Here is a 54,220-nt window from a genome sequence, read left to right as displayed (position 1 = left end):
CGAACCGATAAAAATCTAAAATATTCTTTTCCCAATCCACACCCCTGCATATTATATAACATATTTATAAAAATATATTTCTTTACAAGGAATACCCCATAAAAACACCCCCTCTTTCAGAAATATCAACATACATTTCACATCACCGATGAAAAACAAAAAAAATGGAATTAAAATGATAAAAACCGGATCAATTACCGGACAATCAATTGCCAATGAGAAATATCCTACCGGGATGACCGGATGCTTATAAACCGAAATTCCGGCACATAATGTCCCCTAATGGATACAGGAAGCAAAAAACAAAGAATAAAAAGTACTAACACAAAACTACGATTTACAAACTTGCTCGACAAACTCAACAAAACCGTTTTCCGTATCGGCACTGACCGATTTATAATAAGGCATTAACCGATGGGGAGCATTAGCAACCAAAAAAGCTTTTCCACAAATATCTAAAAAATCGACATCATTATAATCATTCCCCAAACCGCCACACTCCGCCGGCTGTATAGAAAGTTGCTTCAACAATATACGACAGGCTGTTCCCTTATTGACATTCCGGGAATACACTTCCAACCACACAGAACACCGGTCCAATGGAGAAGTTGAACGAATAACCGAATAATGCGGCAAATCATTTTTTACTTTTTCAACCAACGGTAATTGTTGACTGTTCAAAATCATTACAAACTGTGTCGCTGCTGTTCTGATTTCCTCCGGACAAGCGATAAGGCGTCCGAAATCTCCGAATTTCTCGATCCGGCGCTTGTAATCCGAATGAGCCGGATAAATATCGGTATAATAAAAATAATGATTATCGGGTATTTCCTGCTGAATCATGAAATTAATATTATATTCCCATAGGTAAGCCGCAATCTGCCGGGTTTCTAAGATTGACAAATGCCGGGCCAAAATGATCTTTTTATCCTTCCAGTGCATAATACCCGCTCCGGAGGAAAATACCAAAAAATCAATGGGAAAATCATCCGGTAAAAACCTTCGGGCCGCAAATAACGTCCGTCCTGTAGCAATAATACGCACGATCTTTCGTTCCCCCAGCATCCCGAAAGCATGCAAAGCCTCCTTGCTTATTTCTCCGCCACATGGCAATATCGTCCCGTCTAAATCGGAAATAATAGCCTTTACCATCTCAATCACAAAAGTTCATACCGATAATACGGAAGCGGTTCATTCAGATAATGCAATACTTTTTCCTGATTCATACCATCAAGCGGATCCTGGCGATAACCGAAAGTTGCTTTTATGCCCATATTGATAAAATAAACGGCCCGGTCGACTGCTTCCGGTAAACTATCACCTTTCAGCAAACAACCTGTAATAACACTGGCAAAAGCATCTCCCGTCCCGGGGTAAGAAGCCGGAACATAATCACACATCACCCGCCACATCCGTTTGTCTGTACGATCATAAGCAATAGTTGCCACATTGTTGTTATTTTCAGAAGGAGCAGAAGTAATGATCACATATTCCGGCCCATATTCACTCAAACGCCGGCACCATTCGACAGCTTCTTTGACAGAAACCTGACCGGCACAGGATTCCCCCAATAAAAAAGCAGCCTCCGTCAGATTGGGTGTAATAACCCTGGCCTGCTTACATAACTCCCGCATACCACCGATCATTTCCTGGCTCATACCGGGATATAAACGATTGTGATCACCCAATACCGGATCCACTAAAATAAAATTGTCCTTATGTCCGAAATCCTCAAAAAAACGGGATACAATATCCATTTGCTCTACAGAGGCCAGATATCCGGAATATATGGCATCAAAATACAACCCCAATTCTTTCCAATGATCGATAATTCCGGACATATGGGGAGTTAAATCGACACTCCGGAAATTTTTATATTCGCTATGAGCCGATAATATTGCTGTAGGCAAAGGACATACCTGATAGCCCATACTAGATAGAATCGGAATCGCTACTGTCAGCGACGCCCGTCCATAGCCGGAAAGATCTTCTATTGCTGCTACCTTTTTCATAGATCAGATTTTATTCCAAACAAATATAGACCATATATCCCGAATACACAAAAAACCCACAAATCAGGCAGCACATCAAATTGTAAATTTTAGATTGTAAATTCTAAATTACTTGACAAAGAAATTCGTCTTCGGACTTTTAAACTAAAATCATAAATCTACAATTTAAAATTACGATCCATTATATTATACCGTATTCTTTCAACAAGCGCTCCATATCCTGTTGCAATTTCCGGGCTTCTTCTCCGGCACGTAAAGCAAAATTCTCGGTTTTATCGGCAAAAATAATACCCCGGGAAGAATTCACCAGCAAACCACAATGGCTGTTCATACCGAACCGGGCCACTTCTTCCAGGCTCCCCCCCTGCGCTCCGACTCCCGGTACCAGCAGAAAATGATCGGGTACAATTTTACGGATGCCTTCCAGCATTTCTGCCTTAGTCGCACCCACCACATACATCATATTTTTCTCATTTCCCCACTCCTGTGACTTCTTCAACACTTTTTCATACAACTTCTGTCCTTCATGTTCGAAAAACTGAAAATCAAAAGCACCTTTATTTGAAGTCAAAGCCAAAAGTATAACCCATTTCCCTTCATATTGCAGAAACGGAGTTACAGAATCTTCTCCCATATAAGGGGCAACCGTGATAGAATCGAAATCCAATGCCTGCAAAAATGCCTTCGCATACATCTGAGATGTATTTCCGATATCTCCCCGCTTCGCATCTGCAATCGTAAAAACCTCCGGATAATGCTCCCGGATATAATTCATCGTTTTTTCCAATGTTTTCCAACCTTCCACACCCCGGCTTTCATAAAAGGCAATATTCGGCTTGTAAGCCACGGTCACGGATGCCGTAGCCTCTACAATCGCTTTATTAAATTCAAAAACAGGATCTTCTGCCCCTTGCAAATGTGCAGGGATCTTAGCTATATCTGAGTCAAGGCCGACACAAAGGAACGACTTCTTTTTCTTTATCTGCTCAAAAAGTTGTGTATAATTCATGATGATTCGTATTATGATTATTCAAAAGCAACGGGTAAACCAAACCCGGTATTTCAACTTACAAACCGCTTTCTTTCAGTCTTTCCGTATTTTCTTCTATCTGTAACTTCTCGATGATCTCATCAATCTCCCCGTCCATAACCGCCGCCAGATTATACAAAGTAAAATTAATCCGGTGATCGGTAACCCGTCCCTGTGGGAAATTATAAGTACGGATCTTGGCTGAACGGTCGCCGGTAGACACCATCGTACGACGCTTAGCCGCAATATCGTCCATATGTTTCTGATATTCGAGAGCATAAATCCGGGAACGCAACTCGTTCATCGCTTTAGCCAGATTCTTCAACTGGGACTTCTCATCCTGACAGGTCACAACAACACCGGTCGGAATATGAGTCAGACGAATGGCTGAATAAGTCGTATTCACCGACTGTCCTCCCGGACCGGAAGAACAATAAGTATCTTTCCGTATATCGTTCGGGTTCAATTGCACATCCACCTCCTCCGCTTCCGGCAACACAGCAACCGTCGCCGCAGAAGTATGTATCCGTCCCTGCGTTTCCGTTGCGGGCACACGCTGTACCCGGTGTACACCCGATTCGTATTTCAAAATCCCGTAAACACCGTTACCGGAAACATTGAGCACAATTTCTTTATACCCCCCGGCTGTACCCTCATTACTATTGGTCACCTCTACCTTCCAGCCTCTCCGCTCACAAAATTTCGTATACATCCGGAACAAATCACCGGCAAACAGGCAAGCTTCATCACCTCCTGTTCCTCCCCGGATTTCCAGGATTGCATTTTTTGAATCCTCCGGATCTGCCGGCACCAACAATAATTTAATATGTTGCTCCATCACAGGCAACTTCTCCGTCAGGTCATCCAATTCGAGCTGTGCCATCTCTTTGAGCTCCGCATCTTCCTCTGAATCCAAAATCATACGGGATTCCTCTATTGTATCCAATGCCTTTTTGTATTCATCCGCCGCCGCCGTTATAGCTTCCAAATCTTTATACTCCTTAGTCAGCTTGACATACCGCTCCATATCACCGATCACCTCCGGATCCGTAATCAACTGGCCGATCTCTTTAAAACGAATGTAATAAGTTTCTAATTTCTCTATCAGCGGGGTCTCCATGTATGTATCCTTTTCTATATTCAGCTACAAAAATAATATTTTTAAACCGAGGAAAATGAGTTTCACATAAAAATGTCTCTACCGGAACAAAGACAGCACATCCATTCAAACCCGTCTCTGTTTATACGCAGCATAGATTTCACAGATCGTATCGGACAAAGAATAAAACCGGTAATCCGGGTAATAAGACAAAAATTTAGCCGACGAATAATAAGATTTATGCTGGGATGACCGGGCCGTTTCCCGGGTAAAATCCGGGCGTTTACCTGTTATCTTTCCCACAACCGACAACAACCGCCAGGCGATATTCGTCATCCAGGGACGAAGCCGTATATCCGGAGGACGGTGCCCCGTAGCCCGGGCAATCTCCGTAAATAATTCCCGGTAGCTGTAATTCCCACCGTTTATGACAAACCGCTCTCCCCGGATTCCATTTTCAGACAAAAGCAGTATAATCTGACATACATCCCTGACATCTACATATCCACATACGCCTTCCGTGTAAACCATAATCCCCTTTGCTGCCGTCACAAACAACCTCGAACTGCTTCGGTTCCAATGGCCGGCCCCCAAAATAATAGAAGGATTTACAATGACAGCCTCCAGACCTTTCTGCATATAATCCCGGACAATACGTTCCGCTGCCGCTTTACTCCGAGAATAAACCGAATGAACACTTCCCGTAATCACCGGTGTATCTTCATCGATCACCTCCCCCTCATAACGGGCATCCCCCAAAGCCGCAATCGAACTCACATAACACAGTCTGACCCGATACTTCTGACACAACGCAGCTATATGTTCCGTTCCCCTTGTATTTACATCCGACAAATAAGATTTGTCTCCCCCTGCAAAAGATACGACGGCAGCACAATGGTAAACACAATCAGCACGACTTACCATCGTTTCCAATACCTCCGGGTCCATCACATCTCCTTCAACCCATCTGATCCCATCCCACAACGTATCATCCGAGGTATATAACTGCCAAACCTCCCTCACTGCCTCTATACGGCTGTCTTTTCGTTTCAAAGCATACACCTCCTTGCCCGACCTGGCCAGATAATACAACAAATGACTCCCCAGTAAGCCGGTAGCACCAGTAACAAATACCATACTATACTTCTCTGATGTTTATTGATTTTTGATTCACGATTTATAATTACGATCCCTCTTTTTTGCAGGGAAGAATAGTACGTACAATCAAAAATCGTAAATTTAAAATTCAGGTTCTGATTGTAGATTTACGGTTTCAGATAATAAATCCGGCGGCGGATCCCCTGTCAGGCAATTTAAAATCTAAAATTTGCAATCTAAAATCACCCCTACCTCTTCCAAATGAATTTTACGTTTTGAATCAAATTCTCATTCAAGCTGAAATGTACGGCACAGGCATTTTTTGTCCTTTCCAGAGCAATTTTATGTTTATCTGAATACTCCCGGTCCGGCATATGGAAAACAATCTCCACTTCACCGATGCGCCTGTGAGGCTCCAATGCCATCTTCTTGGTTATCTCAATCTCCGTCCCTGTTAAATCGATACCGATTGTTTCCGCATAAATACCCATCGTAGTCATCATGCAAGCAGCCAATGATGTCGCACACAAATCCGTCGGAGAAAAAGCCTCTCCTTTACCATGATTATCCACCGGAGCATCCGTTACAATTTTCGCTCCACTCTGTAAGTGTTCACATTCTACCCGTAAACCACCTAAATACTTTGCTCTAACAGTTGTCATATTTTTTCAGTTTTTAGATTATAATTAAATCCTCCTTCAGTCAAAAACCTGTATCGCTTCCTGAATATGAAGAACATCCATTCCTACTCCCGACACAAGGATCAAATCAAAGCGCAGCTCCCGTTCCAGGCCTTTTGCCCGGATATATGCTTCTCCCGCCCGAAGTAAATTCCGCTTTTTCCGGAAATCGATCAATTCCCCCGGCAACTCACAACCTGCTTCCCGGGTTTTTACTTCTACGACAATAATCATCTTCCCGTCCGTACAAATAATATCTACTTCTTTATGACCGATCCGCCAGTTCCGTTCCAGGATCGTATACCCCCTATGGGTAAGGTATAAAACAGCCCGTTCTTCCCCGTTTTTGCCAGAATCATTTCGTTGTGACATAGCAGAAGTTTTAATCAAAAATAGAGTAAAAAAACGAGAAATAAAACAGTTGCTCTTTGAATTCCGAATGTTATACCTTTGATTTCTAAACTTTATTGTATATCTTTGTATGGTTTTTTGGGAGAATGTAACTATGGCGAAGAAAAGAGTTTTATTTATATCCTCAGAGATAATGCCTTATCTGCCTGAATCTGAAATGTCACATATAGGCCGGTACTTACCTCAAGGGATACAAGAAAAAGGAAAAGAAATTAGAACATTCATGCCCCGGTTTGGTTGTATCAACGAACGACGCAATCAACTGCACGAAGTTATTCGCTTATCCGGCATGAATCTGATTATCAACGACACTGACCATCCCCTTATTATAAAGGTAGCTTCCATTCAAGCCGCACGCATGCAAGTCTATTTTATCGATAATGAAGACTATTTTCAAAGAAAGCATGTAATTACTGATGAAAAGGGAAGTTTCTTCGAAGACAATGATGAAAGGGCTATCTTTTTTGCCCGGGGAGTCTTCGAAACGGTCAAAAAATTAAGATGGGCACCCGATCTGATTTATTGTCAAGGCTGGTTTACAGCACTTGTGCCTATATTTCTGAAGAAAGAATATGCAGAAGACCCGATTTTTGCACATGCAAAAGTAGTTTTCTCGACTTCAGATGACAAATTCAAAGGCAACCTGCACGAAGATTTTCACAAGAAAATCCTCACAGAAAACATCAAAAGCAAAGACGTCGAGATCGTAAAAGAACCTTCTCACGTCAATGTGAGTAAACTGGCTTTCAATTTTGCCGATGGTATCATTTTCAACAACAAAGAAATAGACCCCAACCTACAGGAATACGCTCAAAAATCGGGCAAACCCATCTTGGAGTATTCCAACCAAGAGGAGTACATTGACAATTACTCCGATTTCTTCGATAAGATAATCGAAACGAAAAAATAAGCACAAAGCTGTATGAGTCGCAAACTTATACAGCTTTTTTTTATAACAGTACCCACTTCAATAATTTTTTAATTTACCAACACACAAACGAACCATATGTGCGGAATAGTTGCCTATATCGGCTATAAAGAAGCTTATCCTATTTTAATTACAGGACTGAAAAGATTAGAATACCGGGGATACGATTCCGCCGGCATCGCCTTAATCAACAACCATCAAATCCAGGTTTACAAAACCAAGGGAAGAGTCCACGACCTGGAAGAAAAACTCCGGGACTCCGACACCCATGCTTCTATCGGCATGGGACATACACGTTGGGCGACCCATGGAGAACCCAGCGATAAAAATGCCCATCCCCACACCTCTATGCACGGTAAATTCTCCTTGGTTCACAATGGAATCATTGAAAATTATGCCCACCTGAAAGAAAAATTAGCCCGAAGAGGATACTCCTTCAAAAGTGAAACCGACTCGGAAGTGCTCGTCAACCTGATCGAATACATTTATATGAAAGGGGGAATCGATGCAGAAACTGCTGTGCGATTAGCTTTAGGGAAAGTTGTCGGAGCCTACGGTCTGGTCATCATGTGTACAGACGAACAAGACAAATTGATCACAACAAGAAAAGGCAGTCCCCTGGTCATAGGAGTTGGCGACCGTGAATATTTTGCCGCTTCTGACGCCACCCCCATCATCGAATACACAAAAAATGTCATTTATCTGAATGACGACGACATCGCAATCCTCCGGAAAGACGGTCTTACCTTAAAAAGCCGCGACAACGATATGCTGTCGCCCGACATCAGACAGATCGATCTGGATATTGAAAAAATAGAAAAAGGAGGCTTTCCCCACTTTATGCTAAAAGAAATATTCGAGCAGGTATATTCGATAAAAGATACAATCCGGGGACGGATCAACTACGAAGCTTCTGATATTTTTTTAGGCGGCATAACAGAAGTCATACCGGCCTTGGCTTCGGCCGAACGAATCCTTATCATCGGTTGCGGCACTTCCTGGCATGCCGGCCTGGTGGGGGAATACCTCATTGAAGAATTAGCCCGGATTCCGGTAGAAGTCGAATATGCATCAGAATTCCGGTACCGGAATCCCATCATCAATCCCAAAGACATTGTCATCGCCATCTCCCAAAGCGGAGAAACAGCCGATACCTTAGCGGCAATCCGATTGGCCAAAGAAAAAGGAGCAACGGTACTCGGCATTTGCAATGTCGTCGGCTCCAGTATTGCCAGAGAAACCCATGCCGGAGTCTATACCCATGCCGGTCCGGAAATCGGAGTAGCCTCAACAAAAGCCTTCACGGCCCAAATCGCAGTATTGACAATGATGGCCCTGCTAACCGGCTGCAAAAAAGGAACATTGGAAGCCGATAAATACCACAATTATATCCGGGAATTAAGCTTGCTACCGGACAAAATCAATGAAATACTGCAAAAAGAAGAAGAAATAAAAAAATTGGCAGCAGAACTGAAAGATTGTCCCAACGCCATATACCTGGGCCGGGGATGCCAATACCCGGTAGCCCTGGAAGGTGCCTTAAAACTGAAAGAAATCTCTTATATACACGCAGAAGGCTATCCCGCCGCAGAAATGAAACACGGTCCGATAGCACTTATCGACGAAAAAATGCCGGTATTCGTCATTGCTACCCGGGATGCGTATTATGAAAAAATCATCTCCAATATCAAAGAAGTGGAATCCCGGAAAGGCAACGTAATAGCCCTTGTCAATCCCGACGATGAAGTGGTAAGCAAAATTGCACAATACACCATTGAAATCCCGGATACCCTCGAATTGCTATCCCCTTTATTATCCGTCATTCCCCTGCAACTGATATCTTATCATATTGCCGTATTGAGAGGCTGCAACGTAGATATGCCACGCAATCTGGCGAAATCAGTTACCGTTGAATAAAAAAAACAGTATCCGGCTGACCGGATACCGTTTTTCACAATCAGAATATATACTTAATTCGCTAACTTTTCCTGCCATCTCCAGGTATTCGCCAACGTTTCTTCCAAACTGACCTGAGCCTTCCAGCCCAATTCTGTATTGGCAAGAGTCGTATCGGCCCACACCTTTTCGATATCACCTGCACGGCGTCCCGTGATTTTATAATTCACTTTCTTACCGGTAGCCCGCTCAAAAGCATGAATCAACTCCAATACCGACACTCCATTTCCCGTTCCGATATTGAAATATTCGTAATTCGTCTTATTTTTCCCCTCAACCAACCGGCGTATAGCAACGACATGCGCTTTTGCCAAATCCACAACATCGATATAATCCCGCACAGCAGAACCGTCGGACGTATTATAGTCATCTCCGAACACACTCAATTGCTCCCGGATACCAGCCACCGTCTGTGTCAAATAAGGTATTAAATTATTAGGTACTCCGTTCGGCAATTCCCCGATAAGAGCAGAAGGATGCGCACCGATGGGGTTGAAATAACGCAAGGCTATCAGGTTCATTTCTTTCTCTACCTTGGCCAGATCCCGCATAATATCCTCACACATCGCTTTGGTATTTCCGTAAGGAGATTCCGCCTGCTTACGCGGTGTCTGTTCCGTAACCGGCAATACATCGGCTTGTCCGTATACCGTACAGGAAGAAGAGAATACCAGATTCTTTACGCCGAACTCCCGCATAGACGATAATACGTTCATCAAGGAATTCAAATTGTTTTTGTAATACTCCAAAGGCTTTGATACCGATTCTCCCACAGCTTTTAATGCCGCAAAATGGATAACAGCCTTAATGTCCCGATGACGGGAGAAAAAATCCCGCGTAGCCACAGCATCGGTCAAATCGAATTGCTCGAATTCCGGCCGGATACCGGTAATCTTTTCAATACCGTCCAATACATGAATATTTGAATTGCACAAATTATCCACAATGATCACTTCAAAGCCGCTCTGTTGAAGCTCTACAACCGTATGGGAACCGATATAACCGGTACCTCCTGTTACAAATACTTTCATCGTAAAAAAATTATAATATTAAGTTCTCACCTTATTCTTTGCAAAGTAAGCAATAAAATATGAATTTTTATAAAAAGTTCCCCAATATGTATTGGAATTCTCTTTCTTTTTTTTACTTTTGTACTATGCATAGGTTTATAGAATACATATCCAATTTATTGTTTCTCCATGATTGCGTTATAATACCGGATTTCGGCGGTTTTATATGCAATTATAAAAGTGCATGTATTGACGAAACGAGCGGAATAATCACCCCTCCGTCAAAAGATATTCTATTTAACCGGAACCTGACACACAACGACGGCTTACTTGCCAATTGGATTGTATGCAAAGAAAATATTCCTTATGATAAAGCCGTAAAACAAGTCGAACTTTTCTGTGAAGATTTAAAAATCCGTCTGAATCAACGGCAACGTATCGCATTCGGCGATATAGGCGTATTTTATACAGACCGTCGCTTCAATATTATATTCGAATCGGGAGAAAACAATTTCCTGTCCGATACCTATGGCATGGAGGAAATCGAAGCTCCTAAGCTTACAACAGAAGACAAGAGACTTAAACCTCAACAAATAGAAATACCGACTTTCACCCCGGAAATGTCTCCGTATATCAATATGGAATCCACAAACTGGGTACATCGTTCGCTAAAATACGGCCTCGCAGCAGCTGTCATTGCCGGTTTAGTCGTCATTACCCAGGTCGGAATAGTACACTTCGGGGACAACAACAAAAATATCAGTTCAACTCTGATTCAACCCCAGCCGATAATTCCAACTCCCGTCTCCGGTAATATCACGCCTATCGTCAAAATTTCTCCGGATTACGACTATGTTGAGTACGATCCGCTGGAAACCCTTGAATAAATACATTGTAAAATCACACCTGGCACTCTTCTGAAAACTTTTTGAAGAGCCATTCCCGCATTACCTGACTTAAACCGGTTCTATATATAATCCTCTCCATTCCCTGAATTTTTGCATTTTCTCAATCTCCAATGAGTCGCGATTTGCAAAATAATTCAGGTAAAATCCCCCCGACCTTGGCAAATACATCCCTGTCCGGGAATCAAATCATTTCCCTGCAGACACATGCAGTAATGCATCCACAGCACAAAACAGAATATACAAAGGAATAATGCATAGAATAACCGACAAGCCGAAAAAAACGGCAATGAGAAGCAAACACAAAAAATAAATATATCTAATGTAATTGGCTTTCCAGGAGAAACCCGTTATCTTTAAGGAAAACATCGGCAATTCACTCACCAGTAACAAAGACAGAATAACAACACAGGCAGCCAAAACCCAGATATTCCCGAATAAAACGGCATAGACCTCCGGAATATAAAGCGAGGCAAAAACCAATCCCACCCAAAAAAGGGCATGTGCAGGTACAGGCATACCGATAAACGACATCGTCTGCCGTTTATCCAAATTAAATTTAGCCAGCCTGAAAGCAGAAAAGAAGGGTATCAATAAAGGCACAAAGACCAGAATCTGTCCCACAAGAGACAAATCCCGGATACATCCTGCATGTCCACCGAAAAGCACATCCTTCATCAGCAAATGAGCCAATATCGCAGGCGCAACTCCAAAGCTGACCACATCAGCCAGAGAATCCAACTCTTTGCCTAACTCAGATTTCACATGTAATAAACGGGCAACCATTCCATCAAAAAAATCAAAAACCATACCGATAAGTATGAAAATCGCAGCCATTTCCAGGTTTCCATACATACCCATAAATACAGCCATCATACCCGACACCACATTCATGCCGGTAAGGAAGTTAGGAATATGCTTTTTCATTTTATATTATTTAAGTATAATTTTTCTAAGCCCTTTACTTGATCTCCCCATAAAACCGGAGGGGCAGATCCGGGTTTAAAGGACTATTCGTGATTACGTTTATAACACCCGAAAGTTTTCCGGCCATAGCCTTTTCCACGGTTTCCGCTTTTATCTCTGTCGACTCACCGGGTTTAAGCTCCTGAACTGCTAACGTCACCTTTATCCGGCTGTCGTTTGCATAAACCCGGTGAATCTTCAACAAAGACTTACCGGTATTCGTAATCTTATAGGTATAACCAGCTTGTGCCGGTGAAGCAATCGTTCCGAAATTATAATATTTTTTTTCCACAGTAATAGCAGGAGCCGTCGACATATCCTTTCCACTAAAATCCTCCTCCACATACACGGACACCCTCAAAGGATATTTTTTACCATTCACAAGCAAACCGATTTCCTGTTCATTCAAACCATAATTATTTAACAAAGCCGTATTACAAGAAGCTTTTATCATGGCGATTTTCCCGGTTTCCATCTGTTGCGGTTCAATACTGATCTTCAGCCAGGACGGGACGTCGGTAAAGGAAACGGCAACTTTCTTCCCCGAATTATTATATACACCGTAATTCATTCCTTTGGCATCCCCTTTCCTTACCTTCATCAAAGAAATGTGATCCAGAGGCAAACGCAAACCGGAAGCCAATTCATACGGATATTCATCTAAAACAGTACGTGTACGCCCCTCTACCGTTCCTTTAATCTTCAATTCCACAATAGGAGTCTTGGCATTGGAAAAAACAGTAATCGTCTTATCAAAATAGCCCGGCCGGTCCTTCGGATCGAAAGTAGCCTTGACAAATCCCGTTTGTCCGGGCAAAACAGGCTGTTTGGTCCATTCCGGAGAAGTACAACCGCAGGAAGATTCGACATTTTTCACCAAAATCGGACTCGTGCCCTGATTTACAAATACAAAATTATAAGACACAGCCCCATTCACTTCCTTTATTGTTCCGAAATCATGCAAGCGCTGTTCAAAATGAATAACAGGCTGAGCATAACTACCTGAAAAAGCAAACAACAAAATCACAAAAGACAAAAATTTTATATTCATAATATTACACATTTTTTAATTCATCACACTTCGGACCTACGAAAATACAGCTTTTTACACATATTTCTCAAAAACAACGGCAAATTTATACATCTTCTTTCCTGCCTAACTTAGCTTTTAAACGGGATTTACGTTTCTTCAATGTTTCCGGAGTTATAAACAATATACGGGCTATCGACTTATTATCGAATTTTTCCTGCATCAAAATTAACAGCAATATCTCCTGTGTCGAAATTTCCGGATGATTACCCAACAGCGTATTTATATAATTTCCCCTATTTTTCCCCAGCATCTCCAACAAATTTTGAAAATACCCCTCTTTATTGGTTTTGTTCAATTCCAGGTATTTTTCATAAAAAGCCGGCAGTTTACTCTCGACATTCGACTCCCGGATCAAAAGTTCCAATTGCTCGATAAAATTAGCATTCGTCAACTTTACAATATCCCCGGCTGCCACTTTAAAAAAAGGCTCAAAATCCTCCATCGCTACCTTCGCATCCCCATCGGGCATTGCCTTCACCTTATGATACAAATACCAAATTACAACTGCGGCTATCATCAGCACACAGAACAAAACCATAAAAAACATCAGATAACTACTCTCCATAATTGAAAATTAAATCAACTTATTCATTCTACCCTTTCAATACCATCCGTATACCTTAAAACGATAAAAAATTCAGTTCCGACATCCAGACTCATAAAATCGATGATCCCTCCCATACTTTCCATGATCCGCCTTGAAATAGCCAATCCTAACCCCATACCGCTCGTCTTGGTCGTAAAATTAGGTTCGAAAATTTTTTCCCGTATTTCTGCCGGTATGCCGACTCCGTTATCCCGGATGCGAATGACAACATTCTGTCCGACCTTGTCTGTTCTTATACGCAACTCGCCCTTGCGGTCCTCCGGAATACTCTGTACAGCATTTTGCAAGACATTTACAATTACACGGTGTACCTGTTCCTTATCTGCCAGCACCCGAACACCGGGAATAATATTACATTCCAGATAATCTACATTCATTTCAAACAATGTCGCACAATTCCGTACCATTTCACTAATATCGAAAACTTCCTTTTGGGAAACCGGGATCTTTGCAAAATCGGAAAATGCCGATGCGATCGAAGCCATATTATCAATCTGCTCAATCAACACCGTAGACACATCCTTAAAACGCTTTTTAAATTCATCGGGATCTTCAATCTGCAACGAACGCAACATAAACTGTATATTCAGCTTCATCGGTGTGAGCGGATTCTTTATTTCGTGAGCAATTTGTCTCGCCATCTCCCGCCAGGCACTCTCACGTTCCGATTTAGCCAACTGGCTGACACTCTCCTCCAATTTCTCCACCATATTGTTATACTCTTTCACCAAACTCCCCACTTCATCACGGCGGTTATAAACAATCTTCTCATTTTTCCCTCCGATCCGCATCTGCTTCAATTTATCATTGACCAATTGTAACGGTTTCGTTACCCTTTCTGCCACCACGCCGGATAAGATAAAAGCCAGTACCATGACGACAATAGCAATATTAACCGCAATAATCACCATAATCACAATATCGAGATTCAACTCGTCATTCTGTGTAAAATAAGGAACATTGAGTATATACGACTTATTATTTTCCAAAACCAACGGCATATACACCGACATATAATTCAATTCCCCGATATGCTTTTCCTTGACAAAACTCATCGAACCGTCATCGACAATGCTCTTTAAAGCCTCCGCATCCACCAGATAACCGGCAAAACCGGCCGTAAAGATTTCCGGACGGGAAGTAGCCACCAACATACCTTTCTGAGAATAGATATTGATATCGATCATCAGGATTTCAGACATATTCGTCAATACATTCAGGATATCCTGGCACTCTGTATACTCCACACATTCCAACGCCTCCAGCTCTTTATTGACGTACTTCAGCAACTCCGTCGCTTTTGAACGGTGACGATCTTCAAAACTTTTCGTATTCAGATAAATAGATAAAGCCGTAAGAATAAAAAACAATACGAAAATCAAAGAAACAATACTGTTTTTAATCCTGGATTTTAAAGTCCCGCGCCTATAATTTATTTTGTGATCACGGCTAAAAAAAAGCCCGTAAGAAGAAAGCAATATGCAAACGAAAAAAACATACAATATATTTACATAGTACAAAGAAAAGATCGAATCCGACAAACTCATGACCAAACCTCCGCTTTCATTGACCGGGATAACCATATGTGAATAATGATCTTTCTCCACAATCGCTATATTCCCATGGTATTCACCAAAAGAATTAAACGAACGGTAATAATTAAACTCTCCGGATGAAAATATCAATTGCCCGTCCCGATACTTGGCGTATGAATACGGATAAATAATATCAATCCCTTCTATCGATTCCCTGGATAATATCTGTGGATAACCACTTCCCTCACTGTCTTTCGCCGAATCAAAACTCAAATAAAGAATAACCTCCCCGAATTCAAACCGGCCGATATAAGAAACATAACCGTCGAAATCATTAATAAAATAAAAATTAGTCTTCCCCAACCGTTCTCCGTGCCAATTGATTATATCTCCGAAATAATCGTTACAACAATGCAATTGTGCAGCAACCCCCACTCGGAGACTATCATCCTGACGACACAACGTAATATCAGAAATATAATTATACCCGTTTAAATCCAACAAATCATTCGTCAGACATAACCTCAAAAACTCTTCATTGTAATTTGCCACCAAATCGGCTATCACCTCGGAATCATTAATCTGCTCATCTATTTCCACCAGCTTCTTCTCAAAATTACGATCCCGCTCCTCGATAAGCTCTGTCGCATAGGCAGCTCTCTGGGTCAACTCCCGGTATTGCTCGTATTTTTTTGCCGTTAAAACAATATACACAGACAACAAAGACATCGTCAATATAAAAATACTACGCTGCATATCCCGGTTCACCGCATAACGATTTACAGCAAATAAAATGAAATTAACCAGCACAAAAAGACTGCCCCAGAAAAAACTGTCCATATCCCACAACATACAGAGAAAAGCCAAAAAGCCCATGACCACGACAACCGTCTCCAGAACAATTTTTAAAGGAAGCAGATTTTTCAATATATATACCGCCCCATCGATGATGATGATAAGTCCCACTCCGCCCATAATAATCGCAACAAAAGCCACAATAGAAGGCAATCCGACATTCACCACCCGGGCAATATTCAAATGGACATCCGTATGCCCGATCAAAGAACTGATCGCATAAGTCCATGTAAACATATATACGGCAGCCAATACAATCAAACCGACCATAATAACATAGCGGATACGCCTGACCTTAGGACTCTGATAATTTACCTTCAAAGCACTGAAAGAAATATAAAGGACCTGAACAATCGAAAAAGCCGATAACATAAGATCCCCGATAGATGTCACCGTACGCCCTGCCATCAATGTCCCGTCAAACAAAGACAATCGGTAAACAGAACCCGGGAACTGATTTTCAATCATTGTATAACGCAACAAAAGCAAAAACAGGATAAAACCGGTAATGTATAACAATTGCATCCGGAAAGAAGAAGCGGAAGTCAGTAGCAGATTATATACATAAAATAAACTGATAAAAAACAAAAGATAAAACGTGATAATCAGATAATTTACCGAGCGATCTTTAAAATTCTCACTATGCTGTACATAGAAAAGCGGCTTCCCTTCTTTGGTCTTGATTTCCCATTCTCCGCCCTGAGCAAAGCGCCTCACTATAATATTGTCCGCATTTTCAATATCGACACCTAAAAATTTACCGAAACGGTTTTTGACATATTCATTATCGTAAGGATAATTATCCTTAATATGCAGTAATGCAAAATATTCATTATCTCCATATACCTTCTTCCGGACCTCATAAAAAGCATTATTGATCTTTATAAAATTATCTCCGGTATTCAGTCCGTCATATAAACCGTCCATACCGATAATTTCATTTGTCCAGAAAAAGACCTTCTTATTCCTAAACCCAACAAAAACAATATCCTCTTCCCAAACGTACTCGTCTATATTCACACTGTCCCGGAATTGCTTCAACAAACTTTCCGCCTCAGCCTCCTTATCGTGCAACCGCTTCTCAAAATCCCGGACCCAATCTTCACCGGCATGACGATCTAAAATATATTCCCAACATAATGCCCCCAGCAAAATGGTCAGTCCTGCAATGAATACAACTAAAGCTTTTTTCATGTGTTTTTCTTTACTAATCCGAAAAACCATCACTCATGATGGTATGGTTCCCCATTCATGATCGTCATTGCCCGGTAAACCTGTTCCACAAAAATCATCCGGACCATCTGGTGAGAAAATGTCATCTTAGACAATGACAACTTATCGTTAGCCCGTTTATAAACATCTTCGGCAAAACCGTAAGGCCCTCCGATAACAAATACCAAGCGCTTTATTCCACTCTGCATCTTCTGTGCCAAATACCCTGAAAACCCGGTAGAAGTAAACTGATTTCCCTTTTCGTCCAACAATACAACAACATCTCCCGCCTGCAATTGCCCCAATATCAATTCCCCTTCTTTACCCTTTTGAAGGCTCTCCGGCATATTCTTACTGTTTTTCACATCCGGCAAAACCCTCATCTCATAAGGAACATAACGTGTCAACCGCTTCTCATACTCCTCAATCCCCGTTCTGATATAAGCCGCATCCGTTTTTCCGATCACTAACAAGCATATTTTCATTTTTCCGGACCAATATTAGCGTTACACCTATCTCTATCTACACATACCCCTACCCACTTAACTTCTCTTTCAAAACGAAAGTAACATTTTTTTTGCACATCCTTTGCAAAAAACCAGATTTTATCCCTATATTTGCACCCGTTAACGCGTGAAACCGATAACACACGAGAGTGTAGGTCCTATAGCTCAGCTGGTTAGAGCACCTGACTCATAATCAGGGAGTCCTTGGTTCAAGCCCAAGTGGGACCACAACATTAAAACACCAATTAGCTGAATTTCAACTGATTGGTGTTTTCGTTTTAACATTTTGCAAAACATTTGCAAAACATGGAATAAGAAAAAGCGGCTTTTTCAGAGCCGCTTATACACACAATAAAGGTAAATGATCAGTTTTCGGAGGGCGTATTTGTGGATTTTTTGCTTTCCTCCTCTAATTTTTTTTTACGCTTCTGGATATGGGAAATTCCCAGGGAAAGAATCGTGAGAATAATATCCCAAAGTGTCTTTTTCCAATTCGTTGCCATAATTACCTCCTTTTTTACAGGATCATCCCTGTGTTTGATCAACCGGCAGATGCCCCGGTTATGTTAAAAACAAAAATCTGACGTGCCGAAGCATAACCACTGATACTGTTAATGGCATAAATCTGCACCTGTACCTTATCACCAACTACCGGCGCACCAAATTGTGCAGTGTATTTTTCGGTGATAGTTGCTTCGGCGGCTCCTCCTGCAACAGTTCCAACCTGCCTAAGTCCGTTAATGTTAGTACTCTGTCCTACCGATAACGGAGTAATACGAACAAGTAATATATCGTTTTCACTCACGTTTCCGTCAAATGAAATCTTTAGAGCTGAATCTGCCAATATCAAGGAAGAGAGTCCAGGTAATTGACTGGTCAGATTGTCAGCCGGTTCGGTCAATGGCGTGGTGATGCCAACGAGTTCGAGATTCATGTTACAACGGACATACAGGTTAAACCCGCTGATTTTTCCGGATATCCCGTAATAAGAACCGGAAGCTGAAACTGTTTTTGACTTTTCAGCCCAGAGTGCCCGCTGTGTATCCGTTAAATCCTGCCAGTTCTTTGCAAAGCGGCTGAAATTCTGACGTAAAACCCGCTGGTACTCTGTATCCGTGTAGGTAGGAATAACTTTGTTACGTACAACCAAATGACCGGCAGAATGGGCGGCGGTAATGTTACCGGTTGAGCCGGTGAAATCTTCAAATAATTCGTTTGTTTTTGCTTTCATGACTGTAATTTTTATGTGATAGATGGGTGATTTATCACAATATATGCTTATTTGCAGATTATTATATATTCAGATGAAGACTTTAACACGAGTGATGGGATAATGATTGTTGTGATATTTATCTGGGGTATGCCGGTAGTATGCCGAAGATATGCCGTTATTAATCAATGTATTTTTAAGAGGGTTTACTGGCGCCGTAGATGACGATGGGAAATGTGATGATGTTTCTGCCGGCGCTTTGCAGGACGACGGGAAAAGCGGCGGGAAGGGCGTGGATGCGGGGTATGAGGTGGCGGTTGTGCCTAGTGATCAGCAGGGAGGCGGAGCCTGGGACAATTTAACAGGCCGACAGTGTGAAGGGATGTGTGAGGAGCCGGTTTGTTAAGTTGTCAGACGGGGAGGGATTACCAGGCACAAGCATGGGGAGGAATTGGGGTGGTTTGTGTGGTGTGGAGCATGGGACGCATAGATGGAAGCCTTTGAAAAGGTGGGATGTGGGTTCAAGGGCTTCCATTTTTGCAGGCGGGTGGATGGAGTGCAGCGATGGAGTGATATGGGGTGAATCGGGATTTTTTGTGACTGTTTTCGGTTGTGGGGAGGTTGTGTGAATAGTCACAATAAATAGAGAGTTGGATGTGGGTGGATGCGGGTAAATGCCCGTGAGAAAAGGATGGAAAGAACGGTTTGTTCGTTGTCGGGCATGTGCCAGGACAATGGCAAAAGAGGTGCGGCGGGGAGCGATGGCCGGTTACGGCTCCGTCCGCCAGAGACATGGAAGCCGTAGCCGGAGGCTTAGCGCAGGGGTGGGTTATGCCCGTGAAAGGACGATTGAAAATGAGATCAGTTGAAGGTCGGGCATTTCCGGCAGGATTGGCAAAAGCGGCAAAGGGCGTGTCGTGATAGGTGTGGGGTATCAGGGGTACGTATAGGACAGTGTGATGGATGGGTATGGCAAGGTTGGCGGAGTGGGATATCAGGGTTTTGTGTGGCTGGGTGTGATGGAGAGGAGTTTTTATTTAACATAATCCGGATTGTGGGACGGCTTCGGTCGTGGGGTGATCCGTGTGGCTGTTCCATAATCCCGATGGGATTATGTTACTTAAAAGCGGGAGGGATTGCGATTGATCGTGTTGGAGAAATGCTATAAGGATGGACGGGCGATATAACGAAACTATATATATACTGCGAATTAATCATATAACTTCAAAGTTTCCTTTGGATTCATTACGAAGTAATAATTGAATGTCGTTTCGTAACTGTAAAAATGTTTGATAATTTGTTTTTAGGCTGAATGAAGATTCACCCCACCAACCTTCAATATTACGTTTAAAATAACCTTCTACACTACGACGGGGAAATTCTGCAATTAAAGAGTCAAAAAAAGAATCATGTATTTTCAAATGACCATGTGATTTATCAAAAAAATAGTTCCAAGTATCATACAACTGATCATGATCTTTTATATCAATAATCTCGACCTGATCCAAATAACGAAGGTCAGAGCCATAGCCCTGATGAAGAAGCTGAAGAGCACCTTCATCAGTTTTGGGTGCTCCGTAACCGAATATAGTTAATATAAGGGATTGTTGAAGATAATTTTTCACAATCTGCCACTGGTCACGGATGAAAATATTAGATGTATAGTCTTTGTGTTTTACAGGATAAAGTAATGGGACTTTTTGAAATAAACGACCACAAACCGGACAATGAGCTTTTATGTGTCCGAAACGATTGTCACGTTCACAAATTCCTGCATGTATACAACCATGTAAAAAAAGAAGTTCTGGTAGATCATCGGTAATTTTTCTTACACGATTATAAGCTTGTAATAAAAGCGGATCCCAGTTGAACGTGGCAATGGCATCTTTTTTTCGGAGGGAGATAATAAGCAGATCATATATCGTTGGATGATCTGGTAACTGGAGTAAATCGAAATATTCACCGATTTTTGTTTCTAATAAAAGTCGAATACTTTGACAATCCTCCCGATCATATAATTCCGAATATATATTTTCCAGATTGTTACTATTAGTATTAAAAATGACGTCGTTTAATAGCTCATTTAAACCAAGCTCGTTAATAAAATTATCCATAAGGGAAGATTTTCTACCATTTCGATCTCCCTGAGGAATAGTTGCAATAGTAGCTCCTGCCCCTAATATTACAAGGTGAGGCCTTTCTTTTAAATGTTCTAAATTCAATGCCATATAATAAAACTAATAACCAAAGATATTAATTTTTGTACGAATCTGTTTGATAAGATAGAATAAAGTCGTAAATTTGGGGTGAGTGACATACGCAAAGGTGGGAAACCTGCCTTATTGTTTGGTGGGCTATTTTTATGCCCTCTGATCTGATATACGGTTCTGTACCCCCGTGGGGAGCATTAATGTGCCCCCGGCCTTTGCGGTGTCACTCAACGGGAAAGGCGGAACCGTTTTCTATATCTCCGCCCTCACTCTATAATACAAAATTATGAGGACCGTTGAGATGACACCTAAAAAACAAAATGATGAAGTGCACACCCGTAAGATCAGGTGCATAAGTTCCCCACGATCTACTTTCTTCCGGAGACTACCGTCAATTTCTCTGGCCGGAGTGTGGTTGAAAGAGGCCGGGTTTGAAGTCGGCGATTTTGCCAGGATTATCGTCTCGAATGGATTACTGGTGATTCGTTGCGAGAAGATTCCAGAGAATGAAAAATGTATTGAGTAAAAAGTAAAAACTTCCCTGATATAGGGAAGTTTTTTACTATTAATTTTTTTTCCATATAGTAATGCTTTTTCTCAAAGGAATTCGACCAAATTTTTTCATTTGCTGGCTACTATTTCCCTTCTGTTGCTTTAATGTATAAACTTTTACCGGGGTGAAACCTATTTGTTCTGCAAGCTCGGTCGACAAATAATCAACAGGAATAACCTCCCCTCCATATCTTACATTGTCATTTACAAAAGCGACATAAGCACCTTTACGACATAATCGAAATAATTCAAAATATATAAAAGTTAATTCTGAAAAATATCCATTCACCATTTTAAGAACACCTTTATTATTGATATCTCCATTTTTATTCCTAGCTTCGAGAGCTAAATTAATTTCTTTAAGAGTTTTATTATTTTCAATAATTGATATTACCTTATTATAATCATTTTCTTTTCCTAATAATGCATAATGATCTTTTAACCTTTCAATTTTTGACTTATTCTCAACAGTACAAGAAAGTAATTCTTGTCTTAAATTTTTTACTTCTTCTTCATTCTTACCCAAATAAACTAATTCTAGAGCATAAGTTCTTGTATAATCGTATCGATTACAATAAGGAGGAGAAGTTATAACCCCATTAATTATATTGTCTGCTTTCTTTGGTAACTCATACAATGCACTACCATTAATATACTCTAATTCTGTCTGTTCAAATAATGTAGAATCAATATTTTTCTGAATATCCTTAATGTCAGTACTTACTGTCTTTAGTTCATTGAGCAAACACTCTTTTAAACTAGGTAATACTCCTTTATCTAGTTTAGTTGCAAAAGGTTCTTTACCAGCTTGTAATCTTTTCTTTTCGGCATCCTGAATTTTAGGCGAGCGATAATCCCATCTTAAATATTGACCATCTTTTGCTGAATAACTTATTCTTTCTAAAGAATTCAAAATACAGAGAGTCACAAGGTTTTTAATTTCATTTGAATATGTAGATTTTTCATTCCAATCTGTAATAAAACATAGTTCAATTTCCCTGTTATCAGGATAGGCATCTTTCGTGATGCTAATATAATTAGCTTTCAAAGTAAATTCCAAAGGAATAGCTATATTTTCTATATCCCGAATCAAATTATTTAATTCCTCTAAACGATATTGAAAAATTGATGACTTTACTGCAATCGAGACATTTGTTATAGGTAAAATATCAAAGCCAATACTATTTATTCCTTGTAATCTCGCCACTAAAGCAGTTGTTCCCGAACCAAGAAAAGGGTCTAATATAGTTGCTCCAGCGTGTATATTAAATTCGTTCAATAAGATTTTCACCAAATCTGCAGAAAATCCCTCTTTATACTTTAACCATCTATGAATAGAATCTTTTTTACTAAGTTGATAACTTACACTCTGACGATTAAACTTATCGGTTACTTCTGTTATTTCAATATATTTTTCTTCCAATTTCATCCTTTCTTCCTGACAAAAAAAACCATCAGCAGAAAAAGATGTAATTTTCCAATTATCAATAGGATACAAGTAATCTTCAAATAATTTAAAATCTCTCATTTTACACACTCCCATCTCATCATATACTTAAAATCCAATCACAATAATTGATTAATTGTTCTTCAACGGTCATATTTGCGGCGTGGTCCAATACTCCTGATTCAAGCTGATCCCAAATTTCTCTAGCCATACTCTTCTCAATTGCAGCACCAACAAAGGAAGTTTTAAGATGTGGAATTATTTCATTACAAGAGTTTCTAATCCTAGATAATGCACTACTTGCTGTTTTCCAATGTTCATCTGCTCCAGCTGGATCAATTCCTCCTTTTAACTCTCCTAGCATAATAATTGTAGTTGGTTCTGTCTTACCATTATTATATTTATCAATACCACAACCGAATAAGCATATGTCTATATTTTTACTAACTCTAGGAATTGTTAAATTAAAAGCCAATGTCCTTTTTTTCTCATCTATACTCCATGAAATAGCTTTCAAATTATTTTCGATTTCATAATCGTCCATTGGCTTAGGTTGCCATTTCGTGGGGTAACGAGTATCAATCCAATTATAATTTATATTCATGATACTCATATTCGACAATAATGTCCTTATCAATCTTTGTTGCGCAATTGCTCCAACTAAATTACGCATCGAACCTCCCAATGAATCTCCTTTTATCAATAAAAATCTATATACAGCTTCATCAACAAAAGTTTCACCGGCAGGCTCTAAAAAGTTTTTAATCAATTCATTAATTGCCTCATCCTTATCTTTTTCCGTAAAATAGTTTAATGCTTTATCAGATAATCCAGCAGCAGTTAACAATGGTAAACGAATTTGAGGAATATTTAAAAGATCTTTTGGAGTTTCAGCCAGTTGAGCATATTGTTTAAAAGACTTGGCACTTTCAATATAAGGTGTTGAGCGTCTATTTTTTTCTAAAGCAAAAGAAATGAAACCAGCTCTAGTTTGTTCTCTCGATGTCACCAAATCCTCGTATTGCTTAATGTATTTCTTATAATGCATATTTTTATTGGATTTATATTACTTTCTTTTCAACTTCAAACAAAAGTACTTTTGTTTTTTTACTTCACCAAATTAATATCAAAATCTCTAGGCCAATCTCATGTATAGATCAATAGACAAAGAAATCCTGAAATTTGAAAATATATATCCAAATTCTTTTATTGAAAGTATTTTATTTTGCAATTGATGATGAAGAATGGCAAATTATTGCACCGTAAATAGTCAGTAAAGTGCAATGAAGCATGATTTCACAATTTTTTTTGTATATTTGTACAGTAGAAATAAGAAGAAATAAAGACATATTGACGTTTTAGTTTAACGCTAAAGTCTCCACTTCCAAATAACAGCGACTTTTGAGAATCACGGAGAACTTTGCGGAGGGCTCGACGTATGCAGATACGTGAGCCTCCGTTTTGTTCCGTGATGGGGTTCGTCGCTGTTCCCTGGAAGTGGGCAATTCGGGGTGCTCACTCTTTCTTTTTGTAGTTGTGTCCCCACAAAACACTGATGATATGGATGGACCAGACTACACGAAGGACTTACCGAGAGAATTAAAGGGATTCTGTTATGTATGTATGAAGATTATGACCGAACGGAATGGAAAGGTCAGAATGGAGATCGATGCAACAAATTTTTCGATAATGTGGGGGGATGGGACGAATGATAATAAACGCTACCATGTTTATCAAGATGATGGTTTGTTTGAGGTTGTATTAATAGGCCGGAATTTACGACGGTTGGACATATCGGGATGTGGGGTGACAGATGCGGATTTCGGAAGATGTAATAAATTGCGGGAACTGAGGTGTGGTTTTAATTTTCTGGAAGTACTGGATTTTTGTGAAGCTCCGAATTTAGAAGTATTGGTGTGTAATACGAATGACCTTGTGAGGCTGAATATTGACGGATGTATGAAGCTGCGGTATATGGATTGCAGAAGCAACCGGTTGAGTTGGCTGGATTTAAAGGAGCGTAAAGAATTGTATGAGCTGGAGTGTTGTCATAACGAGTTGAAAGGTTTGGAAATTGAAGGATGCGGGACTTTAAAATATCTGTCATGTTTTAATAATAGGCTGAGCGATGAGAAATTTTCGTGCTTGTTGAATAGCCTTCCGGAACGTTCATCTCCTTATGGTTGCTTCTATGGGAATAAAAATCCCGGGTTCCGGTTAAAACACAAAGAGCTGATGATTTCCAAAGGATGGAGATATGAACGTCACAGAAACCTGATAAAATGAAGTTGCTTTTACGGCGGTTTTCGTTTGCATATTTCCCGAATGGAAACAGTAAAAGTCCACAGGGCAGTGAAAGAATGAAACGAAAATGTACAATAGCCCGGGAGTAACAGACTGTATGAGCCTGTACGGACATGGATATGTGCGTCGAAACGTGCGGCTTTTCTCTGGAGGCGGCGGATGTTTTGAGGGGTAAGTTTTTTAAACATGGTTTTCAGGGTGTTTATATCAATCGTTAGCGGGTGATGTACAGAAAGATTTCCCGGTGGATAGTGTGAAGCTGCCGGGCGAAGGTTTCAAGTTGCCGGAGCACTATGCGGGATTCCGTCAGACGTCCGGAACGGAGGTCGCAGCCCACGAGGATACATCCGGTTGTGTCAGAGGGAGTGTTACCGGCATGGATCAGGATGCCGGAGCGGTGGGGAACATCCGAGAGATAGATTTTTGACGGACCAAAACGAGGGCTGTCGTGAAATTTCAGGCGATAAAGCCCTAATGGGATAGCAGTGCGGCGGATGTTGTGGTGGGTGTGTTCGGGAGGATAGTACGGTGGTTCAAGGGTGCGGACATAGAGATTGTTCCGGAAAAGAATGGAGCCGAGAGTACGGTCGGAATAAAATTCTTCACGTATGAGAATCAGAGTATTGAGATTGTTTTGCATGGGTTAAGTTTTTAGGTTTTTGGGACGATAGTGTTTGCAAGCCTTTTGTTTTGCCAGGACGGTTGTTTGTTTGAGACCGTAACATTTTCCCTTTTCCCGATCGGGTTGGTCGGGAGCGATAAGGAAATAATGGCAGCGGCCGCAGTAGTAAGTGCGTTTTTTCATGGTCAGGTGGATTAAGCGAGTTGCAACATGTGGATTCCGATTTCTTTGAGGCGTTCGTAAATGCAGCGAAGAATGGCCGAACACCGGGAACGGATTATTTCGGCAAAGGAAACGGGGATGAAAGTACAGTAGTCGTGCCGGATAATCCGGCCGGCAAATTCAGTACACAGGGTGGTGAGATCGTCGAAAAGGAAGCGATCAACGACAGCGGTCACGTTTTTAAGTGCGCTCAGGGTCTGGGACAATCCCCAAAGTTTTCCGTGTACCAGAAGATGCGGGGGGATTGTATCATAGGAGGTGTATTCAGAGAGCAGGTTTTTACAAAGGTATTTACACAAGTAACGGGCGAGGTCACGAACCCGGCGGACGCTATGGATATCAGTGCTGTTGGGATTCTGCCAACGGGTTGTCGTCCCGTAGATGTAACGCTGCCGGAGTATTGTGGTGCTGGCCTGTCCGGCAAAGGTGTTGTAATAATCGGCAAAAGAGTGAATTTGTGCGTTCATCCGGTTGGCATAGGCATCGACGTAGCCGAGTTTGTTCTGGATGCGGTTCCACTTTTCCCGGAGCTTGGCGGCCTGAATAAATACGTTTGTGACCAGGTGAAAGTGGATGTTTCCGTTTTCCTGTTTTTCCGCTCTCCAAACGTAATGGATCATGCCGTTTTGTTCCCTGAGTTCGGTGAGAAGCTGATTGAACAGGCGGGATTTGATGACCTGGTCGGAATGGCGTTGGGGACTACTCAATGTGAGCGTGATGAGAGATATCCGGAATCTTACCCAGCGATGGGTTTCCCGGTTGTACGCTTTTTTGGTTTTGGAAAAGAAAAGTAGCCATTTGAGGGCCGCCTGGATGCGTCGTGCAGCCTTCGCAGAAATGATACCTTCGGGGGAGTTCCGGCGTGGCGGTTGCCACCGATAAGGGTGCAGAAAGTCGTTCTCACGGCGATGGAAGTTTGTGGGATATTGCTCGTATATGGCAATCCCGTACGGTTTTATGGATATAGAGGGTATTTTTATCATGATTTTTGAGATGTGGGAGTATTAGATAAACCAATATGTGTGAGAGACGAAGGGGAGGTTCTCTCCCCTGTCTGCCGGGTTATGATATCAAAAGAACTGGGGCGGACGACCGGCGAGTATAAGATCGGCAATGTCGATACCTGCCTGATGCTGTTCGAGGGTTGCCACACGTTCGATGCAGTCGGATACATGGAGCTGACAACGAACGAGGCGGGTGATGGCTTTTGCCTTTACTGCCCAGAAACGGTAACTTCCCGCATCCGGTATAGCATTGATGATCCGTCCGGCTAAGGGCATGAAGCGATCGGGAGTGAAGTTGTATTTTCCTCCCGTGGCTAACCAGAGGAGTTTCGGATACGTGAGGGCACAAATCAGGGCTGTTTTTTCGCTTTCCACTATTCCAACGGGTTTAAGGGGATGGGACGGAAGGAGGTGTTCTCCGAAAAGGCATTGCCGGAGGCGAAAATCAGCAGGAAGTTTGCCGGAAGTGATCAGGGTGCGGTGGAGCCAGTTGAAAGCTCCGGGGCGGTCTTTCATGCGGTGTCCGGTTGTTGGGTTGTAGGCCATGATTTTGGCTGTCCGGTAGTTTCCGCTGGCGTCGATTTGCGGGAAAACGATGCGACCGTATGAAGCGGATTGCAGGCAGTAAGTGTCAATGAGCCATTTGAGCTGAGCGGAGGTGAGATGAAGGTGTGAAACAAAAAATTTCAGGAGTGCTGTTTGTTCGGGTTGTGAGGCGAGAGCGGAACCGATGATCAGCTCGGCGGGAATGACGGAAAAGGTGTCGGATTTGATAACCGGAGCTGATTGACAGGCGGAGGAAGGCGGCGGTTCGATTCCCAGGCGACGGAGGTCACGGAAATATTCCCGGGGTGTGTAGTGATACCCACAGGATTCGGAGCGTTCGCAGCGGCCAACTTTTTCGTTTACATATTGTCCGGTGGAGGTGTCGATGTAACGGACAAATTTATGGGCGGCACCGCAAGCCGGACAGATGAAACGGGAAGCCATGCCGCTATATGGCTGAAGTTTGTAATGATAGTTTTTCATGGCTCATGAATGTTGGAGACGTTTGTATTTGGGACTGGCGGCGTTGTCAACCTCGGAGAGGTCGAACAGGGTTCGGCGGCCGATTTTAACAGCCCGGATTTTTCCGGAATTTATCCAGGCATGGACGGTCGAGAGGGAAACGTGGAATTTTTCAGCGACTTCTTTACGGGTGAGGTACTTTTTTTCTTCGGGGATAAAACGGTCAAGTGAACCGGTGAAAGCAAGGGTAACAGCCTCGGAAACGATTTGTTTTAAATCATCCAGGGAAACGGGGATAATGATCGATTGTTCCATAACTCAGATTTTTAAAAGTTGTGGAACAAAAGAATATAAGAAAGAATGGAAAAGGAATGGCAATCCATTGCAACGAAAGGTGCAATATGTTGCAATGGATTGCAATGTTATTTGAGTTCCCGCCTGATGTGGTCTATGATGCGGAGGGTTTCAGAACTGTGGTTCGAGAGGTAATTATATTGTTTCCCACGGAGTGAGTTGTAGTTGAATTTGTGCCGTCGTTTATCACAAAAGGAGTCGTGCGCCGTGCGCCATTTGTTTCGCTGATCGGATATTCCGAAAAACATATCGACGAAGTACGAGAGATCAGCAACAGTTTCTAACCAGGTGACGGGCTGCCAGGAGGAAGGCGAACCGATACCGTAAAATATATAGGCGGTCGTTTCGGGCCGGGTATTGGAATGAATGAGTTTATAACGGATAAGTAGTGCGTGGAGCTGTCCGGGTTCGTCGGTTTTTATTACGTACCGGTTGAAGTGGGGTTTTGAAGGCGGGATATCGGGAAGGTTGTCGGGAACTCCGGCAAAAAGACGGAGCCGGGATGTGGTTTCGAGTACATTGTCGTAAGTGGTTGACAGGATGTTGATAGCTCCATCGAGCCGGGTGTATTGTTCGGGTGGAAAGTAGTGCCTGAAATCATAGCGGTTCCATTGGCGCTGTATGTTACCGATCTGGGAGGCGGTGCGTTTGACCTGGCTGTCAAAAAGTTTAAAGAACAGTGTGATTTGTGTGGTTGACAGGCACAGTTCTATAATTTCTGCCGAAATCAGGTCAGCAGAGCACATCCGGAGGTGATAAAGAAATTGTTCCAGAGTAAACGTACTGAACCGAAATTCAAAAGATACTGCAATATCGTCAGAAGCGGTAATGAGTTCATCGAGTTTGTCAGAAAGCAGAGTAACTAACTTAATGAAACAAAGTGATTTTTGTAGGATTTTCATAAGTGAAGGGTTGAAGATTAACGGTACTGAAATAGGGTGATGCCGGAAAATGGAAATTTCCGGAGGAAGGTGTATAAAAGTAACACACGCCTTTTGCCAGGCGTGCGCATATGAAGGTGAAATATTTCATAGCATGTTGTTAGTATGTAAAGCTATGAAGAAGTTCACAAACCGAAGTTATCGTTTTTTAGATTTTTCTACTGATTCGTCAAAGAATTTCATTTTACTCAACCGAATTGCATTTTCTTCGGCAGTAACACGAATGTATTTCATAAATTCCGATTCTGTCTGATGGCCTGTGAATTTCATTAAAGAATATAAGTCCATTCCATCTAAATAAAGAAGTGTTGTACCGGTACGACGTGCAGTGTGGGTTGTAACGAGGGTGTATTTCGGAACTATTTCAGTAACTCTTTTTGCTCCCTTTATGGATGTGTGTTCAATCTTATGAGTGATTTTTGAGCGTAAACAAATTAGTTTTATGTTATCGTTTACCATCTGGCTGTAAGTACGTGGCAATGTATCATTGTATTTTGTTAATATGGCAGTAAGTTTAGCGTTACAAGGGATAACAACTTTTGTATTTGTTTTCTGCTGTCGGAGGCTAATAGCTTTTTTCTTATTAGCCAGGGTAATCACATTTTCTTTACTGATACGGTGATAGTCGGAATATCTTTGAAGGGTGTACACCCCCACTAAAAAGACATCACGGCAAATGTCCAGTTCGGCATCTTTAGGTGCACTTAGATCAAGTTTTTCAAGAGCTTCAATTTCTTTACGGGTAAGATAAATGGTATCAGATTCACAACTCATGATTTTAAAACCTTTCTGTAAGGTTTCAATATTGGTGTGCAAGCCCTCCCCACGGGCTGCGGTCATGATTTTTTTTAATGATTTGATATGTTTCCCGGTCGTATTGGGGGAATATTCTTTGTTGTTGAAGTATGTGACAAAATCATGGTAGAAATCCATGTTTATGTCATTGAAATCATATTTTTTCCTCCTAAGCTCCTGGAAGTTGTTAAACTCCGTTTGAAAGGAAATTATGTTTTTGATCGTCCCTTTAGAATATTCAATTTCGTATTGACCGAATTTTGTTTTTTTAGTGGCTTTACGCTTTCCCGTTTCCATTTCCCGGATAAAACGAGCTATATATTTGTTGAGAGTTTCAGGCTTGGATGATTTGACTTTGGATTTAGCTTGCTCTTCAATATATTTGTCAATAATATCTTGTAACCATCCACCAGGTAAATACTGGCTATCCTCATTAAATTTAGCAAATGTACGCCGTTCAATTTCATTTAAATTATCAATAATCTTCTGCGCAGTTTGAAAAGTGAAAGTGTTATTATATTTAGCTTTTTGACTAATGGTTCCTTTGTCATCATCCCAGGCTTTTACCGGAATAATATAAGGCGTTTGAGCATATCGGGTTACACCACGCCGAGCCGAAAAGTACACTCGAATAGTTGCATTTTCACTTCCTTTCGATACTCTGATATAATACTTCAATGTAGCCATAATTGAAAATATTTAGTCCCTCTACAAATATAAGAATTTGCAAAACATTTGCAAAACATTTTCCGAATTTTGCAAAACCTTATTTTACTTTAAGGATTCAAATTCAACATATATGACTGTATTATAATATATTAGTAAATCATTCCCATTTCATAGAATAGTGATTATGAGGTACAAGTGGGACCACTTTTACAAAGAGCTAATTAGTTTAAAATCAACTAATTAGCTCTTTTTCTTTTTGTAATTGTGAAACATTTATGAAACATGAAACGAAAAAAGCGGCTTTTTAGAGGATAGTGTTTCAAAAAGTGTGTATGCATTCCCTTTTTCATCATCTTTGCAAATCTATTTATTTTTAATAAAATAGTTTTGATTCTAAAAAATTATAAATAGGATATTTATAAATATCGGCATTCTGGATAGTTTCATAAAAATAGCTATTGAAGAAGTTGACAGTCAGGAAACCACGTTTGAAACAGCAAAAACAAATAGCGAATTTTGCCACTAACTTCAATTTCGATATAGACTGGGGAACGGATAAACTCGCAACTATATCCAAACATACCCCATCCCAAGAAATAATAATAATTATTAATCACATACTTATGAGGGTATTCAAAGCGACATATCAAGCTATTATTGCCGTTCTGGAACGGAGATAATTCGGAAACATTACGGAAAATATACGGCAATGTATATACGGCATGCCGGATATATAACGGACAAATCATGAACCGATCCTACGGTCAATTTATCGTTCTGTTTAGTTACAACATGAATTCAGAACTGGTAAAATGACATCAACGAATACGTGGATGCTAGATGCAACTTGAACGAATCATAATAACTCTCTTATAATCCTTTTTATTCGATAGTATTCAAACAGGAACTCCGTTTCTTTGCTGGATGAATCGTACAAAAAACTTTGGCTTTACCACTTATTCCGAGCAAAATACCGAATAAAATTACGTTGTAAACAAAAAGAGATAATCGGTAGAGACAGTCTCTTTTTTGAAAGAACAAAAACTTTCTTTCTGAATATCAGAAAGAAAGCCTTTGAATAACCTTCTTTTTCAATCCATATCATAATTATCTAACACTGATTATTTTACAACAATGTTAAATAATGATTTTTCAGAATAAAGTATTTCTGCTTTAAAAGTTGTGGGAGAAAATACAATATTTCCGGTATTGGCTTGGCTATGGCTCTTTATTTCGATCTCACACTGCTTTAAGTATTTTTCTCCATCAAACTTAATTTCAGCAGAATTATTAATATGTAAAATTCCATATATGCTTTCGTCACTATCATAGAATTTTATCGTTTGCCCTGACCGGAGCAAATAAATTTCGTCCAATCTGTTAACAATTATATGCGTGGAGTCACCAACAATCTGAATCTGACAATAAAGATATTGAGGGTACTTAATAACTAAGGAAAAGACGAATAGCAAAACCAGAATAAATGATACAACCAGTGTCCCATATCTTATAATGCGGCTGGGTATTTTACCAATAATTTTTCTGGTTTTTTCACTTCTAAGTTGCAGGTCTTTATCTTCCATAATTTATTCCCCCAATTCTAATTGATTCTTGATAAGATTAAAATAATTTTTTTTCAATTTTATCAGTTCCTCGTGTGTACCACGCTCTACAATGCTGCCATTATCCAACACGATAATCTGATCTGCATTCTTTACCGTACTTAATCGATGAGCAACTAAAATCACGGTTTTATTGATAAAGAAATCAGCTAAATTTTCTGTTATACGCCTTTCGTTGGTTGCATCCAAAGAATTGGTGGCTTCATCAAAGAAGATGAAATCCGGATTTTTATAGATAGTCCGGGCAATTAATATCCTTTGTTTCTGTCCTTGGGACAATCCTCTCCCTTCGTCGCCTATGATTGTATTATATCCTAAAGCTAAATTTTCTATAAAGTCGGAGATACAGGCCAGTTCGGCTGCATATTTTATTCTTTTTTCATCTATTATGTCATCATGTATTGCAATATTGCGTGCAATAGAGTCAGAAAATATAAAACCATCCTGCATAACTGTACCGCATTGATTTCTGTATATATTGGTATTGATGTCATTAAGATTATAGTCTCCAATACAGATCTCTCCTTCCTGTATTTTATAGTATTGCAATAGTAACTTAATTAAGGTCGTCTTGCCGCTTCCGCTGCTCCCGACGATAGCGGTAGTTTTTCCATGCGGGATTTCGAGATTTATATTGTTCAAGACATTCCTGGATGTTCCATCATAGCAAAAAGATAGATTTTTAATTTTCAGTGTTTTGTCTGTAAAAACTGGGGCAATGATGGGACGGTCCGAATTTTCATCAGATTTTTTCCTGATTTCATTGATTCTGTCAAGACTGATAGACGCGTCTTGGGAATCGTATATAAACTGAGCTATTTGTTCGATGGGTGAAGTTAATTGACCGATTATGTACTGAATGGCCAACATGGCGCCTATAGTCATATTGCCATTGATAACGGAGAGTGCAACAACGAATGTGATAATGATATTTTTGGATTCGTTGATAAATAAGTCTCCGCTTTCCTGCACTTGCCTCAGTTTAAGAGACTGAGTGTTAATCTCAAAAAGACCGGCCTGGGTATCTTCCCATTCCCAGCGCTTTCTTTGCTCACAATTCTGGAGTTTGATTTCCTGCATTCCGTTAATAAGCTGAAAGGTTTTATTTTTTGCCGCGGATCTCTGGTTAAAGTATTTGTAATCGATCGCTTCCCTTCGTTTTTTAAAGATTAAAAGCCATAGCGCATACAGACCACTCCCAAGGATAAAGATAAGGCAAACTAAGGGGTTGAGTATATACAGTACAACCCCGAATACAATTACTGAGAAGAAAGAGAAAATTATTTTCAGGAATTGAGTAGTAAAAAATTGCTCTATTCTTTCGTGGTCGTCTATCCGCTGAATGAGGTCGCCTAAAAGCTTGGAGTCGAAAAATTGCATAGGCAGTTTCATCAGCTTGATAAAAAAGTCTGAGACCATTGAAAGATTAACTCGTGTACTGAGATGTAACAGCAGCCAGTTTCGAATAAATTCAATACTCATTTTCCCGATGAGGAACGAAAATTGAGCTAAAAGGATCGTGTAGATAAAATTAATATTTGAATTTTCAATACCAACATCCACTATAGATTGGGTCAAGAATGGGAAAATAAGTTGTATTAAACTCCCGACGATCAGCCCAACAAGAAGTTGGAAGAAATATTTCTTGTATTTTTTGAAATAACTGAATATGTATGTAAAATCCAAGGTTTCTTTGGATTTGTTTTTTGAATCTATGAGGTTTTCCGGGCTTACCAATAACACAATTCCTTTAGGTTCATTGTCCCTAGTAGCCGAAATCCAGTTGCATTCAAATTCCTCCTGTGTATACTCGAGATGGCCCAGAGCAGGGTCAGCAATGAAAAAAGTATATTTTTTGCCTTTTTTCTTTATTTTATAGAGGATCACAAAGTGATCTTGCTCCCAGTGCAGGATCATAGGAAGAGGGGCCTCGTGAATAAGTTTATCCATATTCAAGAATCCGCCTACAGTTTTAAACCCAAAACTTTCGAGTATTCTTGATACTTCTCCTAATAGTACTCCAGACTTAGATATCTTGCACAAATCACGTACCTCATCAGCAGAGTAATGAAGGCCATAGTAAGTGCATAACATTATTATACACGATGACCCGCAGTCCTTTTGGTCGCGTTGAATATATATCGGAAATTTCTTGCTCATCGGAGTCGGTTAAGTTCTTGATCGTAGTTAGATTTTCTGCGATAAACATTCTTATAGTTGTTGAAATTATATCTTAGTGTCAGCCGGATGTTTCGGGAGTCCATGTTGTTGTATTGCCCGGCTTCAACATACCCATACTTATCAAACCAGTCGCTATACGATTTTCTCAGGATATCATTCACAGATAAGTTTATACTGAGCTTTCGTTTAAAGAAGTATTGCGTTAGCGAAGCAGAGAGATCCTGTGATGCGGTAAAATTTGTCATCAGGTCAATGCTCTTACTTTGGTAATTATAATTCAGTGATAAAAAGGTATTTTTGGTTATGGTGAAATCAGTTGATACCTGGAAGTAGTATGATTCTGTTTTTCGTTTTAGGACCGATCCCATAAAAGGTATTTTCACATTAGGGAATGTCACCCCCGCATCAACGCTTAAGCCAAACCAGTTCCATTCCTTGTTATAAGAGACACCTATATCCCATTCTTCAGATTTATCGATATTTATAGGAGTAAAGATTATAATACCCGGTTTATCCGTGTCCTGAACGCCTGAGAGTAAAATCGGATTTTTATAGTAGTCGTAGCTGGCATATATGTTTAGGTTCTCCCATAAAGTAACATCTATAGTTGCATTGTGATTAATGGTAGCTTTGAGTGAGGGATTTCCTATTTTATAAGATAGGTTATTCAGATATTGTCTCGCCGGATTTAGCTGACCAAATGTGGGTCTCGTTATCTTACTTGTATAGCTTACAGAAAATTCAAATATTTTGGAGAGATTATTGGAATATAGAGACACTGATGGAAACCATTTAGAATCCGTATCATCTTTAATGACCTCACCATTCGCTTTGGCATTATAAACAGAGCTTTCATTTCTAAGGCCTATTCGATAACCGATAGCTTCCAAATCATGTGTGAATTGGATATAACCAGCGTAATTGTCGTCGGATATAGCGTTGTCAGTCTGATAATCACCCGTCGTGGATTGGTACCCAATTTTGCTAACAATATCACTTTCGCTTCTGCCGTATCTTACGCCAAATAAAAACTGTACGTTGTCGTTAACGCCCCATTCATATTCCAATTTTAGAGTCTGCGCATTGGACTTACCTTTATTGTAATAAAGGATCTGATCGTCATTCTCCAATATATGGGAATCTTCAAAAATGGTTTGACTTACGGTCGTATTGTAAAATATGCCATCACCCCAAAAGGATAATTTATGATTATCAGAAGGGCTGAAAACGTAAGCAACACTAAGGATATTGGAATTTGATTTATCTTCGCCCGTATCAGTTATTGTAAACTTGTTCTGGATGGCATCATCCTGGTGGATCGTTTGCTCTCCACGGTTATTGGATTCTTTTTCACTCACCGCAAGATGATACTGGAGGGACAGATCATGCTTGGGGGAGAATCGATATCCCGCTCCAATCATCAGCTGATGGTCGCGCCGGTCGTATATATTTATGGATGATTCGGTGTTTCGTATAACGCCCGATTGCAGGTAATTATACTCATAACTATCAATATAGTCTTTATTGCTCAAGTCGTTGTAATCATACCCCAAATAACCACGGAATTTTCCTTTGCTGAAATTAGCTCTGAGTCCGGCTATGTCTGAATATTTCCGGCTAAATATTGAAGTATTATATAATTGGGTAGATATACCCTCAAAAGCTCCTCTTTTAGTCTTAATCCTGATAACAGATGTAACATCCGCAGCGTACCTAGCTGATGGATTCTTATCTACATCAAAGGAAATAATTTCATTTGGCTGTAACATCTCTACCTCAGAAAAAGAATTTACTCTCTTGCCGTCTATGTATATTTCGGGAATGCCCCGACCAATTACTGAGATACCATTATCATCACTTCTAACACCCGGGGCGCGGCCCAATATATCTTTGATTGTCGGAAGATGAGCTAATGAGGTATTGCTGACCTGAACTTCGGCTTTTCCTTGAGCGTACCCGATTTTGGGCAGTCTGCTTGTGACTGTAACGTCATTAAGGGTATACGATGTCACTTCCATGGTTATGAGACCCAAATCGACAGAAGTTTTCAGCGCTATAGGGATAGACAGATCCCTATACCCTAATGATGTGATTACAAGGTAATAGTCTCCGGTTTTGTTGTAGGCTATATCAAGGACACCATTATAGCAGGTCGTTCCTGTAACTAAAGTTGAATCTTGATCATATAATAGCAGGTTACAATAATCCATATTAGTTGAGTCAGAGGCAATAATCACTCCTCTTATCCGCAATAATTCCTGAGAATAACCCGGTAAAGTGATACACCCTATAATACCAATAGCCAGTAACCATTTTCCGAAAGCTTTCATCTTATCAAAATTTTTGATTAATAGTTTGCTCATACTTGTTATCCAAGTATAGAGATAAATCTTCTTTGTCTATTGGACATACATTATATGGTGTCCCGTTTGTTTTCCCTTCAAGACGAAAATATGAACATCCACCATCGCATATAGGGAACAGAAAGCAATCCTGACATTTTGAGTCTGTATGCATATCGCATTCGATCATATATTTTGCAAACAAGGTCGGATTAGTAAGTTTAGGTGTAAAAATGGAGCCAATTATTTTGTCTTTCTTACCGATATCAACCCAACATTTGTACAGGTTCCCACTCGGATCAATAATGAAATTGTTGATCCCGTCTGCAGTACACCCGCCAAGCTGATAGGAAGGATAAAAATCTACCGGAATGTTATAAGTTTTATATAAGTCTATGAAAAATTTGGCTTTATCTTTATTGGTACAGAGTTCTACCTTGCATTCACCATGATCATCAACATAGCAAGGAGATATACTGTATTTTTTTCCTATCCATCTTTCATTAAGCTGATTCCACAAAATTGGAAAATCATTTTTGTTTTCGTTGGTAATGTTTACCCGGACGATCACCAAGGTATCAGGCAATTCCGCCAAACATAGGTCTATGTTGTTGAGTATAGTATCGTAAGTGCTGATACCCGATTTGTGGAGCCGATATTTATCATGAGTGGGCTGAAGGCCATCAATAGTAATCTGTACGATCGACAAGATTTTGTCCCTGAAGTAGTTAACAAAGTCCTCATTGACTAGATAACCATTGGTAACCACCACATTGTCTACCTTGTTAAATTTATTAAGATTCAATGTTGCATCAAGAATGTTTTTAATGGAAGAAAACTGCAACAGGGGCTCTCCACCGTACCAGGTATATTTCAATGTTTTTACATCGTATTTTTTTACATATTCTATAATGCCTTTTTCTACGTCGCTGTTCATTGATACCGGTGTAATGCCAGTTTCATAACAGTAAGGGCAAGCGAAATTACATCCTGTAGTTGTCGCTATTACTAAGTCAAGTGAATCGCTATAAAAACTGTTTTTGTATTTCAAAAATTTTTTTTGTAAGGCAATGTTATGCTCTTCAGCTTCAGTTACAAAAATTTTTGCACTACTTAATACGGAAAATTCTTCTTCTGAAAGTTTTTCCCTGCAAATTTCTATATCATCTTTTGAATCATGTAAGAATTTGTATGTTTCATCATCCAGTTTCAGGAATGCATTTGTCTGTGAATTATATAAGAAACAACCATACTTTTCAGATCTGTACATGTAATTATATTTCGACCATTTCATCATAACTTTTGGGGGTTTATCAGCAGCCTTTATAGAAAATAAAGGCTGCTGAGTTATTAATCAAATACTCTTCCTACCAAGCCGTAATAGTATTCATTGATACTAATTTTTCTTGATACTCAACTTTCACGGTCCCTTTTTTGCATTTGTTTTTTACTTTGTCGCAACCTCCACCCACAACATCGTCAAGTTCGACAGTCAGAATATCGGAAGGTGCTACCACAAATTCCAATGTACGTTTCATATTTTTACATTTTAAGATGTTAATAAAAATAAACATTCGTCCAAAATATGGACTAAAAACTATTATTACCAGGCAGATAAAGTACTAACTTGTTTCTCAGCCACGAGCACTTTTTTGTAAACGACAGTAACTTCTCCGTCTTTACATTTGTTCTTTACTTTGTTACAGCCACCACCAATGATGTCATCCAACTGACTATTCAGGAGGTCGGATGGAGCAATGATCACGTTGATTGATTTTTTCATGATTGCTTTTTTTAAAGATTAAACATAGGATTAATTGCTTTTGTGCACATTAAGCAACGCTTCTTTTCGGAATTAAGTTTGCAAACTTGAATTATAAAATTAATAGGATTAATTGCAGAAAAAGCCTTTTGCCAGATAGTCCTTACCTTCTACTGTTATAACATAGTCTGTTTCAGTTTCTGGAGTGAAGTATAGAGTTGAGAGGTTCGACATATCTGCATCTACAGTCATGGTATAACATTCATCATTTACTGAGTTTGTCAGAGTGATCGTTACTTCTCCTAAAGCTCTATAAAAATACACTTCGACAGTACCTGCCTTCGTATCGGCTGTGACTTCGATATAAGTAAACAGAGATCTGGCAGTCGGTGTTTTAGGTGTTATCAGTTCTTGTACCCGTACGCGTGTTGGTTTAAAAACATGTTTGGAGTAAAGATTCTGTACGCACGTAATAGAGAATAATGTAATAAACAGAATTTGGATAACTCTTTTCATAGACTTAATATTAAAGTGTTAATAGATCGTTTGATTTGATTGCAATACAAAACTATCAATTTCAAAAAACGAATACGAAAAAATAAGACCTTATTTGATCTTATAGGCCGATTGCTTATATACTGAAAATCAATATATTATAATTTTCAATTTCTAATAGGATATTTATAACTGGACTTAACTTATTGTGTCACAAAACAATAACGAAATATTGTTGCTATATTTTATAAAGTATAAACCATAAAATCAGATGTTTATAAATAAATTTTGAAGTTTTATATTAACTTTGCTTAATTAGAAATGATGTTATTCCATCTATCCGGTCTTTTATGAAAAAATATATATTCTTCAAAGTCCTTCTGATTTGCTGTTTATCATCGTGTAATCAAACAGAGATGTTAGATAAAATTACAATAGCTGAAAATATCATCAAGGAAAATCCGGATAGTGCATTAGTGTTGCTTAATACAATCAATACAGAGCATTTGGCCTCTCCTCCAATCGAAGCAAAGTATAATTTATTACGTACGATGGCTGAAGATAAATGTTATGTAGTTCATATAGATGCAAAGCGGATAAATAAGAGCGTGGATTATTATAAGAAACACGGTTCAATCAGTGAAAAATTAAAATCGCTTTTTTATCAGGGACGGGTATATAAGGATATGGATAGTACTGAAATTGCATTAACATCACTTTTGAAAGCGTATTCCTTAAGCGACATAACGAATGATTATATTGATAAAGGATTGATATGCTTCCATATAGCTGATTTATATGCTGAGAATTTTGAGTTAAAGTATGCGAACAAGTACATTAAGGAGGCCGTGCATTACTTTACAGTAGCAAATGATCCTGTAAATTTGGGTTTAGCCCTGAATTTAACGGCACGACTTAAGATGTATGAGGGTGAATATTTACAAGCTATTTCATTTTATTCAGATGCTATAAATATTTTTGCTGCAGCAAAAAGGGATGATCTGGTTATTACAAATATTGCCGCTATAGCAAGTTTATATCTTCAGAATTTGGATGACCCAAATAAAGCATACTCTACAATGTTCGATATGTATAAAACATATGAGATTAGAGATATTCCACCTCCTCATTATCCTTTGCTGAGCCATATTTATTCTTATTTAGGAGATAAGCAAAAAGCTATCAGTATGATTTCAGACTATATTGAAAAAAATGCTCCTGACGATGAGAGCCGGGCCACTGCCTATTTTATGAAGTCCGGATATGAGCATGAATTAGGGGAATATGCGGAAGCATATAATAATTTGCTGAAATATATTGATTTGACTGATTCAATTAATTTAAATGAAACCAATCTACTTTTAGCTGAGGTTGAGAAAAAGTACGAACAAAAAGAACTGGAAAATACTTTATTAAACTTAAAGAAGCAAAATAAATACAGGATGATGATTATATGTCTTGTGTTGACAATAATTGCACTATCCAGCATTGTGATTTTTTATCAGGCAAAAAGAAGAATAATCAAATCCCGGAAAGAAAAGATTGAGCTTGAAACAATTATTGAAAGATTGAGTGAGGACAATAAGGAAATTGCTGAATTAAAGAATAAATTGGATGTTCTGTTAAATGAGAATAATGAAAATGAGATCAGACTAAAGAAGGTTATGTGTGATAAAATTCTATATATTCAAAAGATTGCGGATATCACTTCTATTTATGATAACAATGCCGAATTGTTCCTGGAAAAGATCAAGGCAACCATAATAAATGCCGGAAGAGATACTTATTTCGGGGAACTACACGAGGTTGTAAACGATCGATTTTATGGCATTGTGAATTACCTGAAAGATAAGCACCCGACATTGAATGAGGATGAGATTAACCTATGCTGTCTAATCTGCTTTGGATTCGATAATAATCAAATCAGCATACTATTCGGACATAAAAATTATAACTCGATTTTTACCAAACGGCATAAGGTTAGAAAGAAATTAGGTATAAATACTATTTCCCTGGAGAATTACATCCGAGAGTTGATTGTTAATTTAAAGAAGAATAGCACCCGGGGACGGGGATAAAGTGCTATAAAAATCAGATAGCACTTTATCCCCGTCCCCGGAGTCAGTGGTTAGTCAACGTTTTCAGGTGACCAATTCCACGGCTCCAGAAGACCGGTTTCTTTATTGACGAAGCGTTCATCCTCTTTCATCTTGCGGATTAGTTTGGTCAGATGCGGTAAGTCATAACAATTGTTAGCTTCGATGTCTGCGAGTAGTTCAGGATCGTTAAAAAAAGCACTCCAAAAACAATCTACAATTCCGATATTATATTTATCCAAAAAACCATAACCGTCCTGTCCGTTATATTTTTCATAAAGAGGCTGAAGCGCATTGACAGCATAGGCAATCATTTTATGGCGTTCCTGAAGCGTCATGCCTACCAACTGAGGAAACTCTTTTTGCTTTCCGCTTTCAAGTTCAGGGGTATATGCCATCTGTTCTACGAATGTACTTGCTGCTACAAAATAGTCACTGCAATTTTCTGTTGAAAAGCGCCCGACAAAGCGCAATATCCCTTCGTGAATTTGCAGTTTTCCATAAACGTCACGCCCCATAAATTTATCGATCAGGGGCCAATAGTCATCATGGAGTACCCGTTCATTAATTTTATCCTCCTTATCATATCCGAAATAAAACAACAAATCTTTCAGTTCCTTTTCGTTTCCATTGTCCAATAACCAATCCAAACTGGCCTTATTATCATTCAGTATATAATTATTCCAGTGATAATCAAACAAATCATCAGAAACATTTACATGATCTCTGTTCGTATTTTTATCCATTTCTATGGACAGCACAGATGGCATCCGTACTGCACAGATATTGAACCCGCTGAAAAAATACTGATAATCTCTGTAAGGATAGAACTCTTTGCCCGGCATATCTTCTTCATTGTCAGTACCAGGTATTGGATTTAAGGCTACCACGTAGTCCTGATAACATTTGAATTTATTCCTGTTCAAAGTATCAGTATGATTGAAATCAATCCCGAAAACATATTTAATGCGTTCTGCATATTCATGGTCCGGCAAAAACGGATAGCCCTGCTGTTTCAATTTATAATACAGGATCATTCCTCCCAAAGAAACATCGCCGGACGTTGCTATTCCGGACAAGTCTATATGTATGCTTTCACATTCGTCTCCACTCATGATCTCATCCAGAGCCTTCGCCAGTTTATCATAACTCGCCTTTACTTCCAGCCATTCCTTGTCTGTCAGTTTTATTGCCGTGAGCTTCGGCATTTCATCGCCTGTGCCTTCTTCCGATTGTGTTTCTTGCTTCGAAGCGTTGGCATCTGCTTTTGTTTTTTTGGCATTTCCACAACCCATCATTAGAATGACTACAAGTAGTAATTCAATAAGCGTTCGTCTTTTCATGGTCATTTTTTTAATTTCTGATATTTTAAGAGGGGTATCGGGTCTCCGGGGAACAGGAGGCTTATTACCCGTTTAGCTTCGCAATATGTTTTGTAATCCGGGAAGTGTTCCGGATAACTATAAAATCGGTGAGCGTTTTCATAAGCCGGGTTTTATTCCAATGACCCGGGAAAGTCTGGATATAGACAGGGCATCCTTATCCATATCAACAAGCGGAACTATCCCCTGTTTACCAAAGAGACTGACACAAACGGTGTCATTTACGATGCGCCATTCAAATAACAGAATACGTTTATCAAAATGGTCGTATATTATATCCGATCCGTCTGTTTCTTCCCTGTAGTCTTTATTCAGGACGGCACTTCTTTTAAAAAAGCTGCGGCGGTAACCGTCGGGATATTTTCTTATTGAGTCCGGCCGGATCGTCCGGTCATTGAAGGCAATGATTCTGTCTATGAGGGTGCGTTCACTTTTGCAAAAGTGATGATAAACGACATAATTTTCCTCTTTCTGCGTGGGACTTGGCCCCATCCAGATTTTACGTTCCCAGGCATTTATCGGCATGAGGTAGAATTTCACAGACACCCTGCAGAATCCCCAATACATAAGGATGCACACAACCGTTATACAAACTGATACCAGCATTATTTTCTTCATAATTCAGAATGACACCATTTCCTTTTCATTTCCATTCAGGAGTAAAGGGGGAACCGGATATTTCCTATCTGTACGATCCGTTTTAGCATATTTGATTTGTATATTCGCTCATTCTCCTATAAACTTCGTATTTTTTTGTTAAACATCCGATTATCAATCTGATTATCTGAGCTAATGAAACAAGTTTCATTATGTGCGAATATATAGATTTAGAACTACTAAAGCAAACAGCTATCTGCCTTTTATCACTAATCATGGGGACGGGGCAAATGTGTTTATTCGTTTTTTGAAGCAAGCAGGCTCCATAATTCAGGATTAGTCTGTTTGTCAACAAGGGGGAATAGTGATTCGTTGCTATGGGGCTTTGCCCCGGCATCGAGCAGCATTTTTACAATCCCTGTGTTATTCCCTTTCACTGCCGTATATAGCAGTGATTCGCCATACTCTTCGTTAAGATGCGCTCCCCGCTCTATTAGCATCTGCACACGCTTGGCATCATCCATCAAAATAGCTATCCATAAACAGGAATAACCACCCCTGTTGACGTCAGCCCCACGCTCAAGAAGTAAATTAGCCGTGCGAAGGTCCCGGCTTGAGATGGCCATATAAAGTGCAGTGCGGTCTTTACTGCTACTTCCATTCATATCTATTTCCCCTGTAGCATTTATATTCCATCCGTTATCCAGTAGAAATGTTGCGATAACAGCAGCTTGTTCGGATAGCGAATCGTTATAATTGCTCCAATCATCCATCTTGTTTGCGGAATAGTAGCGGTACATCATATCCGGCAGGTTCTGATACCTTGCTTTGGGGTTTTCACGGATGTAGCGCTCTGCAAAATCAATTCTATTCAAACAAAGCATATAAGTCAGCAGGTAATCCTCCGGGTATCCGGCACGCAGTAATGCTTCAACCATATCCTCGTAAGAAATCTTCTCATCCCGAAGTTTCTCTTCTGCTTCCGCTACCACTTGCGAACGATACAGATTCATCAATTCACCCATTGCCACACTCACCGGAAAAACAGAATAGAGAGTAATCACTCCTCCCCAGATTATATTGCGCGTAGTGGGTTCGCTGCATTTATTAACAGCCCATATCAGAACAGTCGGAAATGCGCAAAGAATCACCGCCGCCAGGACCAGAAACAAGAGGACACTACCACCACTTGGAGTTCCTCCGATAGAAAGTGTTTTTGATGTAGCCCATATTAAACCGCTCCAAATGAGCAGAGACAGGGCAATTGCAAGTATAATTAATTCTATTTTGCTCATAACCCGCTATATTACATCACCATTTTCATCATACTCTTCCCTGCGGACTATTTTATCACGCCCCCTCGTTTCAAGTAAAGATTTTAATTTACCATCCGGATAGTAACGGCAGCTTACAGAACTTATTTCTTTCCCTTCTTTATAAAACCCTTTGGTATGGATATCTTCCTCATGGCGTTCATAAGCCCCATCTTTTATATCATCCACATAATGATATACTGAGATGAATGTACCATCTTCCTTCCACTGACGGGAAATACCATTCTTTTTGCCATTTACATAATTGGATTCCGCTTCTATTTTACCATTTTTATAATACCAACAAGCTAAACCATGACGTCCTGAATGATTATAGTAAGCTTTATATTTCAATTGTCCATGAGGCCGGGTGGCAAGAGAATCCTCATAATAGCTCTTATACTCTCCGTCGTATTTACCATCCAGATAATTACGTTCAGACGAGAGTTGCCCATTGGTATAATACGCCCTGTATTCTCCCGTGAGCTTTCCTTTGTTGTACCTGGCAACCACTGCAATAGAGGGTTTCTCCCCTATATTATAATAGGAGGAGGAGATTTCACCGTCGAACTTTCCGTCAATCACCTTGCCATTAAACAGATTAGGAAAATAATATCTGGTCACAATCCCCGACATTTCAAGGGTTCCGGTGAACCGTTTTTTATCAGAAATAGTACAAATACTCCAATCAGAATCATAAAAATAAAGATAATTTTGGGAGCTAACCAACTCACCCCTATTATAAACCCGTACATCGTCTACGCCCCCGTCTTCCCTATAAAAAGTCCACTCACCATCGGGGATTGGCACACGCTCCTCATCCAACCACTCTTTGCCCTGTCCTGTTCCTTTTGCCATGAGTTGCCCATTTTTATGGAATATTTCACACTCTCCACGCAGCTCGTCCATTACATACGTTTCGATAGCCCACATTTCTCCGCTTAGATAGTATTTGGTTACTTTGCCATGTATTCTACCCGAAGAATTGTTGGTTTTCATCCCACTCTCCCGAATCACCCCATTATCATAAAACTCCTCGTATGGTATTAGTTTGCTCTCTTTAGTCAGTTCCTGCCACCCTGCTACCGCAATGATTATAAGACCGGCTGCTACCAACGCACATCCCCCCAGCCACCATGCCTTAATGACGATATGAGCCAGTACGCCCGAAAGTACCAGCCAAATAACACAAGCTATGATGCATCCGATAATATATTCAAATGTGAATGCAGCGGCTACATCGGTCACCTTGAATCCCGGTTTTACATGATGAAACGACATAATCCAGGGCATAATAACATATACAGCCAATAGATATCCAGCCGTAGCAGTGAAAAAGCACATTATCTTTAAGATGCTTGTTTGCATAATCCTATTTCTTATTTTTCCTCTTCTTAAATAATCAGAGGTATTTTAATATTTATAATTTTTACATCTTAGTTTGATGCTCCACCTCCGAACTTTTTTGGTATTCTTTCAATCGTCCGGCGTGGCGTAGCTGTACATCAGTCCTCCATACATTATTCCGGATATTCCCAGAAGTTCAATATTGCCATTCTCTGTTCCTCACTAAACCGCACCAGCCGTTCCGGTATAAACTCGCAAGGTTCCCTTCCGGCATCCCGCAACTTCAGCGAGAGAACAATGCCTTCGGGTATCGTGTCCGCCTCTTCGTAATCCTCTACTGTGAACAGCATATATGCCAGAAGATAGAACCTAAATCCCTGCAACTCGAATAAAGGCAACACACCTCGTTCTTGCAGAAATAATTCAAAGGATACATCAATATTCGTAACGACTAAACTCTTACCGTATCTGTTTTCACTCCGAAGCAAACCCTCTCAAGTTGTTCACATTAAAATCATTATAATACCCCTGGAAAACATCAACATCAAATCTTTTATACATACCAATAGGGTTATTGCCTTTGTAAGAACAGCTTGGATTAGCAGATAATGTATCACTATCAAGGTGAAATCCACTTTTCCCTATCTCATACCCAGTCTGAACTGACTTCTTTTCCTCTGTCAGCTTCACCCTCCTATCGGTGCAGAAAAAAGGCGAATTCAACATTCCCATAATGATAAGAAGTATTTTCATAGTTTATACATTTTGTTTTCTGATCTGACCGTGACAAAGATACCCCGGCACGACAATCCGATAACTTTCTAGAATTTTACCGCCTTCACCTTCTCGTAATTGTCCTGTAAGAACGGGCGGAACGCATTTTTATATGCTTCACCCTTATTTGTTTTCATCAGTGTAGCTCATTATTTATCTTTAGTTTCCACGAAAATAATATATTTCTTCCGAACAGCCACCCTTGTCCTAAAAATTTAAAAGTAGCACCTGGGTAGCACCCGGGGACGGGGATACCAGAATACGTTGCATATAAAATGGAGATTGGGTAGGCAAATTAACGGAAAAATTGCGGGTTAATAAAATCGGAAATGCAAAAAAACGGTGATTCCGGTTTCCGCTCCTTTCCGAAAGAGGGAGCGAAAATCGCCGGGACCGTAAGAGAAACCGGATTTTCATTTATTTTTGCAGCATGTTACAGGCAGTTGAGGTAAAACGGTTGATGAATGCGGCGGGAGCAGCCGGCCGCCCTTTTTTATTCGGAGTGGATTATGAGTGCACAAAGGTTTTTTTTACGAAAATCCCTTTCAGGTGCAGGATGTTTTATGGCAGGTGGGAAAGAGTTCGAATGCCAGAGCTCCGGAAGCTCCCGTGCATTCTTTCTCTTTTGTCCGTTATCCGCCGGCTTATGAAGATTACGAACGAAAATTTCAACGGGTGCGCCAGGGACTGATGCGGGGCGATTCTTTTCTGTTGAATCTTACAGTTGCCACGGAGATCCGGACGACTCTGAGCTTAGCTGATATTTTTAGGTTCAGCCGGGCTCCTTATCGTCTGTTGATTCCGGAACGGCTGGTCTGTTTTTCTCCTGAAACTTTTGTGCGTATCCAAGAAGGAAAAATAGCTTCGTATCCGATGAAAGGAACGATAAATGCGACGGTGCCGCATGCGGAGAAAACGATATTGGAAGATTATAAGGAAAAGGCGGAACATTATACGATTGTAGATCTGATCCGCAACGATTTAGGATGTGTTGCCGATGATACCCGGGTAGAAAGGTTCCAATATATCGATCGTTTAGAGACGACTAACGGGGAAATCTTACAAGTGAGTTCGGAGATTAGCGGGAAATTGTCTTCCGATTATCCCTCCCGTATCGGAGATATCGTGTTTCATATGCTTCCAGCAGGTTCCATATCAGGCGCTCCGAAAGAAGCGACGGTACGTATTATTGCCGGAGCCGAGAAAATAAAGAGAGGATTTTATACGGGCATATTCGGTTATTTTGATGGAAAGGATCTGGATTCGGCAGTGATGATCCGTTATGTAGAAAAACAAGAGGAGAAAATGTATTTTCGGAGCGGTGGCGGTATTACGATCAATAGCCGGTGTGAAGACGAATACCGGGAAGTGCTGGAAAAAGTGTATTTGCCTTTTTGAATGTCGGGTCCAGAAAAGCGATGATAAGGACGGTTAAAACAATTTCAGATATGACCTTTTTGGAAACTATTAAAATCAGGGACGGGGTGGTTTGTAATCGGGAGGCACATCTCCGCCGGACGCAGGAAACGGCGAATGTTTTTTTCAAACGGGTGCCGGAGGTGGGTCCGGAGGAATTATCCCCCCCGGCGGAACTGTCGGGAGGGATTGTAAAATGTCGTATCCTTTATGATTGGGCGGTTCGGCAAATCGAATTTATTCCGTATACCCGTCGGGTTATTCGTACGCTACGCCTGGTGGAGGACGATACGATCGATTATTCCTATAAGTTTGCCGAGCGTATGTCTCTGAATACTCTTTGGAGCGCACGCGGAAGTTGTGACGATATTCTTATCGTACGAAAAGGTATGCTGACCGATACCGGTTTTTCGAATATCGTTTTGAGTCGCCATGGAAAATTTTACACTCCCGATACTTTTTTATTGAACGGAACCAAAAGGCAATTATTGCTTCGGGAAAACAAAATTCGGGAGTGCCGGATTCCGGCGGGAGATCTTTCTTTTTATGAGCGAGTCTATCTCATCAATGCCCTGTTGAGTTGGAAGACCGGAGATTTTACTTTGAATTTCGGTTTGATCGGGTTGGAACAGTTCAATATTCAGGAAAAATTTTGGGGATACCGGTATATTCTGAAATCCTTTCAGGACAAATATAAATTCGGTTCCAGTGCCGATATGGGGGTGGTCGGAAAGTACAAATTCGCCTCCTGGTTTTCTGCAGACCTGACTTTTATCAATAGGGAAGGTTATAAGAAACTGAACAAGGACAATAAATATCGTTACGGCATCGGCCTGACCTTTTATCCGGTTCAAAATTTGACCGTTAGGGGTTATTCGATAGCTCCAGTAAAAATATCGAAGGCGAGGATACGAAAGATCAGCAGAATCTGGCTCTTTTCGCCGGATATAAGACCCGGCGTTTTTCTCTGGGAGCCGAATATAATGCCATGTATCATACCAAATTCAAGAAAGATGCGAATCAATCCGGTTTCTCGGTTTATTCTACCGTTAAGTTTGCCTCGAAATTCGATGTCTTCGGCAGATACGATTATTTGACTTCTAAAGACGATTGGAGCAGTAGGGAGGGACAGCGGTTGTTGTTCGGGCTTCAGTATAATCCGATCAAGCAATTGAAAATCGCACCGAATTTTACGTCATGGAATCCGGCTAGCGGAAAAGCTTCTTCTTTTGCTTATTTGAGTCTCGAATTTAAAATCTGAGCGGGACGACCGGTAATGGTTCCGGTTTTATCGATCGGCTAATCCGAATAAAAATTTAAAATCAATTTAAACCTAAAAAAATGAAGAATTTATTATTCATCGGAATTTTAATACTGCGTCTGGTTACCTGCGGCTATACTTGCGAAGCCGGAGTTCCGGACGGGAAAAAAGGGACGATTGCGGGTGCCAGCGCGACTTTCCCCCTTCCTTTAATCTGGCTTTTAAAAGTTATCAGGATAAAACGGGAGTTTCGGTTACCTACGGAGGCATCGGTAGCGGAGGCGGTATACGCAGTCTGAAAGACCGTGTCGTGGATTTCGGAGGTTCCGATGCTTATCTTTCCGATAAGGAAATGAGCGAAATGCCTTCCGCCACCGTGCATGTACCTACCTGCATGGGAGCTGTTGTTATGGCTTACAATCTTCCGGGAGTGAAAGATTTGAAATTAACCGGGGAGATTATAGCCGATATTTATCTGGGTAAGATCACCCGATGGAATGACAACCGGATTCAGACTGTCAATCCGGGGCTGAATTTACCCGATCGGGTATTGAACCCGGTGTATCGCTCCGACGGTAGCGGTACGACCTTCGTATTCAGCGATTATCTGACCAAAATAAGCGGGGAGTGGGCAGACCGGGTCGGTACGGGAAAATCGTTGAAATGGCCTGCCGGTTTAGCTGCGAAAGGGAATCCCGGCGTGGCCGGAATCATCAGCCAGACTCCCGGAACGATCGGCTATGTCGGTTCTGAATATGCTTTCGCTTTAAATATCCCGATAGCTCAGCTAAAAAATAAGGCGGGTCGCTTTATCAGTCCGAACGCAGAAAGTATCTCGGCTACAGCCAGCGGAGAAATGCCCGCAGATACCCGTACCATGATCACCAATGCCCCAGCATCCGATGCTTATCCGATCAGTTGTTTTACCTGGATTATTCTTTATAAAGAACAGGCTTATAACGGACGGAAGCTCAGGCGAAAGAAACGCTGAAGCTGTTGGACTGGATGCTCAGCCCGGAAGCCCAAAGCCTCACCGGGCGGGTACATTATTCTCCTCTTCCCCAATCTGCCGTGGAGAATGCGAAAAAGATTTTGAAATCCGTAACCTATAACGGTAAAACTTTGCTGAAATAAGTGGAAAGCCTTTTTCCTTCCGGTTTCCGAAAGTAGCGAAGGACTGTCTAATTTTAGGCAGTCCTTTTTTTCAGAGATCAGGTTTTCATTCTGAAAATCAGATTGATAGCCTTTGTCGGTTCGGTATTGCATTTATTTTGTATAGCGTACTGATACACTGAGTACTACCGATAGGTAAGATAATATTTCTATTCGATAATCAGTTTCCATTCCACTTATTCTCTCTAGTCTTTAGTAATGAATTAATTCCGGCCGCTCATTATTTTATATGTATTTGCCAGATATTTTACGTACTTTATCAAAATTTCATCGTCAGTTAAATATTTTTTTATCTTTGTAAACAGAATGAGCGATAAAGTAGGGTATATCGCTACTCGTTGGTAGTAAAAAATTAAACGTTCAAAAGTAAAAATGCGACATATACAGAGCAACAATGTCTTATTCATGAAAATATTGCTTTTTTGTATAAATTGCTAAACGTTAATTTAATAAATTTTTACTATGGAAAAAAATTAGCAAAATTAAAGACTTTGTAAAGTCTTTAGAGTTAAATCAAGTTATTACTCCACTTGATTTTGAGCTATTTAGCGGCGGATGTGCCGCAGGTACCGAAAGTGATTTCGGTGTAAGTGACAAGAACAAGCATAATGAAAGATGCTGTAATGGTTCTGCTGGTGATGATGTGGTTAAGGAAGGCCGTGGCTTATTCTGATTACTGGGAGAAGTGGCAATCTTGAAGAAGGTTGTTCGATTTGGAATAACCTTCTTCTTAACTAAAATTCTATTATTATGGTGTTTAAACATTTTTTTCTATTATGTATTACTTGTTTTTTAGGTTTGGGCATAAATAGTTATGCTCAAAAAGCAGATATTAGAGGGCGGGTTTTGGATAAAGCTACTTATGAGCCGATTGCTTATGCCAATATTTTCCTGTTTACAGAAAGAGATTCCTTTGTTAAAGGAACCATAACAGATGAAAAAGGTGTTTTTCGGATCGCCCGTATAACACCCGGAAATTATTCTATAAAAATTTCTTTCATCGGTTATAACTCCGTTATTCTAAAGGACAAGTTTTTGAATACGGAAAAAAATGATTTAGGCGATATCGTATTAGAGGTTCTAGCCGAAAATTTAAAAGAGGTGGTTGTAAAAAGTTCGAGGCCTCCATTAACTTATAAGGTGGACCGCAAGGTTATTGATGCCCGAAGTTTTCCCGGTGCGGATGTAGCTATGGATTTACTCGAAAACGTACCTTCTGTTCAGTTAAGTTTTGACGGTAAGCTGACTTATCGGGGTGATGGAACTTTTAAAGTATATATAAATGGAAATCCTACTCCCAATGGGGAAGAGAAACTCAGGCAAATACCCGCCAATCAAATTGACCGAATGGAAATAATAACAAATCCATCTGCAAAATATGATTCGGAAGGTACAGCAGGGATTATCCAGGTTATTCTGAAGAAAAACAGGTTAGAGGGCTACAACATTACTTCTACGTTAAAATTGGATAGTAGGGGAGAATATTACGGATTGTTTTCAGTGGATAAGAAAGGGGAAAAAAGCGGTTGGTATATACAAGGACAGTTAAGCAGGTATATATGGGAGAAATATTCGGAAAATGAATATCAAAAAGTAGAGAGCGAAAATAAAGTATATGAAACGACACTGAATACAGACCATAAAAATCGGGAAAACAAATCATACATAGAATTAGGCTTTAATCATGATTTTACGGAGAGAGACTATATAAATTTTTCAGGTTATATCTACCCTTCTAAAACCAAAAAGCACAATAAAAGTAAGGGGGTAGTTCATGAATCCATCGCGGAACTCAGTAATGTAACAGACAACGGATATGATTATTTAAGTGAATTGAATTATAATTATCAGTATGTTGGTGCGACACTGTCTTACGATCATAAATTCAATAAGGAAAGAACGCATCTTTTATCCCTCTACCTGGATTATGCCGGATATTTAAGGGATTTGGAAGAACGACAAATTGATTCTAAGATATATACTACACATACTGAGCGTGTAGGTTATATGGCAAGTGAAAAGAATGAAACCATTTTTGTCGGCAAATTAAGTTATAAGCTTCCTATTCATAAAAATATTACATTAGAGTCCGGTTTAAACATCAACATAGATGACATACCGAAGGCCACCTCCACAAGCGGAACATTTGATGACAAGGGAGTAATCACCAAGTTTGCAAACGAACCTTTGAATCAATCGGTTTATTTTAATCAAAAGATTTATTCTGCATTTTTGACTTTAGAAACCGAATGGAAAAGATTTGCACTTTTAGTCGGGGCCAGACTGGAAAGTACGCACCGGCAATCAGATTATAGTTATGACTTGAACGGTCAAAGAATAACCATACCGTCGAAGAATAATTTTACAGATTTTTTCCCAACCATTCATTTATCCTATAGTCTTGACGAATCCGAATCCGCCCAGCTATATGGCAGTTATTCCAAACGGATTCATCGCCCGGATTATTGGAGTTTATTACCCATGGAACAGTATCAATCCCTGTATTCCTATTATAAGGGAAATGGAGATTTAAAACCAGCGCATAGCAATGCCTATGAGGTGGGCTATAAAAAATCGTGGAATAGAGACTTTATTGCTGCGGAAGTTTTTTGGCGTAACACCAGTGATGTTACACAAGACTATGCCCAGGTTGATTCTTCCAATGTATTGATGTATTCTCCTGAAAATGTCGGCAAGTCAACAAATATAGGAGTCGAACTCATGGCGGGTGTGGATGTTTTTACGTGGTGGAATGTAAATTTCTCGTCATCCCTATTCTCGTATAGGCTAAAAGTAGATTTTGAAAATCAGCATAATACCGTAAAAAGTTTAAGATATAGCGGTAGAATCAATAATACGATAAAACTCCCGCAATCTTTTACTTTCCGATGGGATTTGTCTTATCGGAGTCCGATACACGATGCACAAAGAAAAAGAGACGGTTACTTTGTGTCTAATATGTCTTTAAGAAAAGGTTTTTTGAATAATCGTTGGGCTGCGATTATAGCGTATAATAATGTTTTCTCTACGCTGAACTATCATACCATATCAAAAAATGATACTGATTTTTACATTAATAATTATTACAAAGAAAAACCCTTTGTTTCTCTCCGCATCATTTATTCTTTTAATAATCAAAAATAAGAGCCCTATGAAAGCGAGTATTTATAATTCTTATATTCCGATTACCGAAGCTAGCACCCGGGGACGGGGCTAGT

General features: G+C 40.1%; 52 protein-coding genes and 1 tRNA gene. 15 read left to right on the top strand and 38 right to left on the bottom strand.

The window, feature by feature from the left end:
• Positions 1-330 precede the first annotated feature (330 nt).
• The 7 genes from DD657_RS00635 to DD657_RS00605 all read right to left on the bottom strand — a co-directional run bounded on the left by DD657_RS00635 (position 331) and on the right by DD657_RS00605 (position 6,291).
• Positions 331-1,152, bottom strand: a complete 822-nt coding sequence (locus DD657_RS00635) for an HAD hydrolase family protein (protein ID WP_287047997.1) — start codon at positions 1,150-1,152, stop codon at positions 331-333.
• Positions 1,153-1,157: 5 nt separating this feature from the next.
• Positions 1,158-2,012 carry a pyridoxamine kinase gene (locus DD657_RS00630; protein WP_287047996.1) on the bottom strand — a complete coding sequence of 285 codons (855 nt, stop codon included), beginning with the start codon at positions 2,010-2,012 and terminating at the stop codon, positions 1,158-1,160.
• 181 nt (positions 2,013-2,193) lie between these two features.
• Positions 2,194-3,021: an orotidine-5'-phosphate decarboxylase gene (pyrF, locus tag DD657_RS00625; protein WP_287047995.1), complete on the bottom strand. Its 828-nt coding sequence runs from the start codon at positions 3,019-3,021 to the stop codon at positions 2,194-2,196.
• A 58-nt stretch (positions 3,022-3,079) separates the two neighbouring features.
• The gene (prfA, locus tag DD657_RS00620) at positions 3,080-4,162 is read right to left on the bottom strand and encodes a peptide chain release factor 1 (RefSeq protein ID WP_021987055.1); all 1,083 of its coding nucleotides are present in this window, start codon (positions 4,160-4,162) and stop codon (positions 3,080-3,082) included.
• Positions 4,163-4,267: 105 nt separating this feature from the next.
• Positions 4,268-5,278, bottom strand: a complete 1,011-nt coding sequence (locus DD657_RS00615) for an NAD-dependent epimerase/dehydratase family protein (RefSeq protein WP_287047994.1) — start codon at positions 5,276-5,278, stop codon at positions 4,268-4,270.
• 209 nt (positions 5,279-5,487) lie between these two features.
• Complete coding sequence (locus DD657_RS00610) at positions 5,488-5,901, bottom strand: OsmC family protein (protein WP_021987053.1); 414 nt, start codon at positions 5,899-5,901, stop codon at positions 5,488-5,490.
• Positions 5,902-5,937: 36 nt separating this feature from the next.
• Positions 5,938-6,291 (bottom strand): YraN family protein, encoded by a 354-nt coding sequence (locus DD657_RS00605; protein ID WP_287047993.1) that lies wholly within the window; start codon positions 6,289-6,291, stop codon positions 5,938-5,940.
• A gap of 133 nt (positions 6,292-6,424) precedes the next feature.
• Here DD657_RS00605 and DD657_RS00600 point away from each other — a divergent pair, with 133 nt between their 5' ends.
• Both DD657_RS00600 and glmS read left to right on the top strand, forming a co-directional pair.
• A complete protein-coding gene (locus DD657_RS00600; protein ID WP_068692274.1) occupies positions 6,425-7,240 on the top strand; it encodes a glycogen/starch synthase in 816 nt (271 codons plus the stop codon).
• Between the two features lie 96 nt (positions 7,241-7,336).
• The gene (gene glmS / locus DD657_RS00595) at positions 7,337-9,175 is read left to right on the top strand and encodes a glutamine--fructose-6-phosphate transaminase (isomerizing) (protein ID WP_021987050.1); all 1,839 of its coding nucleotides are present in this window, start codon (positions 7,337-7,339) and stop codon (positions 9,173-9,175) included.
• 53 nt (positions 9,176-9,228) lie between these two features.
• Here the strand turns inward: glmS and galE are convergent, their stop codons facing one another.
• Entirely contained in the window at positions 9,229-10,245 is a 1,017-nt protein-coding gene (gene galE, locus DD657_RS00590; protein ID WP_021987049.1) for a UDP-glucose 4-epimerase GalE, read from the bottom strand.
• 125 nt (positions 10,246-10,370) lie between these two features.
• On the opposite strand from galE, the gene DD657_RS00585 reads away from it, so the two are divergent.
• On the top strand, positions 10,371-11,111 hold the full coding sequence (locus DD657_RS00585) for an HU domain-containing protein (RefSeq protein ID WP_068692276.1): 741 nt from the start codon (positions 10,371-10,373) through the stop codon (positions 11,109-11,111).
• Positions 11,112-11,318: 207 nt separating this feature from the next.
• Here DD657_RS00585 and pssA read toward each other — a convergent pair whose 3' ends face one another.
• The 5 genes from pssA to rlmH form a co-directional block, all read right to left on the bottom strand.
• Entirely contained in the window at positions 11,319-12,056 is a 738-nt protein-coding gene (pssA, locus tag DD657_RS00580) for a CDP-diacylglycerol--serine O-phosphatidyltransferase (RefSeq protein ID WP_021987047.1), read from the bottom strand.
• Positions 12,057-12,090: 34 nt separating this feature from the next.
• Positions 12,091-13,146 carry a DUF1573 domain-containing protein gene (locus DD657_RS00575; RefSeq protein WP_021987046.1) on the bottom strand — a complete coding sequence of 352 codons (1,056 nt, stop codon included), beginning with the start codon at positions 13,144-13,146 and terminating at the stop codon, positions 12,091-12,093.
• Between the two features lie 85 nt (positions 13,147-13,231).
• Entirely contained in the window at positions 13,232-13,753 is a 522-nt protein-coding gene (locus tag DD657_RS00570) for a helix-turn-helix transcriptional regulator (RefSeq protein ID WP_021987045.1), read from the bottom strand.
• A gap of 23 nt (positions 13,754-13,776) precedes the next feature.
• Positions 13,777-17,379, bottom strand: coding sequence for a sensor histidine kinase (locus DD657_RS00565; protein ID WP_287047992.1), 3,603 nt, complete (start codon positions 17,377-17,379; stop codon positions 13,777-13,779).
• Between the two features lie 29 nt (positions 17,380-17,408).
• Positions 17,409-17,882: a 23S rRNA (pseudouridine(1915)-N(3))-methyltransferase RlmH gene (gene rlmH / locus DD657_RS00560; protein WP_021987043.1), complete on the bottom strand. Its 474-nt coding sequence runs from the start codon at positions 17,880-17,882 to the stop codon at positions 17,409-17,411.
• Positions 17,883-18,057: 175 nt separating this feature from the next.
• Between rlmH and DD657_RS00555 the strand changes: the two genes are divergently transcribed.
• Positions 18,058-18,131, top strand: a tRNA-Ile gene (locus tag DD657_RS00555).
• Positions 18,132-18,268: 137 nt separating this feature from the next.
• On the opposite strand, the gene DD657_RS00550 is transcribed toward DD657_RS00555, so the two are convergent.
• Positions 18,269-18,406, bottom strand: a complete 138-nt coding sequence (locus tag DD657_RS00550) for a hypothetical protein (protein WP_287047991.1) — start codon at positions 18,404-18,406, stop codon at positions 18,269-18,271.
• A 38-nt stretch (positions 18,407-18,444) separates the two neighbouring features.
• Complete coding sequence (locus DD657_RS00545) at positions 18,445-19,134, bottom strand: hypothetical protein (RefSeq protein WP_287047990.1); 690 nt, start codon at positions 19,132-19,134, stop codon at positions 18,445-18,447.
• Between the two features lie 151 nt (positions 19,135-19,285).
• On the opposite strand from DD657_RS00545, the gene DD657_RS00540 reads away from it, so the two are divergent.
• The 3 genes from DD657_RS00540 to DD657_RS00530 are packed head-to-tail and all read left to right on the top strand — an operon-like array spanning position 19,286 to position 19,982.
• Positions 19,286-19,519: a hypothetical protein gene (locus DD657_RS00540; RefSeq protein ID WP_287047989.1), complete on the top strand. Its 234-nt coding sequence runs from the start codon at positions 19,286-19,288 to the stop codon at positions 19,517-19,519.
• Positions 19,520-19,553: 34 nt separating this feature from the next.
• Positions 19,554-19,742, top strand: coding sequence for a hypothetical protein (locus DD657_RS00535; protein ID WP_287047988.1), 189 nt, complete (start codon positions 19,554-19,556; stop codon positions 19,740-19,742).
• A gap of 51 nt (positions 19,743-19,793) precedes the next feature.
• Complete coding sequence (locus tag DD657_RS00530) at positions 19,794-19,982, top strand: hypothetical protein (RefSeq protein WP_287047987.1); 189 nt, start codon at positions 19,794-19,796, stop codon at positions 19,980-19,982.
• A 345-nt stretch (positions 19,983-20,327) separates the two neighbouring features.
• Here DD657_RS00530 and DD657_RS00525 read toward each other — a convergent pair whose 3' ends face one another.
• Positions 20,328-21,341, bottom strand: a complete 1,014-nt coding sequence (locus DD657_RS00525; protein ID WP_287047986.1) for a hypothetical protein — start codon at positions 21,339-21,341, stop codon at positions 20,328-20,330.
• Between the two features lie 268 nt (positions 21,342-21,609).
• Here DD657_RS00525 and DD657_RS15160 point away from each other — a divergent pair, with 268 nt between their 5' ends.
• Entirely contained in the window at positions 21,610-21,849 is a 240-nt protein-coding gene (locus DD657_RS15160) for a SymE family type I addiction module toxin (RefSeq protein WP_353745276.1), read from the top strand.
• A gap of 39 nt (positions 21,850-21,888) precedes the next feature.
• Here the strand turns inward: DD657_RS15160 and DD657_RS00520 are convergent, their stop codons facing one another.
• Together DD657_RS00520 and DD657_RS00515 are read right to left on the bottom strand one after the other, a co-directional pair.
• Positions 21,889-23,418 carry a DNA methyltransferase gene (locus tag DD657_RS00520; protein ID WP_287047985.1) on the bottom strand — a complete coding sequence of 510 codons (1,530 nt, stop codon included), beginning with the start codon at positions 23,416-23,418 and terminating at the stop codon, positions 21,889-21,891.
• 4 nt (positions 23,419-23,422) lie between these two features.
• Positions 23,423-24,370, bottom strand: a complete 948-nt coding sequence (locus tag DD657_RS00515) for an AvaI/BsoBI family type II restriction endonuclease (RefSeq protein WP_287047984.1) — start codon at positions 24,368-24,370, stop codon at positions 23,423-23,425.
• Between the two features lie 512 nt (positions 24,371-24,882).
• Here DD657_RS00515 and DD657_RS00510 point away from each other — a divergent pair.
• Complete coding sequence (locus DD657_RS00510) at positions 24,883-25,608, top strand: leucine-rich repeat domain-containing protein (protein WP_287047983.1); 726 nt, start codon at positions 24,883-24,885, stop codon at positions 25,606-25,608.
• A 232-nt stretch (positions 25,609-25,840) separates the two neighbouring features.
• On the opposite strand, the gene DD657_RS15155 is transcribed toward DD657_RS00510, so the two are convergent.
• From DD657_RS15155 to DD657_RS00440, 14 genes are all read right to left on the bottom strand, one after another.
• Positions 25,841-26,266 (bottom strand): DUF5675 family protein, encoded by a 426-nt coding sequence (locus DD657_RS15155; protein ID WP_353745275.1) that lies wholly within the window; start codon positions 26,264-26,266, stop codon positions 25,841-25,843.
• A 3-nt stretch (positions 26,267-26,269) separates the two neighbouring features.
• The gene (locus tag DD657_RS00500; RefSeq protein ID WP_287047981.1) at positions 26,270-26,431 is read right to left on the bottom strand and encodes a hypothetical protein; all 162 of its coding nucleotides are present in this window, start codon (positions 26,429-26,431) and stop codon (positions 26,270-26,272) included.
• Between the two features lie 11 nt (positions 26,432-26,442).
• The gene (locus DD657_RS00495; protein WP_287047980.1) at positions 26,443-27,453 is read right to left on the bottom strand and encodes a rolling circle replication-associated protein; all 1,011 of its coding nucleotides are present in this window, start codon (positions 27,451-27,453) and stop codon (positions 26,443-26,445) included.
• A gap of 87 nt (positions 27,454-27,540) precedes the next feature.
• A complete protein-coding gene (locus tag DD657_RS00490; protein ID WP_287047979.1) occupies positions 27,541-28,503 on the bottom strand; it encodes a DUF6371 domain-containing protein in 963 nt (320 codons plus the stop codon).
• Between the two features lie 3 nt (positions 28,504-28,506).
• Entirely contained in the window at positions 28,507-28,797 is a 291-nt protein-coding gene (locus tag DD657_RS00485) for a helix-turn-helix domain-containing protein (RefSeq protein WP_287047978.1), read from the bottom strand.
• 107 nt (positions 28,798-28,904) lie between these two features.
• Positions 28,905-29,738: a hypothetical protein gene (locus DD657_RS00480; protein ID WP_287047977.1), complete on the bottom strand. Its 834-nt coding sequence runs from the start codon at positions 29,736-29,738 to the stop codon at positions 28,905-28,907.
• A 177-nt stretch (positions 29,739-29,915) separates the two neighbouring features.
• The gene (locus DD657_RS00475; protein WP_287047976.1) at positions 29,916-31,259 is read right to left on the bottom strand and encodes a tyrosine-type recombinase/integrase; all 1,344 of its coding nucleotides are present in this window, start codon (positions 31,257-31,259) and stop codon (positions 29,916-29,918) included.
• Between the two features lie 1,103 nt (positions 31,260-32,362).
• Positions 32,363-32,824 (bottom strand): hypothetical protein, encoded by a 462-nt coding sequence (locus DD657_RS00470; RefSeq protein WP_287047975.1) that lies wholly within the window; start codon positions 32,822-32,824, stop codon positions 32,363-32,365.
• 3 nt (positions 32,825-32,827) lie between these two features.
• Positions 32,828-35,023 (bottom strand): peptidase domain-containing ABC transporter, encoded by a 2,196-nt coding sequence (locus DD657_RS00465; protein WP_287047974.1) that lies wholly within the window; start codon positions 35,021-35,023, stop codon positions 32,828-32,830.
• A complete protein-coding gene (locus DD657_RS00460) occupies positions 35,020-37,374 on the bottom strand; it encodes an outer membrane beta-barrel family protein (protein ID WP_287047973.1) in 2,355 nt (784 codons plus the stop codon). Before DD657_RS00460 ends, DD657_RS00465 begins: the two co-directional genes overlap by 4 nt.
• Positions 37,375-37,378: 4 nt before the next feature.
• Positions 37,379-38,683 carry a radical SAM/SPASM domain-containing protein gene (locus DD657_RS00455; RefSeq protein WP_287047972.1) on the bottom strand — a complete coding sequence of 435 codons (1,305 nt, stop codon included), beginning with the start codon at positions 38,681-38,683 and terminating at the stop codon, positions 37,379-37,381.
• 70 nt (positions 38,684-38,753) lie between these two features.
• The gene (locus tag DD657_RS00450; RefSeq protein WP_287047971.1) at positions 38,754-38,924 is read right to left on the bottom strand and encodes a hypothetical protein; all 171 of its coding nucleotides are present in this window, start codon (positions 38,922-38,924) and stop codon (positions 38,754-38,756) included.
• 65 nt (positions 38,925-38,989) lie between these two features.
• Positions 38,990-39,169 (bottom strand): hypothetical protein, encoded by a 180-nt coding sequence (locus DD657_RS00445; protein ID WP_287047970.1) that lies wholly within the window; start codon positions 39,167-39,169, stop codon positions 38,990-38,992.
• Between the two features lie 108 nt (positions 39,170-39,277).
• Entirely contained in the window at positions 39,278-39,664 is a 387-nt protein-coding gene (locus tag DD657_RS00440) for a hypothetical protein (RefSeq protein ID WP_287047969.1), read from the bottom strand.
• A 395-nt stretch (positions 39,665-40,059) separates the two neighbouring features.
• Here DD657_RS00440 and DD657_RS00435 point away from each other — a divergent pair, with 395 nt between their 5' ends.
• Positions 40,060-41,721, top strand: coding sequence for a tetratricopeptide repeat protein (locus DD657_RS00435; protein WP_287047968.1), 1,662 nt, complete (start codon positions 40,060-40,062; stop codon positions 41,719-41,721).
• 50 nt (positions 41,722-41,771) lie between these two features.
• Here DD657_RS00435 and DD657_RS00430 read toward each other — a convergent pair whose 3' ends face one another.
• The 6 genes from DD657_RS00430 to DD657_RS00405 form a co-directional block, all read right to left on the bottom strand.
• The gene (locus tag DD657_RS00430; RefSeq protein WP_287047967.1) at positions 41,772-43,082 is read right to left on the bottom strand and encodes a hypothetical protein; all 1,311 of its coding nucleotides are present in this window, start codon (positions 43,080-43,082) and stop codon (positions 41,772-41,774) included.
• Between the two features lie 138 nt (positions 43,083-43,220).
• Positions 43,221-43,739 carry a hypothetical protein gene (locus tag DD657_RS00425; RefSeq protein WP_287047966.1) on the bottom strand — a complete coding sequence of 173 codons (519 nt, stop codon included), beginning with the start codon at positions 43,737-43,739 and terminating at the stop codon, positions 43,221-43,223.
• A gap of 275 nt (positions 43,740-44,014) precedes the next feature.
• On the bottom strand, positions 44,015-44,890 hold the full coding sequence (locus DD657_RS00420; RefSeq protein ID WP_287047965.1) for an ankyrin repeat domain-containing protein: 876 nt from the start codon (positions 44,888-44,890) through the stop codon (positions 44,015-44,017).
• Positions 44,891-45,019: 129 nt separating this feature from the next.
• Positions 45,020-46,399: a hypothetical protein gene (locus DD657_RS00415; RefSeq protein WP_287047964.1), complete on the bottom strand. Its 1,380-nt coding sequence runs from the start codon at positions 46,397-46,399 to the stop codon at positions 45,020-45,022.
• A gap of 152 nt (positions 46,400-46,551) precedes the next feature.
• Complete coding sequence (locus DD657_RS00410) at positions 46,552-46,866, bottom strand: DUF6714 family protein (protein ID WP_287047963.1); 315 nt, start codon at positions 46,864-46,866, stop codon at positions 46,552-46,554.
• Positions 46,853-47,131 (bottom strand): hypothetical protein, encoded by a 279-nt coding sequence (locus DD657_RS00405; protein ID WP_287047962.1) that lies wholly within the window; start codon positions 47,129-47,131, stop codon positions 46,853-46,855. Before DD657_RS00405 ends, DD657_RS00410 begins: the two co-directional genes overlap by 14 nt.
• A gap of 570 nt (positions 47,132-47,701) precedes the next feature.
• Here DD657_RS00405 and DD657_RS00400 point away from each other — a divergent pair.
• From DD657_RS00400 to DD657_RS00380, 5 genes are all read left to right on the top strand, one after another.
• Positions 47,702-48,550: an aminodeoxychorismate synthase component I gene (locus DD657_RS00400; protein ID WP_353745274.1), complete on the top strand. Its 849-nt coding sequence runs from the start codon at positions 47,702-47,704 to the stop codon at positions 48,548-48,550.
• A gap of 50 nt (positions 48,551-48,600) precedes the next feature.
• Complete coding sequence (locus tag DD657_RS00395) at positions 48,601-49,665, top strand: aminotransferase class IV (RefSeq protein ID WP_161945873.1); 1,065 nt, start codon at positions 48,601-48,603, stop codon at positions 49,663-49,665.
• Positions 49,662-49,829: a hypothetical protein gene (locus tag DD657_RS00390; protein ID WP_287047961.1), complete on the top strand. Its 168-nt coding sequence runs from the start codon at positions 49,662-49,664 to the stop codon at positions 49,827-49,829. Before DD657_RS00395 ends, DD657_RS00390 begins: the two co-directional genes overlap by 4 nt.
• Before the next feature lie 139 nt (positions 49,830-49,968).
• Positions 49,969-50,820: a phosphate ABC transporter substrate-binding protein PstS gene (gene pstS, locus DD657_RS00385; protein WP_353745273.1), complete on the top strand. Its 852-nt coding sequence runs from the start codon at positions 49,969-49,971 to the stop codon at positions 50,818-50,820.
• 932 nt (positions 50,821-51,752) lie between these two features.
• Positions 51,753-54,146, top strand: coding sequence for a TonB-dependent receptor (locus DD657_RS00380; protein ID WP_287047960.1), 2,394 nt, complete (start codon positions 51,753-51,755; stop codon positions 54,144-54,146).
• Positions 54,147-54,220: the final 74 nt, after the last annotated feature.

The sequence above is a fragment of the Culturomica sp. genome (assembly GCF_003524185.1).
GTDB lineage: Bacteria > Bacteroidota > Bacteroidia > Bacteroidales > Marinifilaceae > Culturomica > Culturomica massiliensis.
The sequence above is the reverse complement of the archived record's forward strand: the minus strand, read 5'-3'. Positions and strand labels throughout refer to the sequence as shown.

Excerpts from the sequence above, each read along its gene's own strand:
- DD657_RS15155 (WP_353745275.1), bottom strand. The coding sequence starts at position 26,266 with ATGCAAAACAATCTCAATACTCTGATTCTCATACGTGAAGAATTTTAT.
- DD657_RS00520 (WP_287047985.1), bottom strand. The coding sequence starts at position 23,418 with ATGGGAGTGTGTAAAATGAGAGATTTTAAATTATTTGAAGATTACTTG.
- DD657_RS00500 (WP_287047981.1), bottom strand. The coding sequence starts at position 26,431 with ATGAAAAAACGCACTTACTACTGCGGCCGCTGCCATTATTTCCTTATC.
- DD657_RS00550 (WP_287047991.1), bottom strand. The coding sequence starts at position 18,406 with ATGGCAACGAATTGGAAAAAGACACTTTGGGATATTATTCTCACGATT.
- DD657_RS00600 (WP_068692274.1), top strand. The coding sequence starts at position 6,425 with ATGGCGAAGAAAAGAGTTTTATTTATATCCTCAGAGATAATGCCTTAT.
- DD657_RS00610 (WP_021987053.1), bottom strand. The coding sequence starts at position 5,901 with ATGACAACTGTTAGAGCAAAGTATTTAGGTGGTTTACGGGTAGAATGT.
- DD657_RS00405 (WP_287047962.1), bottom strand. The coding sequence starts at position 47,131 with ATGAAAATACTTCTTATCATTATGGGAATGTTGAATTCGCCTTTTTTC.
- galE (WP_021987049.1), bottom strand. The coding sequence starts at position 10,245 with ATGAAAGTATTTGTAACAGGAGGTACCGGTTATATCGGTTCCCATACG.
- DD657_RS00575 (WP_021987046.1), bottom strand. The coding sequence starts at position 13,146 with ATGAATATAAAATTTTTGTCTTTTGTGATTTTGTTGTTTGCTTTTTCA.
- DD657_RS00630 (WP_287047996.1), bottom strand. The coding sequence starts at position 2,012 with ATGAAAAAGGTAGCAGCAATAGAAGATCTTTCCGGCTATGGACGGGCG.
- DD657_RS00440 (WP_287047969.1), bottom strand. The coding sequence starts at position 39,664 with ATGAAAAGAGTTATCCAAATTCTGTTTATTACATTATTCTCTATTACG.
- DD657_RS00485 (WP_287047978.1), bottom strand. The coding sequence starts at position 28,797 with ATGGAACAATCGATCATTATCCCCGTTTCCCTGGATGATTTAAAACAA.
- DD657_RS00510 (WP_287047983.1), top strand. The coding sequence starts at position 24,883 with ATGGATGGACCAGACTACACGAAGGACTTACCGAGAGAATTAAAGGGA.
- DD657_RS00525 (WP_287047986.1), bottom strand. The coding sequence starts at position 21,341 with ATGGCATTGAATTTAGAACATTTAAAAGAAAGGCCTCACCTTGTAATA.
- DD657_RS00465 (WP_287047974.1), bottom strand. The coding sequence starts at position 35,023 with ATGAGCAAGAAATTTCCGATATATATTCAACGCGACCAAAAGGACTGC.
- DD657_RS00450 (WP_287047971.1), bottom strand. The coding sequence starts at position 38,924 with ATGAAACGTACATTGGAATTTGTGGTAGCACCTTCCGATATTCTGACT.
- DD657_RS00615 (WP_287047994.1), bottom strand. The coding sequence starts at position 5,278 with ATGGTATTTGTTACTGGTGCTACCGGCTTACTGGGGAGTCATTTGTTG.
- DD657_RS00380 (WP_287047960.1), top strand. The coding sequence starts at position 51,753 with ATGGTGTTTAAACATTTTTTTCTATTATGTATTACTTGTTTTTTAGGT.
- DD657_RS00395 (WP_161945873.1), top strand. The coding sequence starts at position 48,601 with ATGACCTTTTTGGAAACTATTAAAATCAGGGACGGGGTGGTTTGTAAT.
- DD657_RS00470 (WP_287047975.1), bottom strand. The coding sequence starts at position 32,824 with ATGGAAGATAAAGACCTGCAACTTAGAAGTGAAAAAACCAGAAAAATT.
- DD657_RS00435 (WP_287047968.1), top strand. The coding sequence starts at position 40,060 with ATGTTAGATAAAATTACAATAGCTGAAAATATCATCAAGGAAAATCCG.
- pssA (WP_021987047.1), bottom strand. The coding sequence starts at position 12,056 with ATGAAAAAGCATATTCCTAACTTCCTTACCGGCATGAATGTGGTGTCG.
- pyrF (WP_287047995.1), bottom strand. The coding sequence starts at position 3,021 with ATGAATTATACACAACTTTTTGAGCAGATAAAGAAAAAGAAGTCGTTC.
- glmS (WP_021987050.1), top strand. The coding sequence starts at position 7,337 with ATGTGCGGAATAGTTGCCTATATCGGCTATAAAGAAGCTTATCCTATT.
- rlmH (WP_021987043.1), bottom strand. The coding sequence starts at position 17,882 with ATGAAAATATGCTTGTTAGTGATCGGAAAAACGGATGCGGCTTATATC.
- DD657_RS00445 (WP_287047970.1), bottom strand. The coding sequence starts at position 39,169 with ATGAAAAAATCAATCAACGTGATCATTGCTCCATCCGACCTCCTGAAT.
- DD657_RS00565 (WP_287047992.1), bottom strand. The coding sequence starts at position 17,379 with ATGAAAAAAGCTTTAGTTGTATTCATTGCAGGACTGACCATTTTGCTG.
- DD657_RS00490 (WP_287047979.1), bottom strand. The coding sequence starts at position 28,503 with ATGAAAAACTATCATTACAAACTTCAGCCATATAGCGGCATGGCTTCC.
- DD657_RS00570 (WP_021987045.1), bottom strand. The coding sequence starts at position 13,753 with ATGGAGAGTAGTTATCTGATGTTTTTTATGGTTTTGTTCTGTGTGCTG.
- DD657_RS00535 (WP_287047988.1), top strand. The coding sequence starts at position 19,554 with ATGGGGAGGAATTGGGGTGGTTTGTGTGGTGTGGAGCATGGGACGCAT.
- DD657_RS00605 (WP_287047993.1), bottom strand. The coding sequence starts at position 6,291 with ATGTCACAACGAAATGATTCTGGCAAAAACGGGGAAGAACGGGCTGTT.
- DD657_RS00455 (WP_287047972.1), bottom strand. The coding sequence starts at position 38,683 with ATGATGAAATGGTCGAAATATAATTACATGTACAGATCTGAAAAGTAT.
- DD657_RS00540 (WP_287047989.1), top strand. The coding sequence starts at position 19,286 with ATGCCGTTATTAATCAATGTATTTTTAAGAGGGTTTACTGGCGCCGTA.
- DD657_RS00475 (WP_287047976.1), bottom strand. The coding sequence starts at position 31,259 with ATGGCTACATTGAAGTATTATATCAGAGTATCGAAAGGAAGTGAAAAT.
- DD657_RS15160 (WP_353745276.1), top strand. The coding sequence starts at position 21,610 with ATGAGGACCGTTGAGATGACACCTAAAAAACAAAATGATGAAGTGCAC.
- DD657_RS00415 (WP_287047964.1), bottom strand. The coding sequence starts at position 46,399 with ATGCAAACAAGCATCTTAAAGATAATGTGCTTTTTCACTGCTACGGCT.
- DD657_RS00585 (WP_068692276.1), top strand. The coding sequence starts at position 10,371 with ATGCATAGGTTTATAGAATACATATCCAATTTATTGTTTCTCCATGAT.
- DD657_RS00515 (WP_287047984.1), bottom strand. The coding sequence starts at position 24,370 with ATGCATTATAAGAAATACATTAAGCAATACGAGGATTTGGTGACATCG.
- DD657_RS00635 (WP_287047997.1), bottom strand. The coding sequence starts at position 1,152 with ATGGTAAAGGCTATTATTTCCGATTTAGACGGGACGATATTGCCATGT.
- DD657_RS00545 (WP_287047990.1), bottom strand. The coding sequence starts at position 19,134 with ATGAAAGCAAAAACAAACGAATTATTTGAAGATTTCACCGGCTCAACC.
- DD657_RS00430 (WP_287047967.1), bottom strand. The coding sequence starts at position 43,082 with ATGAAAAGACGAACGCTTATTGAATTACTACTTGTAGTCATTCTAATG.
- prfA (WP_021987055.1), bottom strand. The coding sequence starts at position 4,162 with ATGGAGACCCCGCTGATAGAGAAATTAGAAACTTATTACATTCGTTTT.
- DD657_RS00460 (WP_287047973.1), bottom strand. The coding sequence starts at position 37,374 with ATGAAAGCTTTCGGAAAATGGTTACTGGCTATTGGTATTATAGGGTGT.
- DD657_RS00480 (WP_287047977.1), bottom strand. The coding sequence starts at position 29,738 with ATGAAAATCCTACAAAAATCACTTTGTTTCATTAAGTTAGTTACTCTG.
- DD657_RS00495 (WP_287047980.1), bottom strand. The coding sequence starts at position 27,453 with ATGATAAAAATACCCTCTATATCCATAAAACCGTACGGGATTGCCATA.
- DD657_RS00425 (WP_287047966.1), bottom strand. The coding sequence starts at position 43,739 with ATGAAGAAAATAATGCTGGTATCAGTTTGTATAACGGTTGTGTGCATC.